The organism is Achromobacter sp. 2789STDY5608615 (genome assembly GCF_001298995.1).
Classification (GTDB): Bacteria; Pseudomonadota; Gammaproteobacteria; order Burkholderiales; family Burkholderiaceae_B; genus Achromobacter; species Achromobacter insuavis.
Genome location: NZ_CYTY01000048.1, coordinates 1 through 41,034, shown reverse-complemented (window position 1 = coordinate 41,034; position 41,034 = coordinate 1). Strand labels below are relative to the sequence as shown.

Here is a 41,034-nt window from a genome sequence, read left to right as displayed (position 1 = left end):
CCCCCCCCCGGCAGGCGGGTGAACGGCAATCGGCCCGACCGGGCAAAGGCACCCGCGATGCGTTCTCTTTCCTCCCCCTTCCGTGGCGGCGCCCGGCCCGCCGCCGCGCGCTGGCGCTACGCCGCATGCCTGCCGCTGATCCTGCTGGGCGCCCAGGCGCTGGCCGCGCCGCAGCCGTGCGAAGCGCCGCCGCCCGGCCCGCGCGACCTGGAAGGCACCGGCTACTACACCGACGCCGCCCACTCGCAGATCGACCCCGCGCTGCAGGCCCGCAACCAAGCCCAGACCCGGCCGCTGAACGACTACGCCCGCCGCGTCGCCGACCTTTCCGACGCCTACCTGGCCCACGGCGACGCCGCCGCCGGCCAATGCGCGCTGACGTGGCTGGCATCCTGGGCCAAGGACGGCGCCATGCTCGGCCGCATGATCCACGGCAACAACGACCAGGCCGACTACCTGCGCCAATGGACCCATGGCGCCGCCGCCCTGGCCTATCTGAAGACGCTGCCGCTGGCCACGCCGGCGCAACGCGGCATCATCGGGCCCTGGCTCGAACAGCTGTCGCGCGCCAACCTGGCCTACTGGGAAGACCCCCGGCACCAGCGCAACAACCATTACTACTGGACCGGCGTCGGCATCCTGGCCACCGCCATCGCCAACGACGACGCCGGCCTGCGCCGCGGCGCGCAGACGATCTACCGGAAAGGCGTCGACGACATCCAGGCCGACGGCAGCCTGCCCATGGAAATGGCGCGCGGCGCCCGCGCGCTGCACTATCACGACTACGCCGCCGCGCCGCTGGTGATGATGGCGCAGCTCGCCGATGAAAGCGGCCAGGACTGGTATGCCTACCGCGAAGGCGCCCTGGGCCGGCTGGCGCGGCGCGTGGCCAAGGGCTACCTCGACAGCGCCTGGTTCGCCCGCCACGCCGGCGTGGCGCAGCAGGACGGCAAGCCGCATGGCTTCAGCGGCTGGATCGAGTTCTACCGCCTGCACGCGCCCAACACGCCGGCCTTCAGCGCCCTGCATGCCGCCGGCCCCTTCGACGATCCCCGCCTGGGCGGCAACCTGACCCTGATGGCCGCCCACGGCATCGTGCCGCGACGCTGATGCCGACCCGCCCGTCGGACGATGCCGGCGGGCCGCGCCAGGCGTAAACTGGATCCACACCCATACGCTGTATGCGGCCGCCGAGGGGCAGCCGCCGGAGATCGCCATGCAAGCCACCGCCACACGCACACTCGCCCTGCTGGCCGCCCTGCTGATATTGGGCGGCTGTTCCTCCCTGGGTCCCGGCGGCCCGCCACATCCGGGCGCGGTCAACCCCTACAGCAGCGGCGGCTTCCACGACGCCGGCCCGAACTATCCGGACACCGGCCCCTGAGCGCCCTGCCTGGCGGCCGCGCCCGACGCGGCCGCCGGATCGTTCGCCAGCTTGAACCAGCGTTGCACGCGCTGCCAATGCGCGTCGCCGTAGAGCCGGCGAAAACGCAGGTTCTCCTCGGACTGCGCGTCCGCCATCGCCGCCAGGCGCTGGGCAATGAAGGCCGGGGTCAATGCCAGGCCGCAGTCGACCGTGATGCAGCGATGCCACTGCGCGTACGTCTCAGGGATCATTTCCGTTTCTCCGGGCAATCAGGTCAATGCCTGCGCCAGCAGCCAGGCCGAGACCAGCGAGGTCACGGCCTGGCGCCCGGCCAGGCCCCAGGCGTGGCGCGCGCCCAATTCGCGCCCAACCGTCCATAGCGTCACCAGGCAGGCCGAACAGGTCGACGCCAGCCACACCAGCACGAACATCTGCGCCGCATCCAGCCGGGCCAGCAGCGCGCCCTGGCCCTGGTTCAACGCCAGCAGGCCATCCTTGCGCAGGATCGAGAACACCACGCCTGTCGCCGCGTCCGCCGGCAGGCCCAGCGCGGCCATCGGCGCGCGCAGCAGCGACGCCAGCGCCTGCAACGCGCCCAGTCCGTCCAGCAGCGAGGCCGCCACGCAGATCAGCAGGAACACCGGCATTGCCTGTTTCAGGAACTGCGCCACCACCGCGCGCAGGCGCCATGTCACGCCGCGCCACGAGGGCCATTGCAGATACGCCTTGCCCGGTAGCGGCGCGGCGGCCTCGGCCGGCAAGGCGCCATGCCACAACCGCGTGTGCGCCGCCCCCACCAGGAACAGCAGCAACAGATAGGGCACGAACAACCCCATCCGTCCCGCCGCGCCGAACACCGATAACGTCGCGCCGATCTGGTAGCTGCAGGCCGAGCCGAACGCGATCAGACTGACGCAGGCGCGCCGCGTGCAGGCCGAGCAGGCCCGGCTCTGGAACGTCGCCACCACATTGCAGCCGAAGCCCGACAGCACCGGCACCAGGTCGCGCCCGCTCAGGCCGATATGCCTGAGCGCGGGATCGAGCGCCGCGGTCATGCGGTCCTTCAGGCCGCTTTCCTCGGTCAGCGCCATCGCCAGGCCGATCAGCGCCACCACCGGAAAGGCCCAGATGAACGAATACAGCCCCAGGCTGACGACGCCGTAGCCGCCCACCAGCAGGGTCTGCAATGCGGGCGGCGCGCCGGCCAGGGCGCGCGTCAAGGGTTCGACGAGCGCCGCGTCCGCCAGCGGCTGCAACCAGCCCGACAGGCCGTAGGCCAGGTACACCGGCAGCGCGAAACTCGACAGCAACGCCAGCAGCGCCCACCAGGGGCCCAATCCGGCGTGCTCGAACGGCGTGCGCTGCGGCCGGCGCGCGAGCGACGCGTGCCACAGCACCGGCCTGGCCGGCAGCGCGGGCAAGGCCACCGCGCCGGCCAGGGCATGGCGCACCGCCGCCAATTCCCGCGGCGCCGGCGCGCGCGCATTGATGATGGCCACCGGCACGCCCAGCGCCGCGCCGCAGCGCGCCGCCAGCGCCGGCGCGTCATCGCACTTGTCCGCGAACGTCAACACCACGCAGATCCGGTGCGCGCCATGCAACGCGGCCAGCACCTCGCGCATCAGGTCGGGCGCATCGGTGGCGCGCATCACCACCGCCACCACGGCGGCCGGCGCCATCCGCGCCAGGGCCAGCCGCGTGGCGGCGCTGTCGCCGCGCAGTCGCACGCCGGGCGTATCCACCACGCGCATCGCGGCGCCATCGAGCGCGGCTTCGCGGCAGGCCACGGTGGACCCGGCCACGTTGCTCTCGTCGCCGACCGCCTGGCCCGTCAGGCCGCGGAACAGCGCCGACTTGCCGGCGTTCTCCAGGCCGGCCAGCACCACCACGGCCTCGGTCGATTCAATGGCGTCGGGCCGCATCGCGTCCACCCGCCGCCGTCAGCATTCGCAGGCCTCGTCGCAGCAATCGGCGTTGCCGAATGGGCCCCAGGCGCCGGCGGCCCGCTCGGCCTCCAGCGGCGGCAGGCCCAGGTGCTGCGCGACCATGCGCGCCACGCTGTCGAAGCGTTGGCGGAATTTGTAGATGAAGCAATAGATGCGCCGGTCCTGGCGCACCTGCGGCCCGGCCAGGAACAGGCCCGGCATCAGGGTCGATTCATCGTGCGCGCTCAGCACCGGCCGGCCGTCGGGCGTCCAGTCGAAGCACGGGCGGATCAATTGCGCGCCGCCGCCGCGCAGGAAGCCGGTGCCCAGGATCGGCGCGTTCGCAGTGGCGAAGACCCGGCCGTCTTCTGCGTGCACGCTGAACCCCGCCGCCAGCCGGCGCACTTCCAGCACATTGACGCCGAAGGCGATCTCCAGCCGGCCGCTGTCCAGCGCCTGGTAGAGCCGCTGGCGGCTGTAGGGCGACAGCGACAGACTGGGGTCGTGCGCACTGGCGGGGTCCCAGGTCGATTTGCGCGCCAGCAGCTGCACCCGCGCGCCGCGCGCCACCAGGTTCACCGCCGCGTCCACGCCGCTTTCATAGCCGCCGATCACCAGGTATTCACCGGCCTCGAAGGCCGACCAGCTATCGACCTGCGCGTAATGCAGGCAGTCGGCCGCGCCGGCGAACGGCCGCAGATCGGGGTACTGGTATTCGCCCGTGGCCCAGATCACCGCCCGCGCCAGCGCGGCGCCCCTGGAGGTCTGCAGCTGGAATTCGCCGCGCGCGCCGCGCGTCAGCGCCGAGACCTCGCAGTCCAGCGCCAGCGGCAGGTCATGCGCCTGCGCCACCCGCGCCAGGTATTGCGCGTAACGCGGGCCGTCCAGGTGCTCCATGCCGGCCGTCAGCGCCGGCGAGCTGGTCTCGGTCACGGCGTTCAGGTCGGCCAGGCCGAACGGATTGCTGTAGAACGACGGCGTGATGAAACGCGTCTCCTGCGGCCAGGACAGGAACGAGGCCCCCACCTGATGCCGGTCGATCACCGCCAGCCGGTTCACGCCATGGCGGCGCAGCGCCACGGCCATGCCGATGCCGGCCGGCCCGGCGCCGACCACGGCGACTTCAAGCACTTTCGGTTCCACGGCGCGCGCCTATTTGTTCTTGGCCCCGCCCTGGCGCGCCTTGAAGCGCGGATTGGATTTGCAGATCACATAGATGCGCCCGCGGCGCTTGACCACCTGGCAGTCCCGGTGGCGGGTCTTGGCGTCTTTAAGGGAGGAAAGGACTTTCATGCGGCACTCCGGCAAGGATCGAAAGAAAAACCGACCCGCGCGGCGCGGGCCGACGTAAATGATATGTAATAACATTACGTTTGTCACGCAAAGCCCGCCAACAGTGCTTGCACCAAGATCAGACGGAAGGTAAATTGTTGACAATCAATCGCCCCATGGCGATTTAGAACGGGTTTTCACCCTGAAAATCCCTGGATTGTTGACACAATGAGCAAAGTGCTGACGCTTCCCGGCGCCGCATCGGGCGATAGCGAGACCCTGGCGGAACACATCTTCCGCAAGATCCAGTCCGCCATCGTCAAAGGCGAGATCGCCCCGGGCAGCAAGATTTCCGAACCCGAACTGGCGCGCATCCACGGCGTCAGCCGCGGCCCGCTGCGCGAGGCCCTGCACCGGCTCGAAGGCCAGAAGCTGCTGGTGCGCGTGCCGCACGCCGGCGCCCGCGTGGTCTCGCTCAGCCCGCAGGAACTGGCCGAACTCTACGAAATCCGCGAATCGCTCGAAGGCATGGCCTGCCGCCTGGCGGCTGAGCGCATGGCGCCGGCCGAAGTCGAGCAGGTGCGCCAAGTGCTGCACGCCCACGAAAAGGACGAGGCCTTCCAGGCCGGCACCGGCTATTACCAGCAGGAGGGCGACTACGATTTCCACTACCGCATCGTCAAGGGCAGCGGCAACCAGATGCTGTTCCGCATGCTGTGCGACGAGCTCTACCAGCTGGCGCGGATGTACCGTATCCAGTACTCGACCACTCCCAACCGCCCGCGGCAGTCGTATGCCGAGCATCACCGCATTCTCGACGCCATCGCCGACCGCGATGGCGAGCTGGCTGAACTCCTGATGCGCCGCCACATCCGCGCATCCCGTCTCAACATTGAAAAACAGATCGCTCAGGGCAACCTGAAGCGCACCGAGGCATGAACAAATCCTATCGCAAGCCCCTGCAAGGCACCCGCCTGGACTATTTCGACGCGCGCGCCGCCGTGGACGCCATCGCCCCCGGCGCCTACGACCGCCTGCCCTACACCTCGCGCGTGCACGCCGAGAACCTGGTGCGCCGCTGCGATCCGGCGCTGCTGACCGACGCGCTCAAGCAGCTGATCGAACGCCGCCGCGACCTGGACTTCCCGTGGTATCCGGCCCGCGTGGTCTGTCATGACATCCTCGGCCAGACCGCGCTGGTCGACCTGGCCGGCCTGCGCGACGCCATCGCCGACAAGGGCGGCGACCCCGCCAAGGTCAACCCGGTGGTGCCGGTGCAGTTGATCGTCGACCACTCGCTGGCCGTGGAATACGGCGGCAACGACCCCGACGCCTTCGCCAAGAACCGCGCGGTGGAAGACCGCCGCAACGAAGACCGCTTCCACTTCATCGACTGGACCAAGCAGGCCTTCCGCAACATCGAAGTGGTGCCCCCGGGCAACGGCATCATGCACCAGATCAACCTGGAGCGGATGTCGCCGGTGATCTACACGCAGGACGGCGTGGCCTTCCCCGACACGCTGGTCGGCACCGACAGCCACACCCCGCACGTGGACGCGCTGGGCGTGATCGCCATCGGCGTGGGCGGCCTGGAAGCCGAGAACGTGATGCTGGGCCGCGCCTCGTGGATGCGCCTGCCCGACATCGTCGGCGTCGAACTGACCGGCCGCGCCGGCCCCGGCATCACCGCCACCGACGTGGTGCTGACGCTGACCGAATTCCTGCGCAAGGAAAAGGTGGTCGGCGCCTATCTGGAGTTCTACGGCGAAGGCGCGGCCAGCCTGACACTGGGCGACCGCGCCACCATCTCGAACATGGCGCCCGAGTACGGCGCCACCGCCGCGATGTTCGCCATCGACCCGCAGACCATCGACTACCTGCGCCTGACCGGCCGCGAGGACGAACAGATCGCGCTGGTGGAAAACTACGCCAGGACCGCCGGCCTGTGGGCCGACAGCCTCAAGACCGCCGAATACGAGCGCGTGCTGCGCTTCGACCTGTCGACCGTGGTGCGCACCCTGGCCGGCCCGTCCAACCCGCACCGCCGCCTGCCGGTGGCCGACCTGGCCGAACGCGGCATCGCCGGCACCGTCGAGAACCAGCCGGGCCTGATGCCCGACGGCGCCGTCATCATCGCCGCCATCACCAGCTGCACCAACACCAGCAATCCGCGCAACGTCATCGCCGCCGGCCTGCTGGCGCGCAACGCCAACCGCGCCGGTCTGACGCGCAAGCCGTGGGTCAAGAGTTCGCTGGCGCCCGGCTCCAAGGCCGTGGCCCTGTACCTGGACGAAGCCGGCCTGACCGAGGACCTGGAAAAACTCGGCTTCGGCGTCGTGGCGTTTGCCTGTACCACGTGCAACGGCATGTCGGGCGCGCTCGATCCCGTGATCCAGCAGGAGATCATCGACCGCGATCTGTACGCCACCGCCGTGCTGTCCGGCAACCGCAACTTCGACGGCCGCATCCACCCCTACGCCAAGCAGGCCTTCCTGGCCTCGCCGCCGCTGGTGGTGGCCTACGCCATCGCCGGCACCATCCGCTTCGACATCGAACGCGACGTGCTGGGCACCGGCGCCGATGGCCGCGAGATCCGCCTGAAGGACATCTGGCCGAGCGACGAAGAGATCGACGCCATGGTCAAGGCGGCCGTCAAGCCGGAACAGTTCCGCAAGGTCTACGCGCCCATGTTCGGCCTGCGCAACGAGCGCGACGCCACGGTCGACCCGCTGTACGCGTGGCGCCCGCAGAGCACCTACATCCGCCGCCCGCCGTACTGGGAAGGCGCGCTGGCCGGCGAGCGCACGCTGCGCGGCATGCTGCCGCTGGCCGTGCTGGGCGACAACATCACCACCGACCACCTGTCGCCGTCCAACGCCATCCTGATGGACAGCGCCGCCGGCGAATACCTGCACAAGATGGGCCTGCCGGAAGAGGACTTCAACTCCTACGCCACCCACCGCGGCGACCACCTGACCGCGCAGCGCGCCACCTTCGCCAATCCCAAGCTGTTCAACGAGATGGTCAGGAACGCCGACGGCACGGTCAAGCAGGGCTCGCTGGCCCGCGTGGAACCGGAAGGCAAGGAGATGCGCATGTGGGAAGCGATCGAGACCTACATGGACCGCAAGCAGCCGCTGATCATCGTGGCCGGCGCCGACTACGGCCAGGGCTCGTCGCGCGACTGGGCCGCCAAGGGCGTGCGCCTGGCTGGCGTCGAGGCCATCGCCGCCGAAGGCTTCGAGCGCATCCACCGCACCAACCTGATCGGCATGGGCGTGCTGCCGCTGGAATTCAAGTCGGGCGTGAACCGCAAGACGCTGGGCCTGGACGGCACCGAGAGCTACGACGTGGCGGGCGAGCGCAAGCCGCGCGCCGACCTGACGCTGGTGATCCACCGCCGCAACGGCGAGACGCTGGAAGTGCCGATGACCTGTCGCCTCGACACCGCCGAGGAAGTGTCGATCTACGAAGCCGGCGGCGTGCTGCAACGCTTCGCGCAGGACTTCCTGGAAGCCGAATCGGCCGCCGGTTCGGCCAAGAAGGCCGGCTGACATCCCACCGCATGGCGGGCGCCGCGGCGCCCGCCTTCTCCACCCAAGACATCAGGACTGCCCCATGGCCCATGCCCCCCAGATCAAGATTCCCGCCACCTACATGCGCGGCGGCACCAGCAAAGGCGTGTTCTTCAAGCTCGACGACCTGCCCGAATCCGCCCGCGTGCCGGGCCCGGCGCGCGACGCGCTGCTGATGCGCGTCATCGGCAGCCCCGACCCCTACGGCAAGCAGATCGACGGCATGGGCGCGGCCACCTCCAGCACCAGCAAGACCGTCATCGTCGGCAAGAGCAGCCGCGCGGAACATGACGTCGATTACCTGTTCGGCCAGGTCTCGATCGACCAGGCCTTCGTCGACTGGAGCGGCAACTGCGGCAACCTGTCGGCCGCCGTCGGCCCCTTCGCCATCACCAATGGCCTGATCGACCCGGCCCGCGTGCCGCGCAACGGCATCGCCGTGGTGCGCATCTGGCAGGCCAACATCCAGAAGACCATCATCGCCCACGTGCCGATCACCGACGGCGCGGTGCAGGAAACCGGCGACTTCGAACTGGACGGCGTGACCTTCCCGGCCGCCGAACTGCAGCTGGAATTCATGAACCCGGCCGAGGAAGGCGACGGCGGCTCGATGTTCCCCACCGGCAACCTGGTGGACGACCTGGAAATGCCCGGCGTGGGCACCTTCAAGGCCACCATGATCAACTCCGGCATCCCCACCATCTTCCTGGACGCCGAGGCCCTGGGCTACACCGGCGCCGAGCTGCAGGACGACATCAACGGCGACGCCGCCGCGCTGGCGCGCTTCGAGACCATCCGCGCCCACGGCGCGCTGCGCATGGGCCTGATCCAGAAACTGGAAGAGGCGGCCGCGCGCCAGCACACGCCCAAGGTGGCCTTCGTGGCCCGCCCCAGGGCCTACACCGCCTCCAGCGGCAAGCAGATCGGCGCCGGCGACATCGACGTGCTGGTGCGCGCCCTGTCCATGGGCAAGCTGCACCACGCCATGATGGGCACCGCCTCGGTCGCCATCGCCACCGCCGCGGCGATTCCCGGCACGCTGGTCAATCTGGCGGCCGGCGGCGGCCAGCGCGACCAGGTCAACTTCGGCCATCCCTCGGGCACGCTGCGCGTCGGCGCCGAGGCGCAGCAGATCGACGGCGAATGGACCGTCACCAAGGCCATCATGAGCCGCAGCGCGCGCGTGCTGATGGAAGGCCGCGTGCACGTGCCGCCCACCGGGTTCTGAGGCGGCGGCCGCCGACGGGCGCGGGCTGCGGTATTCTCTGCCGCAGCCCATTCCCTTATCGACGGAACCGTCCATGGCACACCCCGGCGCCCCACGCCGATTCCAGCGCGTCCTGGCCCTCGCGGCCCTGCTGCTGTCCGCCAGCGCGGCAGCCGCCCCGATCCTGATGCAGCCGCTGCCCGGCGCCACCTACGCGCAGGGCCGCTACTACCTGATTCCCCAACCGTACGCGACGGTCAAGGCCGACCTGGAACAAGGCCTGGCCGGCAAGGACCTGGGCGGGTTCCGCGGCCGTGACGACAGCGGGCCGCTGTCATCCATGGAGTTCTACTGGGCCGAGATCGGCGCCCGCCATCAGCCCGCGCTGAAACAGGCGCTGGACCAGCAGGCCAACCAGGCCGCCGACCCGGTCCTGGCCAAGGCGCTGGCGGCCGGCGCCATCAACCGCGACGAGCACGACGCCTTCCGCGCGGCCATCGCCCGCCAGCCCGACTACGCCCCCGAACAGATCAAGTCACTGCCGTTCTTCTCGCAACCGGTGGCGCGCTGGTCGTTCCAGCGCGAACGCGGCAAGTCCCGCCGCACCCAATCCGACTACGGCACGGTCATGGATCTGTCGGGCCTGACCGGCCGCGAGGCGCTGACGCTGGTCTGGCACGGCGGCACCGACACCACCATCACGCGCCATTTCCGCCTGACCCGCTGCATGGTCGGCGTGACCTGCTTTCCCGATCCGCATTTCGAATACAACAGCCAGAGCGTCGACCACGCCGACCCGGCGCTCGACAGCTACCTGGACGGCCTGGCCCGGCGCTTGCAGGCCCTGCCGGAGGCCGACGCCGACCGCTTGATGCAGGCCTATTTCGACGCCTACGCGCGCGGCCGCGCCACGGCCACGCAGCCGGTTGGCCCCGCCCCCGCGCAGGCCACGCTGCCCGAGACGCCGGTGTCCGGCATCCGCCTGCCGGCCGACGAGGCCGACCTGCGGCGCTACGACAACGACGAATGGCGCCTGCTGGCGCTGCCCGACGGCAGCCTGCTGGCCTCCGGCGGCGCCACCCAGCGCTTCGTGCCGCGCGCGGGCGCCACGCCCGCGGCCAATGGGCCGCGCCAGGGCGCGGATGCGGCCATCACGCGTGAAGACACCGCCGGCTTCGGCCTGGCGCGCGCGCTCAAGATCGCCGCCGACGGCCAGGTCTGGGCGCTGGGCCTGCGCGAGGACGATGGCGGCCGCACGCTGCTGGCGTGGCGCCCCGGCCAGCGCCGCGCCGCCGTCCACGCGCTGGACCCGCAGCTGCCGCAATGGCGCATTGACGACTGGACTCTGCCCGCCGCCGGCGGCGTGGCGCTGCGCGTGGGCGACGACCTCTACACCATGACGCCCCAAGGCCGCTGGCGCCAGCGGCACTGGGACGCCTCGCTGCGCCGCGAGGCCAGCGACACGCTCGAAAATGCCCTGCCCTGGGTCCCCAGCGATGCGATCCAGTTCGGCGACGGCCTGTTCTGGGGCGGCGACCGCGGCGGCTATGGCATCGATCCGGCCACCGCGCGCGTGGTCGCCAGCGTCCGCACCGCCACGCCCAAGCTGCTGTTCGGCAGCCGGCCGGGCAACTGGGCCCTGGCCGTGGCGGAAACGCCTGACGGCCGGCGCCTGCGCGCCGTCGACCTGGGCACGGGACAAGTCCGCTTCGACCTCGAGACGCCTGCCGTCTACTACACCTCGGCGGCCGCGCGCAGCGCCCGCGGCCGCCTGCTCGCCGTCAGCGGCGCCGACAACACGGTGGTGGTGATCGACATGGCGCAGGGCAGGCTGCTGGCCAACCTGCGCGCGCCCAAGGACTACAGCGTCAGCGCGCTGGCGTTCTCATGGAAGGGAGACCGGCTGTGGATCTACGCCCGGCCGGTGGGCAACAACGACGTGGCGCAGTTGATTGCCTGGGACGCGCCGGCCGACGCGGTCGATCCGGCCCAGGGCCGCGATCTGCCCGACCAGATCCGCTGCGGCTACTCGATGGCGTGCCGCTGACACGGGCCGGCGCGGCGCGCCGGCCCCGTCGCCCGGCATCGCGGGATGCCGGGCGCCCCGCTTACTGGCCCTTGTCCTTCGGCGCGCTGGCCACCAGCGCGTCGAACGCCTTGTCCAGACTGGCCAGCGAATCGGCGATGTGGGCGCGGCGGGCCGCGATCCACTTGTCCTGCGCGGCCAGCTGCTCGCGCGCTTCCTTGATCATGCGGTCCATCTCGGCCGGCTGCGGACCGCCGCTGGTGGCGCGGTTCTTGACGATGGCCACGGGGTCCAGCGTCGAGCGGAACTCGGCCTCGCTCATCGGCAGCTCGTTCGGATACTTCGAGCCCTTCATGGCTTCGGCGTAGATGCGGCGCGCCTGGTCATACGGGAAATCCAGCGGCTTGATATTGTTGGTCTTGGCGTAGCTCACGACCTCGGAGGCGAAATGATGGCCGTCGCGGAACGGCAGCTTGTACTTGCGCATCAGCACGTCGGCCAGTTCCTGCGAGGCGGTCCAGTCGCTGTTCAGTTCCTCCAGCGCGCGGTCCGGGCTGATCACCATGGCCTTGAGCACGCGGTCCCAGCGCTTGAGCGCGGAGATGCCGGCATCGACCATGGCCGAGTTCTGCTTGACGTCCTTCGGATCGCTCATGCCCGGCGTGATGTTGTGCGTCTGGATCACCGGCCCCATGGCCAGCGTCACCGCCGTCGAGGCGTCGCTGCGCGTATCGTTGAGCAGGCCGGGGTTGCGCTTTTGCGGCATGGCGCTGGACACGTAGGTATTGCCGCCGCCCTCCTCCAGCAGGATCCACGGCCGCGATTGCGCGTACTGCGTCATCACGTCCTCGACGAAGTTGCCGGTGCGCAGCGCGATGCTGGTGACGATCGACGCCACCTCCACCGGCTGGTCCATCGACGAGATCTGCGAAGCGTCATAGGCGTTGTCCACCAGCGCCGTGAAGCCCAGGTACTGCGCCATGCGCTTGCGGTCCAGCGGCCAGCTGGTGCCGTTCAACACCGTCGTGCCCATCGGCGAGCGGTCGATGCGCGCGTAGGCTTCGCGGATGCGCTGGGCATCACGCTCCAGCCCGGCCGCTTGGCCCAGCAGATAGTGGCCATAGCTGTTGGGCTGGGCCGCGACGCCGTTGGTGTAGTTGGGCACGATGGTGCCGGCGTGCTTGGCCGCCAGCTCCACCAGCGTGCGGGAGGTGGCGTTCAACTGGTCCGCCAGCTCCAGCAGCTTGTCGCGCAGGATGGCGCTGCGGTAGGTGGCATGCATGTCCTGGCTGGAACGGCCGGCGTGCAGCAGCGTCACGTCCTCGCCCGCGGCCTTGATCAGCAGCGGCTCGAAGGTGATGACGCTGGCCGGGCGCTTGGCGCCGGGCTGATTGCCGTCGTTGATCACCTTCGCCACGCCCGCGGCCAGCCGGGGCGCCATGGACTTGTCCAGCAGCCCTTCGTCGGTGTTGATCACCGCCGTCGCCTTGTTGATCTCCCCGAGCCAGAAAAAGGGATCGCGCAACGGCTTGGCGGTGGCGCTGGCGGCGGGCGCCTGCTGCGCCGACGCGGTGTGGGCGCCGAGCGAAAGGACCAGGGCTGCGCCCAGGGCGGGCAGGAAATGTCTCATGGCGTTCTCGTTATGAAGGGGGAAAGGAAACCCCCGTATGAAACACCATTTTTGCTCGCCCTGCGCATGAAAATGCAATGTGAAAACGTAACCGTGCCCGGCGCTACGGCGGCAGCCCCTGGTCGGCGGCCCAGCGCAGCACGAAGCGCGCCCCGCCCGCCGGGCTGTCGGTCACGCTGATGCTGCCGCGGTGGCTCATCGCCACCCGCTGCACGATCGCCAGCCCCAGCCCCGCGCCGCCGGTGCCGCGATCACGGCTTTCATCCAGGCGGATGAAGGGTTCGAAGATCCGTTCGCGGTCCGCCGCCGCGATCCCCGGTCCGTCGTCGTCCACCACCAGCTCGAAGCCGCCCTCGGCGCGCTGCATCAACGCGATGTCGATGCGGCCGCGCGCGTAGCGCACCGCGTTCTGCACCAGGTTCAGCAGCGCCCGACTCATGTAGCGCGGATTCAGCCGCACGTGCGGCGGCGGGTCCGGCGCCACCACGCAGCGCACATTGCGCGCCGCGGCCTGGTGCGCCACCTGCGCCAGCGCCTCGCCCAGCCAGTCGCGCGTGTCCACCGTCTCGAGCTGCACGGTTTCCTCGGTAGGCCGTTCCAGCCGGGCGTACACCAGCAGTTCCGCCACCATGCTTTCCAGCTCGGAGATGTCCGCGCGCATGTCGCGCAGCACCCGGCCATGGCGGGCCGGCAGGCCGCCGCGGTCCAGCTGGTCCACCTCGAACGACAGCCGCGCCAGCGGCGTGCGCAGCTCGTGCGAGACGGCGTTGGTCAGGCTGCGCTGGTTATCGACCAACGCGGCGATCCGCTCGGCCATGGTGTTGAAGCTCTCGCCGACGTGGCGGATGCCCGAAATACGCGACAGGCGCACGCGCATGCTCAATTCGCCCTGGCCCATGCGCAGCGCGGCGTTGCGCAGCGCGTCCATGTCGCGCCACATCGGCAGCGCCCACAGCGCCAGCAGGCTCATCGCCATCATGAACCCCAGGAACACCCAGACGCCCCAGGTCAGCAAGGTGTCGACCAGACCCTCGCCCGGCAGACGCACCTCGAGCCACTGGGCGGGCTGGCCCGGTAGCGGCACCAGATGGGTGCTGTACTCGTCCCGCATCACGAAGCCCAGGATCTCCAGCTGCTCGCGTTCGTCCTCGTTCAGCCGCACTTCGTCCTGGCGCAGCAGCTGCAGCCGCAAACCGTAGTAGGGCCGCACCTGCTCGCGCAGCACCGTCTCGCGCTGCGCCGGCGCAACGTCGTCGAGCCGCAGGCGCAGCTCATGGACCTGGCCGCGCAGCGACTGGAAGGCGACGTTCTCCACGATCGGCCGGAACAGCGTGCCCAGGCCTTTGTCCACGAGCTGGTAAGCCACCCCGAGACTGATCAGAACCACGACGAAAACGCGAACGAGAAATTTGAGCATCGATGGCCTTCGGGCCGCCCGCCAACGGCTCGACGCGGCGGGCGCGCCCGCGTGGCGGAGCAGGCGGGGAAGCGGGAAACTGCGGGGGCAAGGTCGCGCGGCGGCCGGACGGCCGGGCCCGCGTGATCCGCGGGCGCGCCCCGGGATGATAGGGAACAAGCCCGTTCGCGTTCCGCCGTGTTTTGTGTGGGATTTGTGAAAAAAAGTGAAACAGGCAGGACAGGCGCGGCAGGGTATGCTGACCAGACCGCGCTTGCCCTGCCCCCGAGCTTTCCCTCGAAAGGACTGGAATCCCCATGGACCCGCTAGACAAGCTGTTGCGCTCCGACAAGATCCTGCAAACGTTCGACGGCGCCTCCGAAGGCGCGATACAGGCCTACGAGGACGCCTGGAAAACGCACTTTTCGGCGGCCTACCGCGCCTTCCTCAAGCGCAGCAACGGCCTGCGGTTCGGGTTCGAATTCGACCAGGCCCACCGCGCCGGCGTCTCGCCCGCGCTGGCGGACATGAACACCTTTTTCGGCATCGGCAACGGCGATCCGCACCTCGACCTGGCGCTGCTGACGCCGCGCATGGGCTTCCACAACCCGGCCTTCCTGCCGTTCGCGCCGGTGCTGGGCCTGGGCGGGGATTTCTGTACCTACGTCGAGATCAGCCAGGGTCGCCATGCGGGCCGCATCATGTACACCGACGGCGAACTGTACTCGGCGTATGCCGACCTGGACGTCACGGACAAGCCGGTGGACGCGCTGGTCGACGGCTTCATCGAGGACGGCTGGTTCATGCCGGTGGCGCCGTCGTTCGACGCGCTGATCGCGCTTTACGCGAAGATGGCCTAGGGCGCGGCTCCATCACCCCAGGTATTCGACATTGCCGCACACCGAGATGCTCTGGCCGCTGACCATCGCGCCCTCGTCCGAGCACAGGAACGCCACCTGATTGGCGATGTCCTCGGGCTGGGTCATCTTGCGCAGCGACACCTTTTCCACCAGTTGCGCGCGCATGGCATCGTTGCTGACGCCGCCGGCCGCCGCGCGGGCGGCGATGATGCGCTCGACCCGGTCGCCCGCCACCACGCCCGGCAGCACCGAATTGACGCGGATGCCGGACGGCCCCAGTTCCATCGCCCAGGTCTGCGTCAATCCGGCCAACCCGAACTTGCTGGCGCTATAAGGGCTGCGCAGCGAAAAGCCCAGGCGGCCCGCCACCGACGAGATATTGATGATGGCCCCGCCGCCCGCCTCGCGCAGCAGCGGCACCGCGCTGCGCGCGCACAGGAACGTGCCCGTCAGGTTGACGTCGAGCGTGGCCCGCCATGCCGTCAGGTCCGTGTCCTCGAGCCGGCTGGTGGGCCCCGAGACGCCGGCGTTGTTCACCAGCGCATCGAGCCGGCCCCAGCGCGTGGCCAGGTCCGCGAACATGGCCAGCACCTGGGCTTCATCGGACACGTCCGTGACGCTGCCGCTCAAGCCGGGATGCGCCTGCACGGCGGCCTGCACCGCCTCCGCGGCCACATCGCAGATGTGCACCTGCGCCCCCGACGCGAGGAACTTGCGCGCGATCGCCAGGCCGATGCCGCCCGCGCCCGCGGTGATCAGGACCCGCTTGCCTTTCAACGATTCGATCATCAGGCTTCACTCCTTGGAAAATGCCGCGTCGGTCTCACAGCGCGAAGGCCGGCCGCACGCCGCTGCGCAGCGGCAACCCCAGGATCTCGCGCGCCTCGGCGGGCGTCGCGGGCTCCATGTCCATCTCGCGGATGATGCGCACGATGCGTTCGGTCAGTTGCACGTTGGTCGCCAGCTCGCCATGGCGGTAATACAGGTTGTCTTCCAACCCCACCCGCGCATGGCCGCCCAGCAGCAGCGCGCTGATATTGGCCTCCAGCTGCGACGGCCCGATGCCGCTGACGCAGAAGATGCTGTTCTTCGGCAGCAGGTCCACCATCATCTGCAGGTGGCGCGGCGAGAACGGCATGGCGTTCTGGAAGTTGCGGTGCACGTTCATCACCAGGTTGATGAAATGCGGCTCCTCATCCAGTCCCTCGCCGATCAGCGTGGTCGCGTCCTGCAGGATGTGCGTCGGGCTGAACACCTCCCACTCCGGCTTGATGCCGCGCGCCTTCATGCCGGCCGCCATCTCGCGCGCGCGGCTGAGCGGCGTGTTCATCAGGTACTCGCGGTCGCCGAAGGCCAGGTTCAGCGTGGTGGCGTCCAGCGTACACATCTCGGCGCCCGCGTCCATGCCCTTCAGGCGTTCCTCCCACAGGATCTCCCAGGTGCCCGGCGTGATCTCCCTGACCATGTCGCCGTGCACGCCGCCGCCCGTGGAATTGTTCAGCACGATGTCGCAGCGTTCGCGGATGCGCTGGTTCATGTCGCGGTAAATGGCCGCGTCGCAGGTGGCCTGGTCGTCGGGGCGGCGCGCGTGCAGCGCCACCACGCTGGCCCCGGCGTTGTAGCAGCGGTAGACGTCCTCGGCGATCTCGGCCGGCTGGGTCGGCAGGTGCGGGTTCTGGCTCTTGAACGCCATGCCCCCGGTGGGGGCAATGGTCACGATCACTTTGCGTTTTGCCATGGCGGGTCTCTTATTTCCAAAGGGCGCAGCGGGTTTCCGCCTTGGTGGTGAAGGCCTCGTTGCCGTCGATGGTCTGCACCACCTTGAAGTAGTCCCAGGGCGCCTTCGATTCCTCGGGCGTCTTGACCTGCAGCAGGTACATGTCATGCACCACGCGCCCGTCCGGCCGCACCACGCCGTTCTTGATGTACACGTCGTCGAGCTTGTTCGCGCGCAGGTAGGCCAGCACCGTGTCGGCATCGTCGGTGCCCGTGGCCTTGACCGCGCGCAGGTACTGGATGGCCGCCGAGTAATCGGCCGCCTGCAGCGACGACGGCATGGCGTTGCGCCGTTCGTAGAACTTCTGCGCCCAGGCCCGCGTCTCGTCCGACGCATTCCAATACCAGCTGTCGGTCAGGTACATGCCCTTCGCCGTCTCCAGGCCCATGGCGTGGATGTCGTTGATGAACATGATCATGCCGGCCAGCCGCATCGTCCGGGTCAGGCCGAACTCGTTGGCCGCCTTGATCGCGTTGGTCGCGTCCGCGCCGGCATTGGCCAGCGCCAGGATCTCGGCCTTGCTGGCCTGCGCCTGCAGCAGGAACGACGAGAAATCGCTGGTCGACAGCGGATGCTTGACCGACCCGACCACCTTGCCGCCGCCCGCCTCGACCACCTTGGTGGTGTCGGCCTGCAACGCATGACCGAAGGCGTAATCGGCCGTCAGGATGTACCAGCTCTTGCCGCCCGCCTTCACCACCGCCGCGCCCGTGCCGCGCGCCTGCGCCACGGTGTCATAGGCGTAGTTCAGCGTGTACGGCGTGCACTGCTCGTTGGTCAGGGCCGGCGCGCCCGCGCCCACCACGATGATCGGTTTCTTCTTGTCAGCGGCCACCTTCGACATCGCCAGCGCCGTGCTGGAATTGGTGCCGCCGATCAGCAGGTCCAGGCCGCGCTGGTCGAACCACTCGCGCGCCTTGGCCGAGGCGATGTCCGCCTTGTTCTGGTGATCCGCCGTCAACAACTCGATCTTCTTGCCATTGATCTCGCCGCCCATCTCCTCGATGGCCATTTTGATGGCCTCGGCGCCGCCGGGACCGTCCGGCCCCGAATAGACGCCCGACATGTCGGTAATGAAGCCGATCCGGATCACGTCGTCGGAAATCTGCGCCCGGGCCGCGCCCGCGTGCAGCAGCGCGCCGGCGATGGCGCCGGCCAGGACAGCGCGCGAAAACCTGCGTGGCATTGACAACATACCTGTCTCCTCTTATGGTTTTTTGGCTCTGGGGCCCCGAATATTCTCGGACCGGCCCCCAATGCGGACAGTCATCATGTTGACAAAGCGCCCTAGGGTTTACCTGGGCGCGATCATCACGGCGAAACGGGGAAGACCATGCGAGCACCGGCGGGCGGCACTGGCCACGAAACAGCCAGCCCCAGGCGGCGGCCCAAGCAGGATCCGGTGGACCGGATGCTGGCCGTCGTGCCCTGGTACAACGGCCTGCCGCGCCTGGAACGCGAGGTGGTCCGCGCCGAGTTGCGCGTGGTCACATTGCAGGCGGGCGAACGCCTGTTCCGCGAGGGTTCGAAATCGCTGGGCTGGTATGGCGTGGTGGACGGCCTGGTGAAATGGTCGTCGCGCGGCTCGGACGGCCGGTCGCTGTCGCTGGCCGGCTTCAGCACCGGCAGCTGGTTCGGCGAGGCCACCATGATCCGCCGCGAACCGTTCGAGTACGAAGTGGTGGCGCTGCGCCCCAGCCAGGTGGTGATCCTGCCGCGCGACACCTGCGAACGCCTCTGGAACCACAACATCGAATTCACCAAGGCGCTGATGACGCACCTGGCGCAGCGCGTGAACTGGCTGATGGCCTGCTATACCGGCAACGTGCTGCTGGACGTCGACACCACCGTCGCCCGCGCCGTCGCCGCGCAATTGAACGCCGAACAACATGCCGGCACCAACGGCCGGCTCAGGATCTCGCAGGAGGAGATCGCCAGCCTGTGCGGCGTGTCGCGCCAGCGCTGCAACACCGCCCTGACCCGGCTGGCGCGGGAAGGCGTATTGCAGACGCATTACGGCGGCATGACGATCCTGGACCGCGAAGCGCTGTACCGGTATGCGAAACTGAACCGGGAACCGGCGGATCATCCGGCGGACATGCCGGCGTAAGAGCATTTCGCCGTCCGCGGCTCGGCAGCGCCAACGCGGTCGCACATCCGCGTTATCGTTACGCCTTCGGATTTTTCTGCCCGCGTCTCGACCCATGACCTCCGCGCCACCGCCGCCGGCCGGCTCCCTGGACACGCAGCGCCTGTCGTTACGACCGGCGCTGCGCGAGCATGCGCCGGCGCTGCTGGCGTATCACCTCGCCAATCTCGCCCACCTGCAACCCTGGGAACCCGCCCGCCCCGAATCATTCCATACCCCTGTCGGCGACCGAGGAGCGGCTGGGCGCGATGCAAACGCACGCAGCGGCCGGCCAGGCGTTGCACCTGCTGCTGTTCGATCGCGCCGATGCGCGCTTGATCGGCAACTGCAGCTTCACCAATATCGTCCGGGGGCCGTTCCAGGCCTGCCATCTCGGCTTCTCGATCGCACAGGATCGACAAGGGCAGGGACTGATGCGGGAATGCCTCGTCGCCGCGACGCACTACATGTTCACCGAACACGGACTGCACCGCATCATGGCCAACCATCGGCCCGAGAACACGCGCAGCGCGCGCCTGCTGGACAGCCTGGGGTTCGAGCGCGAAGGCGTGGCGCGCGCCTACCTGAAGATCAACGGCGCCTGGGCCGACCATGTCCTGACATCCCTGATCAATCCCGCGGACTCGTGACCCGGCCTTGAAACGCGGGCGCCGCGGCCCGCACGCTGCCGGTCTAGGCCGCTTCCCGCCGCAGGCGATGGCGGCGCAGTTCCACCACCTGTTCCGCCCCCACCGCGCGGGCCCGCAGCTGGCCGCAGCCGCCGTCCACGTCCTGCCCGGCGCTGTTGCGGATCTTGGTCAGCACCCCGCGGCGATGCAGGATGCGCACGATCTCGCGGATGCGTTCGGTCTCGGGACGCTGGTAGTCATCGCCCTCGAGGCTGTTGAAGGGAATCACGTTGAGCACGCCGAACTTGCCCTTGAGCAGGCGCGGAATCGCGTCCAGCTCATCGTCGCCGTCGTTGATGCCCTTGAGCAAGGTCCACTGGTACTGGATCGGGTAGCCGGTGTCGCGGGCGTACTTTTCACCCAGTTCCACCAAGGCCTCCGGCGCGATCTTCGGCGCGCGCGGCAGCAGGTGCTCGCGCAGCTCGGCCCGCGTCGTATGCAACGACAGCGCCAGCGCGGGCTTGACGGATTGCCGCGGCAACGCATCGAACACGCGCGGATCGCCCACGGTGGAGAACACCAGGTTCTTGTGGCCGATATTGCCGTCGGTGCCGAGCAGATTGATGGCCTCGAGCACGTTGTCGAGGTTGTGCGCCGGTTCGCCCATGCCCATGAAAACGACCTTCTTCACCGCGCGCAAGCGCCGCGCCAGCACCACCTGGGCCAGGATCTCCATGCTGGCGACCTGACGGATCAGGCCGCTCTTGCCGGTCATGCAGAAACGACAGCCCACGGCGCAGCCGACCTGGGTCGACACACAGAGCCCGTCGCGCGGCAGCAGCACGCTTTCCACCATCTGCCCGTCGGCCAGGTCGACCAGCAGGCGCGAGCCGTCATGTCCGGCGTGTTCGGAGCGCACCCGCGCCAGCCCGTCCAGTTCCGCCGCCAAGGCCGGCAGGGCCTCGCGCACCGCCAGCGGCAGGAAGTTGTCGAAACGCCGCCGCCAGGTGTCGCTGTCGAATGCCTGCCCGGTCAGCCAGGCGCGCATGACCCGGCCGCGATGAGTCGGCTGGGCGCCCAGGGAGGCGAGACGTTGTTCGAAATCGGAGTAGCGCATGGGGAGCGGATTTTACCGCGCCCGGCACCGGCGCCCGGCATGCCGAGCCGGGCTGGCCCTACGCCGCGATGGCCTGGGCCAGTTTCTGGATGGACAGCGGCGCGCAGCCCTCGGCATCGTTGCTGATCGTCACGTAGGCCGGCTGGCCCGCGCCCGTGATGCCGCGGATCGTGCGCGCCAGCGCCGTGCGCGTGGCCAGATCCTCGCTGACAATGGCATTAAACGGATCGTGCTTCTTCTGCGCGTCGGCATAGCCATAGGCGCCGAAGACACGGTTCAAGTTCCAGCGGCAGACCAGCGGCCCCGGCCATAGCGCGCGCAGCACCGGCAGTTGCGCGTCGATCGGCGGCATCTTGCCATGCAGGCCCAGGCAGAAAGTGGCCCCATGCGCCCTGAGCGTGTCAACCAGCGCCTGACCCAGCAGTTCCGGGTCCCGCACTTCCACGGCGACGATCACGGCATCATGCGCGGACAAGGCCTCCCGGACAGCCGCCAGCAGGCGATCCAGTTTCTCGAACAGCGATGCCGAGCGGCTCAGCATGCCCAGCGGCAGCGGGCTCAGCTGGAACACCAGGACGCCGAGCTTGGCGCCCAGGCCCTCAAGCGCCGGACGCACGAATTCCTGGACAGCCACCGACGGATCGAGGAAAAGCGGGTTGGCCTCGCGCGTCCTGCCCGCTTCGCCGCGCACCTGGGCGTCGGTAACGCTGGCGGGACATTTGACGACGAAACGGAAATCGTCATCGACCTGCCCCGCGTAGGCGGCGTACTGGCTCGCCGTCAACGGCTGCCAGAAAGTGCGGTCGACGCAAACCGTGCGCAACAGCGGATGCCGATGGTAGGCGCCCAGGCCGTGTCGGGATAGCGCGCTCGAATCGTATTCACCGTCCCAGACCAGCCCTTCCCAACCCGGGTATGACCAGGTGGAGACGCCAAAGCGCAATTGGGCCGGCAACTGCTGGGCGAGCGCGCGCCACTCCTGCCCCGCGGGAGCGGGAAGCACCCTGGCCATGCTCCGCAGGGCGGAAAGGTCGGGGTTGGCACGCGACGCGGCATGATCCGGCGTGTTGGCCGACGGCACGGGCTGCGCATCGCCGAAAAGATCGTCTTGCATACTTGTGGTTCTGGCACGGGAATGGGCTATAGGGTACTTGAATCACGCCGGTTCACGCGTGCACCGTCGACGCCCACACGCCTGGTTCCCGTCCCGCCCACGGCAGGCTGCGCTCCAACTGGCCGGCCACCTGGAACAGCACATCCTCGCGGCCGGCCGGCGCCACGAACTGCATGCCAATCGGCAGGCCGGTCGCGGCGTCCTGGAACAACGGCACCGACATGGCCGGCAATCCGGCGGCGTTGAACACCGGGGTGAACGGCGAACTGCCGAAGACGCGGTCGGTCCACCGGTGGCCGTCCAGCGTTTCGGCGCCGGCGGCATAGGTCCCCAACACCGGCGCCAGGTCGGGCAGCGTGGGGGTCAACAGCAGGTCGTAGCGCGAGAAGAACGCCGCCACGCTGCGGGTCACGGCATTGCGCAGATCGAGGGCATGGACCATCTCGATGGCGCCGATCCCGCGCCCCGTTCGATAGACCGCGAGCGTCTGCGGCTCCAGGGTTGCCAGGTCGGGCTGGCGCCCCATGGCGCCCGCGATTCCGTCGATCCATGTGGCGATATTGGCGGACCACAGCACCGAGCTGGCATGCACGAACGCCTCCCAGCTGACGCCCAGCGGCGCCTCGGCCTCTTCGACCTCGTGGCCGAGCGAGGCACACAGCCGCACCGCCTCGGCAAGGCGCTCCAGGATGCAGGCCTGGGTGCGCTGGCCTCCCCAGGCCTGCGGCATGACACCGATACGCAGCTTGCCGGGCTCGATGCCGACTTGCGCCAGGTAACGGCCAACCGGCGGCGCAATTGCGTACGGCTCGCCATCGGCCGCGCCCTGCACCGCGTCGAGCAGCGCGGCGCTGTCACGCACCGAACGGCTGACGCCAAGCTGGGCCGCCAGGCCGTTGATGGCCTCTTCCAGCCCGAGCCCATTGGATACGCGGCCGCGCGTCGGCTTGAGCCCGAACACGCCGGAAGCCGCCGAGGGAATGCGGATCGAGCCGGCCGCGTCGGTGGCATGGGCCAACGGCACGATGCCAGCGGCAACCGCCGCCGCGGCGCCACCGCTCGATCCGCCCGCGCCGTGGGCCACGTTCCAGGGGTTGCGCGTCGGGCCGCACAGCGTGGATTCGGTCGTGCCGCTCCAGGCGAACTCGGGCGTGGCGGTTCGCCCCAGGGTCACCAGCCCGGCCTCGCGAAAGCGCCGCATCAGCAGCGAATCGGCCGCTGCCGTGAAGCCTTGCGCCAGCCGGCTGCCGAACTCGTTTTTCCTGCCGGCCATCGCGACGCCCACATCCTTGATCAGGAAAGGGACGCCCGCGAGGGGCGAATTGCTTTCCCGCGCGGGGGCAACGTCGGCAAGGTCCGGCGACCAGCTTTCGATCACCGCATTGATCTTCGGATTGATCTGTGCGCACGCTTGCAGCGCCGTGTCAGCGAGCTCCCGCGGACTCACCTCGCCATGCGCGATGAGGCTGCCAAGCCCGATCGCGTCGTACTGCACGTACTCTGAGAGCTTCATTACTGTTTCCTATCGACCAGGGGTGGCATAGAATCGCCACTGAGTGATACTGATCAGTATCAACGAAATCCGAATGATGATACCGATCGGTATCGCCGTCAAGAACCCATGAAAAGAAAACAGAGCGACAACCAGAACGAGGCCGTGCCCGCACCCGCGCCCGCGCCGCGTGAACGCGTGCTCGCGGCGGCCGGCGAGCTGTTCTACAACGAAGGCATCCGGGCGACCGGCGTCGAGGCCATCGCCGCCCGCGGCAACACGACGAAGATGGCGATCTACCGCCATTTCCAATCAAAGGATGTGCTGGTGACCGAATGGCTGCGCCAGGTGATCGACGACTATTGGCGCGCGCTCGATGCCATCGAAGCCGCGCATCCGGACGATCCCCGCGCGCAGATCCTCGGATGGGTCACCTATTTTTCGGACGAGGCGCGCGCCTGGTCGCACCGCGGCTGCGCGTTCATCAACTCGATCGCGGAGCTGCCCGATCCGGAACATCCCGGCCGCAAACTGATCGAGGAACACAAGGTGCGGCAATGGCGGCGACTGGCCAGCCTGTGCGAGCAGGCGGGCCTGGCGTCGCCTGAAGAGACGGCGAGCGAACTCACGTTCCTGTTCGAGGGTGCGCAGGTGTCCGCGCAGAACCGGTCAGTCCGCGACGCCGACCGGCAGTTGCGGCGGATCGTCGAGGCCGTCATCGCACGGCAGGGTACGGTCGATCGTCGGTGAATGGAGCGGGTGAAGAGGATAATTTCACTTTATGAAAGAGTTTCAGCAAAAGTTGAAACAACCAATAATAATGAAATCATGCCGACGATTTTCAATAAATATGGTATTTTCAGCAAATGATGAAAGATACTAATCCAATGAAAGCGTCGGAAGCCCGGGCGGGTGAGGCGCTGCGCTTGGTGCTTGAAAAAATCCCGATCCTTCAGATAGAAGGCATCGAAGCCGAAGCCTTATCCGGCGGCGATTGGGAGCCGGACTTGACCGCTCGGCTGCTCGTCAACGGCCAACGGCACCTACTTATCTGCGAATACAAATCGAACGGGCAACCGCGGCATGCCCGGTCCGCGTTGCTGGAGCTACGGAACTACATTGCGGAGCGAGCTCCCGAGGCGACGCCTGTCTTCATTGCTCCCTACCTCTCACCTGCGGTGAGGCGATTGTGCGAAGAGAAGGACGTCAGCTATCTCGACCTGGAGGGCAACGCCCGGATCGCTTTTGGTGGCGTGTTCATCGAGCGCCTGATGGCGGACAAACCGGCGGCCGAACAGCGCGAACTCAAATCGCTGTTCAGGCCAAGATCGGCTCAGGTTCTGCGCGTCATGCTGCGCGAACCTGGCCGTGCATGGCGCGTCACGGAACTGTCGGAAATTTCCGGCGTCAGCCTGGGGCACGTCAGCAATGTGCGCACCGGCTTGATTAATCGGGAATGGGCACGCGCCTCGAACGATGGCCTCATCCTCTCGGAACCCGATGCACTGCTAGACGCATGGCGAGACAGCTACACCGCACCGTCAGGTGAACATCTGCGGTTTTACACCCCCCTGCATGGCAGCATGTTCGAAAACGCGGCCCGTACCGCGCTGCGCGCGGAGGACGGTCCTGGACGTGCTGCTTTCGCATCGTTCTCGGCAGCGCAGTGGCTTTCGCCCTACGGTCGTACCGGCACGCACTATTTCTTCGCCGACGAGGATGGCCTGCGCAAGCTTCAGGCAGCGCTGCAGCTCGCGCCTGCCGCAAAGGGCGAGAACATGGTCATCATCGTGCCGAAGGACACGGGATTGCTAGCCGACACCGTTGAACCTGCGCCGGGCGCAGTCTGCACGAGTCTGGTTCAAACCTACCTCGACCTGTCCATTGCCGGCGAACGCGGCGCCGAGGCCGCCGACCACCTGCGCAAGGAAAAGCTTTCATGGCCCAAATGACGCCATCTCAGGAGCCCCAATCGGCCGCCGAATATGACGACCGCACGACCGCGGCCGTGAAATCCGTGCTGATCGAGATCGGTCAGATACTTGGCAGCTTCCAAGGCAAGTTTGCCATCATCGGCGGGGCAGTACCCTGGTTGCTGTTGGCCAACGAGGATATGCCCCACGTCGGCACGCTCGATGTGGACGTTGGTCTGGATGCAGAAGCGCTCGGCGACGGCGAGTACGCAACCTTGATCGGTGCGCTTCAGAGCCACGGATACACCCAGCGCGACGGGCTTCGGCGCTTCCAGCTGGTTCGCCAGGTTCCCGCACGAGATGACGGAGAGGCGATCGACATCGTGATCGATTTCTTGATGCCGCGCGACGCGGAGATCGTCAAGGACACCCCTCCCCTGATCAGCGACTTTGCCGTACAACGGGCCGACGGCGCTGACTTGGCGATGCGGTTCTATCAGCTGGTGGCGGTGGAGGGCCAATGCCGGACGGAGGGACCAACCGCGTAGAGATCGCGGTGTGCTCCATCCCTGCGCTATTGGCCATGAAAGGTCATGCGCTGGCGGGCCGCTACAAGCAGAAGGATGCCTACGATATCTACTACTGCGTGCGGAACTACCTTGATGGCATCGAGGCGCTGGCGCAAGAATGTCTCCCTCTACTGGAACACGCAAGCGGCGAGCGCGGGTTTCGACACATCGCCGACAAGTTCGATGCCTTCGAGGGATACGGCCCCACCTGCGTGAGGCGCTTCGTCGAAGACACGCATGCACTGGGAGACCGCACACCCGAACAATGGCAGCAAGATGCATTCGGGCAGATTGATGCGCTGCTGCGCGCCATGGCGCTGCGAACTTGAGTCATGACCCCAGGGGCCAGGCGCGAACCTCGCGGCCTGCCGGAGCCTCCGATCACTGCACTGAAAGACGCTGCCTTACCAGGAACTCAATCGGTAATTCAGGTTGGAGCATCAGGTGAGGGAGACGCGACTCACGCGGATCTGGACGTCAGTAGCCGTCGTTGGCATTCTTTGGAATGGAGCGGGTGAAGGGAACATCATCGTGTTCCCAACTCGTTGATTGATAACGAGTTTTCCGCACTCGGCGAACCGAGATGGACATAATTATGGACTGAAAAACCACGCTTGGTCAACGCGCGCTCCGAGCAAGTCCAGTGCGAGCCATGGACAGCCAGCAGTAGCCAATGTACCCGAGCGCTCAACGTCACGAGGCCGGTTCATCTCCCTTTGGCAGGAACTCCTCGCGGGCGCGCTGCAGAAACCGCTTCATGGGCTCAGAGGGTTCGGCGCTGCGGCGCAGCAGGTAGGTGGACAGCATGGGCGGCGTGCCGGCCAAGGGGCGAACGGTTATGTCGGGGCGGTTCAGGGTCTGCACCTGCGAGGCAATGGCGAAACCTAGGCCATAACCGGCACCGACCAGAGTCAGCATCACGCCTAGGCTCGTCACCTGATCTACCAGCTTGAGCGGCTTGGACGCACCTTGAAGCACCGCCTGGATCTGGTGGTGGCAGCCCGATCCCGCGTCCGGATGGAACAGTACCAACGGAAACTTCAAGGCTTCATCCAATGGCACTTCCGCGTGCGCCAACAAGGGGTGGCGCACGGGCACGATCACCGACAGAGGATCGGTCCACACGGGCTCGGCGACAAGGCCTTCGCTCACCGCGTCCGACAGCGCAAAACCGATGTCCAGCAGATCGTTGTGCAGGCCCTTGAGCTGCTGCGCGAAAGGCAGCTCGAAGACGCGAATCTCCAGTTCGGGCTCTTCCTCGCGGCTGCGCGCCAGCAAGGTGGCAATGTGGGGCTGCGCCAAGCTGTCGCAGATGGCGATGCGCAGATAACCCTGATAGCCCTGCGCCGCCGCCTTTGCGGCACTCACCGCCTGCTCCACGGTGGCCAGCACGCGCCGGCACTCACCGAGGAACACTTGACCGGCCCAGGTCAGTCGCGTCTGGTGCGCGCTGCGGTCGAACAACTGCACGCCGAGCGTGGCTTCGAGATTTCGCATTGCGCGCGACACAGGCGATTGTTCTACGCCAAGGCGCTCGGCCGCTCGCGCGAAATGCAGTTCTTCCGCGACCGCAACGAAATAGCGCAGTAGTCTGAGTTCCAATGCGGCCTCCTGTTTGCCTCGTTCCTGGCCTGCGTCCACCTCATGCGGATTGCGCCTCGCTTTCTCCTTCGATGATTGGCAAGAGGTTCCGGCGTTGCATGCTTGCCTATTCGGATAGGCAGATCGCATCCGAAAATTACGGAGGTTGAGGCGGAACGCTACCTGGCCGAAGACCTGAGAACCTCAATCGCCGCGACGCTGCACTACCGCCTGATCCACAGGTTCAGTTCAATCAATTCCCGGGTTGCAGCTCCACACGCACCTCGCGCGATTTGCCGGCCCGTTCCACTGACAAGACCACCACATCGCCGACCTTCCTGTCGTCTAGCCGCGCGAGCAGCTTGGCCACATCGTCCGTCGCCTTGCCATCAACATCGATGATGCGGTCGCCCGGCACGATGCCTTGCGGCGTGACTTCGACACCCGCGAGGCCGGCCTTGTGCGCTGCCGAACCAGGGGTAACACGCAACACGAACACGCCCTTGCTTCCGGTCAGTGCAAGCAGGCGCTGATTGAGCTGTTCGTCCACCTCAATGCCCAGCGCCGGACGGATGTACTTACCGGTCTTGATGAGTTGCGGGACTACGCGCATGACGGTGTCCACCGGCACGGCGAAACCAATCCCGGCCGAGGCGCCGGAGGGGCTATAGATCGCCGTGTTGATGCCGATGAGCCTTCCTGCCGAATCGAGCAGCGGCCCACCGGAGTTGCCAGGGTTGATGGCGGCGTCGGTCTGGATCAGGTGATCGATGGCCGGGCCGCCCGCTTCTCCGGGTAACGAGCGGTCGAGCGCGGAGACGATGCCGGTGGTGAGCGTCCAGTCCAGGCCGAAGGGGTTGCCGATAGCGAACACCTTCTGACCCACCTTGAGGTCGGCACTGGTGCCGACCGGCACGGCCGGCGGGCGCTTGAAACCGACGCCAATCTTGAGCACGGCGATGTCGTGCGCTGGGCTCGTCCCCACCAGCGCGGCCTGGTAGTCGCGGCCATCGGCGAGTTTGACCGTGGCTTCAGAAGCACCCTGGATGACGTGGAAGTTGGTGACGACGTGGCCGGCATCGTCCCAGATAAAGCCCGAACCGGTGCCGCGCGGCATGGAAAAGACATTGCGAGTCCAGACGTCGCGCACCAGCTGCGCGGTGGTGATGTAGACCACCGAAGCGCGCGATTCTTCGAACAGTTCGATGGTGGCTTTCTCGTCCGCCGCCAGATCGCCACGCGCCGTCACGGTGCGATCTGCCGCCTCGCGCGGACTGAACCAGGCCTCGATGGCGGGCAGGAACTGCCACAGCAGCATGAGCGTGGCAATACAGGCGGTGATGAAGAGCCAGCGCCGGATGAAGGGGTCCGGTGCGGGGCGTGGGTACGGGTCGGGGTAGGCCATGAGAAGTCTCCTGTTGATAGGCAATCAGCGCCACAGCCCGCTCGGGTGCCAGCGCGGCGGGCGCGGCGTCACAGCGGATTCCGGCAAGAAATGGGGCGCGTGGAATGGCAACGCTGATGCTGGCCCAGGCGCCAACGTCAGCAGGCGTGCGATACGCTCTTGCGTTGCCGGATGCGTGCGCAAGCAGGAGGGCTCGGGATTGCCCCATCCCGGCCACAGCCAGGCACGCCAGGAGCGGCTGACCCGCTCGATTTTCGCCAGCGCGGACGCCAGCCCCTGCGGGTCGCCCGTCAGTTCCGCCGCGAGGCGGTCAGCGTCGAACTCACGCACGCGAGACAAGCCGAGCTGTGCGAGCAGGGCCAGCTGGGGCGATGCGGCCAATAACAATAGACCAGGCCAATAGACCTCCGCCGCGCCAACCAGCAGCGCGGGCAGGTTGAGCAGGATGGCGATTTGTCCCATGAGGGCCAGCAGGCTCGTGAGGCGACTGACGGAATCCGCCAGCCTCATGACGCGCAGATCCTCATTGGTGATGTGCGCGATCTCGTGCGCGAGCACACCCGCCAGCTCGCGTGGGCTCAGGCTGCGCAGCAGGCCATCGGTGAGGGCGATCGATGCCTCCTGCTTCGATCCGGTGGCGAAGGCGTTGACGACGGCACTGGGCACATAGTGCGGCACCGGCGTGGCGGGCAAACCGGCACGGGCGGGCAGCTCGCGCAACAGGGCCCACATCTCGTGGGCTTCTTGCGGGTGCAAGGCCCGTACGCGGTACAGGCGCAAGCTCAGCGCCGACGCGGCTACCGGTTCCAGCAGCAACGCACCTGTAACGGCAAACAGCGCGAGCCACAGGCCGCCTTCCCCAAACGGCAGTCTCCCTGCTGCGGCTGCGATCCCGACCAGGGTCAGGACCAACAGCCCGGTCTGCAGGCGGTTGAGCCAGCGGTGTTGCAACAGCGCCGTGCGCGGATCACTGGGATGATGACGGGTCATGCTCAGAGGTCTCGGCGGCGCGGTCGCCGCGCTTGCGCAGCAGCCAGTAGGTCGCACCCAGAGCCAGCGTGGCGCCTGCCAGCGCGGCTATCTTTGCGGGGCTCGCCTCGGGGTCAAGGATCACGAACTTGCGCGCCAGCGCGATCAGACCGATGAGGATCACGGTCTTGACCTGGATGATGCTGTCCCGACGCAGCGCCACGCGAACAATGGAATGCTTGAACTCCATCGCGATCAAGAGCGTCATGATCATGCCGAACACACTCTGGAATACCTTGTGATCCAGGGGATTGAAGGCATCGAGGACCAGCAGCGTGAAGACGATGGCGATGAGCTGGAACAGCGACACCACGATGATGACGGCAATTACCGCCGACAGAACGAGGGCGACGACCTGCTCGAAGCGCTCGTATAAACTCATGATGGCCCATTGGTCACGGAAGACCTGAAATGGATTGCGGCCTGTTGACTTCATGCAGATGGACTCCCTGCGACATTGCCGCTGTCGAGACGGCGGCGCATCGCACTGATGTTTCGTTCGACGAGCTTGGCCGACATGCCAAGCGACGACATCACTTGTTCCGCCAGCCCAAGGCCTGCGGCAAAGGATTGCTGGTACACACGCACGTTGGGCATGGCGCGAAATGCATCGGCCGCGGTCGTACTTCTGCATGACACCCACAAGGTCAGCGCCGGACGGCGCTCGGCAATCGCCTGGGCGATGCGCAACGCTTGCTGGGCATGGGCGAACGTCAGCACCACCATGTGCGCATGCGTCAAGCCGGCAGCCAGCAAGGTATCGGGCCGACTGGCATCGCCATGGAACACCGGCGCGCCGGCGGCACGCGCGGCCTCGACCTTCTGCGCGTCCGCCTCCAGCAGCAGATGCGCCACGCCGGCGTGGCGAAGAATCTCGCTGACTGTCAGGCCAAGCTCGCCCGCGCCGCAAACGATGACATGGTCTCGATATCGCGCCGTCTGCGCGGCGATCTCGACTTCTTCAGCCTGGGGTGGCTGAATGACGCCGCCGGTGCGGCTCAAGAACCGGGCAAGTACATCGTGATGGCGGATCAGTAGCGGTGCCAGGGCCATGCTGAGCACCAGCGCAACTAGCATGGGTTGTACGACGGTCGCGGGGATCAGATGCTGCTGCAAGACCATGCCCAACAACAGCAGGGCGAACTCGCCGCCATGCCCCAACGCTATGCCCGTGCGCCAGGCATCGAGGGCGGACAGGCGCGTCGCCCGCAAGGCCAGGGTGTTGAGCCCGATCTTGACCGGTACCAGCACTGCCAGCCACGCGAACACCGCCAGTGGTGCCGAAAGAATCTGCGCTCCGTCCAACTGCAGGCCGATGGTCACGAAGAACACCCCCGACAACACATCGCGAAACGGTTTGAGGTGGCTTTCCATGTGGTGACGGAAGTCGCTCTCGCCCAGCACCATGCCGGCCAAAAACGCACCCAGGGCGGCGGATACGCCGACCGCGTGTGCAGCAGCGGCGGCAGCCACCACCACGCACAAGGAAACCAGCACGAAGGATTCTTCGTGGCCCTGCCGCGCCACCCAGCCCAGCAGGCCATGCAACAGACGACGGGAGGCGAGGGCCGCTGCCGCGAACAACATCAGCACGCCCAACACTTCGAGCAGCACGCTCTCGATCTTCGGCGACTCGCCGCGCGCCCAGATCGCCAGCAGGGCCAGCAGGGGCACGCTGGCCAGGTCCTGAAAGACCAGCACGGCGATGGCGCTGCGGCCGTGGCGGGTGGTGAGCTCGCCTTGGTCGGCCAGCTGTCGGCTGACCAGCGCCGTGGACGACATGGCCGCCGCAGTGCTGAGCAACGCAGCGCTCTGAACTGGCTGTCCCAGCCACATCAACATCAAGGTCAGTGGCGTGGCGACAGCGATCATCTGCAAGCTGCCGGCCGCCAATACGGTTTTACGGGAAAGCCAGAAGTGCCCGAGGGAGAACTCCAGCCCAACCATGAACAGCAGCAGGGCCACGCCCAGCTCGGACAGAAAATCAAGCGCTTCTCCCGGCGCGACTACACCGCTGACCGACGGGCCCAGCAAGGCGCCGACGGCGAGGTAACCCAGCAAGGCGGGTACTCTGAACGCCGCCGTCGCCACCGCCGCGAGGCTGCATGCCGCCAGCAGGATCAGGGTGGCGCCGAGCAAGTCCTGCATCGGTCAGCGCCCCACCTGTGCAGATGCCCAGCGCACGATGTCCTGCGCGCCCAAGGCGCCGGCCTGACGCCCGATCTCCCGCCCACCCTGGAACAGGGCGAGCGTCGGAATGCTGCGGATGCCGAACTGCGCGGCCAGGTGGGGTTCTGCCTCGGTATTGACCTTGGCCAGCCTGACCCTGGGTTCGAGCTGGCGCGCCGCTTGCTGGAACTGCGGGGCCATCATCTTGCACGGCCCGCACCAAGGTGCCCAGAAATCGACCAACAGTGGCAGGTCGCTGCGCTCCACGTGGCGCGAGAACGTCGCCGTGGTCAACTCGATGGGTTCGCCCGTGAACAAGGGCTGCTGGCAGCGGCCGCAGTTGGGATGTTCCGATAGCTTCGCAGTCGGTACGCGGTTGATGGACTGGCAATGCGGACAGACGAGGTGAAGATTATTCTTCATGGTTCGCCTCCTTGGACCACAGTGAGGCTGCCGCGCTTCGGGTCACAGACAATGCCGACCAATCAACGCCTTGGAGCCAATCGTTCCCGTCTTTGCTTACTCCGGCCTCTTCCAAATGAGCAGCGATGAACGCTTCGGCCTGCATGAGCCACCTTTGGACAGTATCTTCCTGACTAGGAATCAGCAGGATTTCAGAGACGCTGCTGGCATCCAGCCCGTCCACACGGATAAGCAGAAAAATGCGCCGCCACAAACGCGGCATGTCCTTCAGCAGGTCGAATGCAAAAGCGAACTCGCTCGACCGATCAACTAGCTCCTCCTGTTCCGCGATCGTTGCGGCATCGGGATGCTGACTGTCAGCGATGATATCGGCCAGCCTGAGTGTGTCATCGGGCTGATAAAATTCGAAGACTTCCTCTTCCACCATGGCCTCGGCGACGTCTTGGGCATCCGGTTCGACCGGCGCGTCCAGAGAAACGAATTCGCCAAATTGCCGGCTGCTTGCCACTTCGTGATCCAGGACGGCGAACAGATGCTTCAGAAGACCGATGTAAGCCGCTTTTTCTTCCGGCACGGATTGCCATTCCACCTCAGCTTGGACAATCGCTTCATCCACCACGTCGCGCAGCGTCGGATAATCGCGCGGTAAATCGCCGACGGCACGCAGATAAGCCAGCTCACGCCTTGCGACAGCCTCAAGTTTCGACAGTAGAGGCATTCGGGTCGCCTCGGCCTCATGGGCGGCTGACGCGGGTTTTGCGGCAATCCGCACCTTGAGCTCGCGCAAGCGCTCGCGTCGTGCTTTGCGCTTGATTTGATCCTGAGCATGCAGTCGGTCAAAATGCTTCTTGGCCTGACGGAACAACGACTGTGCGAGCATCTGCGCGAGGGGCGTCAGCTCGTCATGTGATGCAGTAACGCTGACAGTCTTTTTGCCGGGCAGGTGCATATAGCCACTGGCCAGAAATTGCCGCTTGATCTTGTCGCGATCAAGGACGATTTGAAGTCGCACTGAATCTTTAGTGTGTTTGTCGAGCAATGGCTTGAGGGCGTGCTCGATCACATTTCCCAAAGCTCTCTGCCAAGGTTCATGAAACTCTTTGTCGATAGCTCGATAGCTATATTGCATCTGCATGTATGACTCCTTCGATGTCATTTCTATGGAGGTATGAATCGAGGATGCTCATATCCATAGAATTTAGTTTGACCCGCTCTTATCCCTGGCGCGTTTTGCGAAGACGCCAACTCAAGAACAAAAGCGTGACGCCATAGACTGCCGCATAGAAGCCCAACAGCCAGCCTGCGGCCAGGAATGACTCGACCGGACGGGAAAAAAATATCCACAAGACGATAGCGCCAAGGACAATCGAGAGCAGTCCACTGAAGGCAAGCCAGATTTCACCCTTGATTTCTTGACGCAGCCGAACGGCGGCGGATATCTCCAGCACACCGGTGAAAATCGCCCAGAACCCCACGCTAGCCCATAAAAAAGAAGCCATGACCATCGTGGCGACCCAAGGAGCAACCAGGACGACGACGCCGGTAAGTATGCCGACAATGCCGCTGAACAGCAGCCAGCCCCAGCGCTCTTTTTTCTGGATATGGCGCACCGCTGCAAACAAGTTGAACGCGCCATTGACCAAGGAAAATGCGCCGAACATGATGGTCATGGCCAACAGAGCCGATTGTGGCATCCAGAACGCGAGGGCTGCGAAAATCAATGCCAAGACACCGCGCAACGTAAAAAGCCACCAATTTTGGCTCAGCGAACACAGTGCTTTGGTGGGGTCATCCGCACTGGAATCGGCGATGGTGTCTGTGTTCATGCTATATCTCCTAAAGATCTAATGGGGTGAAAAAGCAAACACTCCTGAGCCAAGAGAGGGGCGCGACGCGCCCCTCTTACGCCCTATCCAGCGGTTTCAGAACAACTTGGACAGCTTTGCCTTGATTTCATCGAGCCAGCCTTTTCCGCCGCCTCCCCCAGCCGTCTTTTGCTTGACTTTCTTGAGTTCAGTATACAGGGGCTCAAAGTCCTTCTTCTTTCCATAGCCCAGCAGTTCTGCCATTTCCAACTGCTGCCGCGCTTCGTTCAATAATGTCTCCAGGCGCTCATTGGACGCTTCGCTCCGCTGACCATCTTCTACCAAGGTCTCGGCGCGCTTCAGGAGCAGCTTCGCACGCAGGACGGGCAGCGGAAGCACGCTGCGCTCCTCGACCAGCGTGCTGAGCGCTGACTGCAGCGCGGCTTTGGCTTCTTCGATCTTGCCCTGATCGATCAGCGGCACGACTGACTTCACGGCTGCGGGATAGGACGCCAGAGGGATGTTGGTGACCGCGATCACGATTTCACTGGCCAGCAAAGCCAGCACGTGACGTGCCCGTTGCACCTCGCCATGTTTGAGGGCATCCAGCGCCTCGTCGGTCATCGCCTCAATGGTTTGCGTGTTGGCGAACAAGTCGTGCACGATGGTGCGCACATCAACGGGGGCCAGGGCGAGCGTGGGTTCGCGCGCAACGATCAGCTCCAGCTTTCCCGTCACTTCGGCCAGCGTTGCCAATGCGCGTGCAGCGTCCTTGCCGTCAAGTGCGGCCAGCGCTGATTTGGTCAGCGACAAGGCCGAGACGGCCTCATCGAGGACTTGTTTACGTTTGTCTGCCGCCTGCGAGTCCGTTTCCTTCTGAACCTCAGGCTGTACCTCCGTGACGACTTCAGCCTTGGCCTCTGGACTGACAGGAAGGCTGCTTACCGCGGCCTGTTCGTTTATTTCTTTGTTCGTCGCATTGGGATTCGATGTTTGCTCATTCATGGTGATATGCCTCGTGTGAGTTAGTGAAAATAGGCGAATCTATTGGGGCTGACTGCGAACATCGCGAGACTGACCGACCGAACAGTCGGCCCCTTCATCATCTCAAAACAGCTTTTGGAGGCGCGTCTTCAACTCGTCGAACCATCCCTTGCCGCTTTTGCCACCAGCCGACTTTTGCTCAATGGACTTCACATGATCGAAGATGGGTTTGAAATCCGCCTTCTTGCCATAACCCAGGATCTGCGCCATCTCGATCTCCGTGCGCACGGACGACAGCAAGGTGCTGAGCTCCTCGTTCTGCTTGGCATCGCGCTTGTCGGTCTCGGCCAGCTTTTCAGCTTTTGCCATCGCGGCTTCAGCCCGTAGCACGGGCAGAGGAAAGGCGACCGAGGTCACCACCAGCGTGTTCAGTGCTCGGGCGAGTTCCGCCTTGGCGTCGTCGATCTTGCCGCTGTCGATGAGCCGTGCGGCCGACTTGATCGCTGCCGGGTACGTTGCCATCGGCAGGTTGCCGGTTTCGATCACGATTTCGCTGGCCAGATTGGCGACGATGGGCCGGGCCTTTTGCACCTCGCCATCACCCAACAACTCCCGAGACAACTTGACCGCTTTCTTTACCGATTCCACGTTGGCATGGATATCGTGGGTGATGACGCGTACATCGACCGGCGCCAAAGCAAGTTTGGCGTCGCGTGCCAATACCAGTTCCAGCTTTCCGCTGGCCAGTTCCAGCGCAGCGAGCGCCTCCTTGGTCTTCTTTGCATCAAGGAGGGTCAAAGCCTCCTGGGTCTTGGTGAGCGCCGTGATGGCGTCTTGAGTGAGCTCGGCACGCTTTTTATCGGCTTCCCGGGCGGCCTTGTCATCTACCTGTGGCTGTGCCGCCTTGGATGCGGCAGAGGGTGCTGCAGCACCTGGGCTAGAACCTGCCGCCGATTGGGCCAGAGCCGGTCCGCTCAGTCCGACGACGACCGCCAGGGCAAGTGCGGAGAAGGTGTATTGTGGCTGTTTGATATTCATGATCTTGGGCTCTTGATTGAAGTTAGTTGACTGAGATTTCAATCTGTTTCGGTTTGGCTTGCTCGGCCTTGACAAGCCGCACTTCCAGCACGCCGTCTTTCATGGAAGCCGTCACCTTGGTCGGATCAACGTTGTCAGGCAAGACAAAGCTGCGCACAAAGCGGCCATACGCACGTTCGATGCGGTGGAACTTCTTGCCCTGCTCCTCTTTTTCCAGTTTGCGCTCGCCGCTGATGGTGAGCACGCCGTTTTCCGCGCTGACGCGCACGGCATCCTTGGGGACCTCCGGCAGATCCAGCTTGAGGAGGAATGCGTTCTCATCCTCGCTGATGTCCACCATTGGTGCCCAGTCCGCCGTGGTCATGGCTTCGTTGCCGGTACGGGCGCCCTGTCGCTGGGGTGTCCCTCCCAACATCGTCGCCAGGCGGTTTTGCAATTCATCCAGTTCCCGGAAGGGGTCCCACGGAGTCAATGCAGACATATCGGTTCTCCTTGAACAATGCCGGCGAATTGGATGACGCACCGAACAGAGCCGCCGGCTTACTCTGAATGGCACCTACTACTGTTTTCAGTTCCGAACAAGTCCTTGAGTCAATTGACGGATATCGCTTTCGTCGAGCGTTTCCCGCGCCAGCGGTTCGCGCGCACAACGCTCCAGCACCGCGCGGTTGGTGTCGAGGATCCGGTAGGCGCGCTCGAACACGCCCATCACGATGTCGCGGATGGCCTGATCGATGCGCGCCTGGGTCGATTCGGCCACCCGGCAGCCGCCGTGGGCCAGTTCCGGTGTATCGAGAAACCGAGGCCGCTGCGCCTCGAAGGCGATGTAGCCCAGCCCCTCGTCCATGCCGAAGCGGGTGATCATGTCGCGGGCAATATCGGTGGCTCGCGCGAGATCATCGGCAGCTCCGGTGGACAACTCACCGAACACCAGCTTTTCGGCGGCACGTCCGCCCAGCAGCACGGCAATCTTGTGTTCCAGGTCGGCGCGCGTCATCAGGAAGCGGTCTTCGGTGGGGCGCTGCAGCGTGTAGCCCAGCGCGCCGATGCCGCGCGGGATGATTGAGATCTTGTGCACGGGGTCGGTGCCGGGCAGCGCCAGCGCCACCAGCGCATGGCCCATCTCGTGGTAGGCCACGGTTTCCCGCTCCTTGGGATTGAGCACGCGGTTCTTCTTCTCCAAGCCCGCCACGATGCGCTCGATGGCGGCGGTGAAGTCCTGCAACTCCACGGCGGACGCTTTGCGCCGGGTCGCGGCCAGCGCGGCCTCGTTGACCAGGTTCGCGAGGTCTGCACCCGAGAAGCCCGTGGTCAGCGCAGCCACCTGTTCGAGATCGATATCCTGGGCCAGCGTCACCTTCTTGACATGAACCTTCAGGATGTCCAGCCGTCCCTTCTTGTCGGGCCGGTCCACCAGCACCTGACGGTCGAAGCGACCGGCGCGCAGCAGCGCCTGGTCGAGGATTTCGGGGCGGTTGGTGGCGGCGAGGATGATCAGCCCGACCGAGCTGTCGAAGCCGTCCATCTCCGTGAGCAGCTGGTTGAGGGTCTGCTCGCGCTCGTCGTGGCCGCCGATGGGGCCGCCGACGCCGCGCGCGCGGCCCAGCGCATCGAGCTCGTCGATGAAGATGATGGCCGGCGCCTGCCCGCGGGCCTGCTCGAACAGGTCGCGCACGCGCGCTGCACCCACGCCGACGAACATCTCGACAAACTCTGATCCGGAGATGGAGAAGAAGGGCACCGCCGCCTCGCCGGCAACAGCCTTGGCCAGCAATGTCTTGCCGGTGCCCGGTGGGCCGACCAGCAACACGCCCTTGGGAATGCGCGCCCCGAGCCGTCCATACTCCTGCGGATTCTTGAGGAAATCGACGATCTCAACCAACTCCGCCTTGGCTTCATCGACGCCAGCGACATCGGCAAAGGTCACGCCAGTGCTCTTCTCCATGAATACCTTGGCGCGACTCTTGCCGATGCTCAGGAAACCACCCATGCCCTGCTTCTCGGCGAAGCGGCGGAACAGGAAGAACCAGACGCCGAAGAAGGCCACGGCCGGCAGAATCCAGGAGAGCACATCACGCAGCCAGGTGCTTTCCACCACTCGCGCGTAGGACACATCGTATTTCGACAGCTGCTCGGCCAGGTCGGGTTCGACGCGGGTGGCCACGATGGTGGTCTTGCCACGACTGTCCGGTGATTTCAGACGCCCGGTAACCGTGCGGTCCGACACCAATACTTCGGCGACGCGCCCCTCGGCCAGCGCTTTCTCGAACTCACTATAGGGAACGGGTTCAACCGTCTTCGCCGCCTGCCAGTAGTTCTGCAGCGTCAGCAGCAACAGGCCGGCGACGATCCAGTAGCCAATGTTCCATTGATCTTTCTTTTCCATGGGCAATGTTCCTCGCAAGTCGTGTCGCTAGAGAATGGGGGTGAACAGACGGGCCACCCCGTCGCGCAAGCGGATGGCCAGCGGGTGGGCGCGCAACGCCTTCGCCGATATCTCGCCCGACGCATCACGAGCGGCATCAAAAAGGGATGACAGCCGCGTAGACAACACGGTGTCGTACACCTCCACATTGAACTCGAAGTTGAGGCGCAAACTGCGCGCATCCCAATTGGCCGAACCCAGGCAGCACCACGCTCCGTCTACCAGCATCAGCTTGCTGTGGTCGAACGGGCCCGGCCGTTCGAAGATGCGCACACCGTGCTCCAGCACCTGCCAGTAGTGGGCGCGTGCGGCCCATTGCACCGTGGGATGGTCGCCGTTTGCGGGCGTCAGCACGTCGATACGCACGCCGCGCAACGCGGCCGTGCTTAGCGCCGCGATCATCGGCTGATCGGGCACGAAGTAAGGTGTCCAGATGCGCACCGAATGCTTCGCCGCGCTCAAAGCGCCCATGAAGGTCCAGCGCAGCCGGTCCAGGGCCTCATCGGGACCGGCCTCGATGCCGCGCGCCCAAGAGGTTCCTTGCTCATCAGCCGTTGCGGGCGGTTCGCCCCAGAGACCCTCGTTGAGCCGCTCGCCCGTGGTATCGCACCAATCGTCGGTGAAGCACCGCATCAGATGCGCAACCACCGGCCCGCGCAGACGAAAGTGCAAATCGTGACAGGCCCGGCCCGGCGCATCGGGCCGCCAATACGGGCTGAAGATGTTCATGCCGCCGGTGAAACCCGTCTCGCCATCGATCACCAGCAGCTTGCGGTGATTGCGCAGATGCGCGGCATGCAGGCGCGCGGGAATCAACGTCGGGTTGAACGTCGCCGCCGGAACGCCGGCGCGCTGCAAGGCGCGGTAGGCGCTGCGGGGCGTCCAGCGGGCATACACGTCGTCGATCAGCACCCGCACTTGCACGCCGCGCTCATGAGCCCGGCGCAGCGCATCGACGAACTGCGCCCCGATGCCTTGGCTGTCGAAGATGTACGAGGCCAAGGCGACGCTGTACCGCGCCGATTCGATGGCGGCGAGCATGGCCGGGTAGGCCTGCTCGCCATCGACAAGCGGCTCGATGCGGTTGCCGCCGGTCAGCGACTGGCCGGTGGCGCGTCCCACCAGGTGGGCCAGACCGGCAAGCGGCGGCGATACAGCCTCGGGCATCGTGGGCGAGAGGTCCTGCCGAACAGCAGGATCTGCCCCCGGGAAGAGCCGCCGCGCCCGCCGCTGGTAACGGTTGATGCCGAACAGCCCATACAGCAGCGAACCGCCCAGCGGCAACAAGGCGATCAGCAGTACCCACAGCGTGGCCGATCGAGGGTCACGCTTGTAGATGACCGCGTGCCCCGCTGTGGGGATAGCGACCGCCAGCGACACGAGGGTGGCTGCCCATGTCAGCCCGTTGGGGTCGGACACGACAGCCTCCCCATGACTCAAGATTCGCCGCCCGCTGACTTCTTCTTGCGCGCAGGCTTGCTCGCGTCGCTAGGCGGCGTCTCGGCCGCGTTCGCGGCATCGGGCTTCTCAGGCTCGGCCGGCTTCGCGGGTGGCTCCTGGCGCTCGAAGACCACCCGTTCGGCCTTGTCGTCCCAGCGGGCGCTGGCGTGATCGGCCTTGCCGATACCGCCACCCAGCATCTCGCGCGCCAGTGCCGTCTCCAGCTCGCTGCGGATCAGCCGCTTGAGCTCACGCGCGCCGAACTCGGGCTTGTAGCCTTCCTCCGCGAAGTGATCGATCAAGGTCTGATCGAAGGTCAGCGTCACGCCCTGGCTGGCGGCGTTGCGGGCCACACGATCGAGCTGCAGGCCGACGATATGGCGGATCTCCTCCTTGCCCAGCGCATGGAAGACGATGATTTCGTCTATGCGGTTGAGGAACTCGGGGCGGAAGTGTCCGCGCAGCACGTCCATCACCTCGAACTTGGTCTTCTCGTATTCCTCGCCGGCGGCGCCACGGGCCTTCAGCCGACGCTGGATGATGTCCGAGCCCAAGTTCGAGGTGGCGATGATGATGGTATTGGTGAAATCCACCACCCGGCCCTTGCCGTCGGTGAGCCGCCCGTCGTCGAATACCTGCAACAGGATGTTGTAGACGTCGGGGTGCGCTTTTTCGATCTCATCGAGCAACAACACGCTGTAGGGTTTGCGCCGCACTTTCTCGGTGAGCTGCCCCCCCC

General features: G+C 66.2%; 37 protein-coding genes and 1 pseudogene. 12 read left to right on the top strand and 26 right to left on the bottom strand.

Annotated features, from left to right (window positions below; genetic code table 11):
• The first annotated feature begins 57 nt into the window (after positions 1-57).
• Both AOZ49_RS27610 and AOZ49_RS32720 read left to right on the top strand, forming a co-directional pair.
• Positions 58-1,110, top strand: a complete 1,053-nt coding sequence (locus AOZ49_RS27610; RefSeq protein ID WP_082380607.1) for an alginate lyase family protein — start codon at positions 58-60, stop codon at positions 1,108-1,110.
• 106 nt (positions 1,111-1,216) lie between these two features.
• The gene (locus tag AOZ49_RS32720) at positions 1,217-1,384 is read left to right on the top strand and encodes a hypothetical protein (protein ID WP_116523079.1); all 168 of its coding nucleotides are present in this window, start codon (positions 1,217-1,219) and stop codon (positions 1,382-1,384) included.
• Here AOZ49_RS32720 and AOZ49_RS27605 read toward each other — a convergent pair.
• Genes AOZ49_RS27605 through ykgO form a run of 4 tightly spaced genes read right to left on the bottom strand, consistent with a single transcriptional unit; the run spans position 1,363 to position 4,584 of the window.
• Positions 1,363-1,617 carry a hypothetical protein gene (locus AOZ49_RS27605; protein ID WP_054478955.1) on the bottom strand — a complete coding sequence of 85 codons (255 nt, stop codon included), beginning with the start codon at positions 1,615-1,617 and terminating at the stop codon, positions 1,363-1,365. The two genes, AOZ49_RS32720 and AOZ49_RS27605, sit on opposite strands and share 22 nt — an antisense overlap.
• An 18-nt stretch (positions 1,618-1,635) precedes the next feature.
• Positions 1,636-3,288, bottom strand: a complete 1,653-nt coding sequence (locus AOZ49_RS27600; RefSeq protein WP_054429078.1) for a nucleoside recognition domain-containing protein — start codon at positions 3,286-3,288, stop codon at positions 1,636-1,638.
• An 18-nt stretch (positions 3,289-3,306) separates the two neighbouring features.
• Positions 3,307-4,422, bottom strand: coding sequence for an NAD(P)/FAD-dependent oxidoreductase (locus AOZ49_RS27595; RefSeq protein WP_231689909.1), 1,116 nt, complete (start codon positions 4,420-4,422; stop codon positions 3,307-3,309).
• A gap of 21 nt (positions 4,423-4,443) precedes the next feature.
• Entirely contained in the window at positions 4,444-4,584 is a 141-nt protein-coding gene (ykgO, locus tag AOZ49_RS27590) for a type B 50S ribosomal protein L36 (protein ID WP_025138121.1), read from the bottom strand.
• Between the two features lie 207 nt (positions 4,585-4,791).
• Here ykgO and AOZ49_RS27585 point away from each other — a divergent pair, with 207 nt between their 5' ends.
• The 4 genes from AOZ49_RS27585 (at position 4,792) to AOZ49_RS27570 (ending at position 11,392) form a co-directional block, all read left to right on the top strand.
• Positions 4,792-5,502 (top strand): GntR family transcriptional regulator, encoded by a 711-nt coding sequence (locus tag AOZ49_RS27585; RefSeq protein WP_054429081.1) that lies wholly within the window; start codon positions 4,792-4,794, stop codon positions 5,500-5,502.
• Complete coding sequence (gene acnD / locus AOZ49_RS27580) at positions 5,499-8,117, top strand: Fe/S-dependent 2-methylisocitrate dehydratase AcnD (protein ID WP_054478954.1); 2,619 nt, start codon at positions 5,499-5,501, stop codon at positions 8,115-8,117. Before AOZ49_RS27585 ends, acnD begins: the two co-directional genes overlap by 4 nt.
• A 64-nt stretch (positions 8,118-8,181) precedes the next feature.
• The gene (gene prpF / locus AOZ49_RS27575) at positions 8,182-9,366 is read left to right on the top strand and encodes a 2-methylaconitate cis-trans isomerase PrpF (RefSeq protein ID WP_054478952.1); all 1,185 of its coding nucleotides are present in this window, start codon (positions 8,182-8,184) and stop codon (positions 9,364-9,366) included.
• A 73-nt stretch (positions 9,367-9,439) separates the two neighbouring features.
• Positions 9,440-11,392, top strand: a complete 1,953-nt coding sequence (locus AOZ49_RS27570) for a YncE family protein (RefSeq protein ID WP_054478951.1) — start codon at positions 9,440-9,442, stop codon at positions 11,390-11,392.
• A gap of 61 nt (positions 11,393-11,453) precedes the next feature.
• On the opposite strand, the gene AOZ49_RS27565 is transcribed toward AOZ49_RS27570, so the two are convergent.
• Complete coding sequence (locus tag AOZ49_RS27565) at positions 11,454-13,001, bottom strand: argininosuccinate lyase (RefSeq protein WP_054478949.1); 1,548 nt, start codon at positions 12,999-13,001, stop codon at positions 11,454-11,456.
• A 103-nt stretch (positions 13,002-13,104) separates the two neighbouring features.
• Complete coding sequence (locus AOZ49_RS27560; RefSeq protein ID WP_369815883.1) at positions 13,105-14,367, bottom strand: ATP-binding protein; 1,263 nt, start codon at positions 14,365-14,367, stop codon at positions 13,105-13,107.
• A gap of 347 nt (positions 14,368-14,714) precedes the next feature.
• Between AOZ49_RS27560 and AOZ49_RS27555 the strand changes: the two genes are divergently transcribed.
• On the top strand, positions 14,715-15,257 hold the full coding sequence (locus tag AOZ49_RS27555) for an SMI1/KNR4 family protein (RefSeq protein WP_054429092.1): 543 nt from the start codon (positions 14,715-14,717) through the stop codon (positions 15,255-15,257).
• A gap of 12 nt (positions 15,258-15,269) precedes the next feature.
• On the opposite strand, the gene AOZ49_RS27550 is transcribed toward AOZ49_RS27555, so the two are convergent.
• From AOZ49_RS27550 to AOZ49_RS27540, 3 genes are read right to left on the bottom strand one after another with little or no spacing between them, the layout of a single operon-like run.
• Positions 15,270-16,046: an SDR family oxidoreductase gene (locus tag AOZ49_RS27550; protein WP_054429093.1), complete on the bottom strand. Its 777-nt coding sequence runs from the start codon at positions 16,044-16,046 to the stop codon at positions 15,270-15,272.
• A gap of 34 nt (positions 16,047-16,080) precedes the next feature.
• The gene (locus AOZ49_RS27545) at positions 16,081-16,995 is read right to left on the bottom strand and encodes a beta-keto acid cleavage family enzyme (protein WP_054478946.1); all 915 of its coding nucleotides are present in this window, start codon (positions 16,993-16,995) and stop codon (positions 16,081-16,083) included.
• Between the two features lie 10 nt (positions 16,996-17,005).
• The gene (locus AOZ49_RS27540) at positions 17,006-18,229 is read right to left on the bottom strand and encodes an ABC transporter substrate-binding protein (RefSeq protein WP_156333444.1); all 1,224 of its coding nucleotides are present in this window, start codon (positions 18,227-18,229) and stop codon (positions 17,006-17,008) included.
• A gap of 138 nt (positions 18,230-18,367) precedes the next feature.
• On the opposite strand from AOZ49_RS27540, the gene AOZ49_RS27535 reads away from it, so the two are divergent.
• Entirely contained in the window at positions 18,368-19,144 is a 777-nt protein-coding gene (locus tag AOZ49_RS27535) for a Crp/Fnr family transcriptional regulator (protein WP_231690456.1), read from the top strand.
• A 287-nt stretch (positions 19,145-19,431) separates the two neighbouring features.
• Entirely contained in the window at positions 19,432-19,812 is a 381-nt protein-coding gene (locus AOZ49_RS27530) for a GNAT family N-acetyltransferase (protein WP_369815882.1), read from the top strand.
• 43 nt (positions 19,813-19,855) lie between these two features.
• On the opposite strand, the gene AOZ49_RS27525 is transcribed toward AOZ49_RS27530, so the two are convergent.
• From AOZ49_RS27525 to AOZ49_RS27515, 3 genes are read right to left on the bottom strand one after another with little or no spacing between them, the layout of a single operon-like run.
• Positions 19,856-20,908 carry an RNA methyltransferase gene (locus AOZ49_RS27525; protein WP_054478942.1) on the bottom strand — a complete coding sequence of 351 codons (1,053 nt, stop codon included), beginning with the start codon at positions 20,906-20,908 and terminating at the stop codon, positions 19,856-19,858.
• Between the two features lie 58 nt (positions 20,909-20,966).
• Positions 20,967-22,022 (bottom strand): DUF72 domain-containing protein, encoded by a 1,056-nt coding sequence (locus AOZ49_RS27520; protein ID WP_054478939.1) that lies wholly within the window; start codon positions 22,020-22,022, stop codon positions 20,967-20,969.
• A gap of 52 nt (positions 22,023-22,074) precedes the next feature.
• Positions 22,075-23,535: an amidase gene (locus AOZ49_RS27515; protein ID WP_054478937.1), complete on the bottom strand. Its 1,461-nt coding sequence runs from the start codon at positions 23,533-23,535 to the stop codon at positions 22,075-22,077.
• A gap of 108 nt (positions 23,536-23,643) precedes the next feature.
• Between AOZ49_RS27515 and AOZ49_RS27510 the strand changes: the two genes are divergently transcribed.
• From AOZ49_RS27510 to AOZ49_RS27500, 3 genes and pseudogenes are all read left to right on the top strand, one after another.
• The gene (locus AOZ49_RS27510) at positions 23,644-24,264 is read left to right on the top strand and encodes a TetR/AcrR family transcriptional regulator (RefSeq protein WP_054478935.1); all 621 of its coding nucleotides are present in this window, start codon (positions 23,644-23,646) and stop codon (positions 24,262-24,264) included.
• Between the two features lie 116 nt (positions 24,265-24,380).
• On the top strand, positions 24,381-25,466 hold the full coding sequence (locus tag AOZ49_RS27505; protein WP_054478933.1) for a hypothetical protein: 1,086 nt from the start codon (positions 24,381-24,383) through the stop codon (positions 25,464-25,466).
• Positions 25,454-26,325: pseudogene (locus AOZ49_RS27500) on the top strand (nucleotidyl transferase AbiEii/AbiGii toxin family protein). The gene AOZ49_RS27505 and the pseudogene AOZ49_RS27500 overlap by 13 nt, the downstream one beginning before the upstream one ends.
• 364 nt (positions 26,326-26,689) lie before the next feature.
• Here the strand turns inward: AOZ49_RS27500 and AOZ49_RS27495 are convergent.
• The 14 genes from AOZ49_RS27495 to AOZ49_RS27430 all read right to left on the bottom strand — a co-directional run.
• Entirely contained in the window at positions 26,690-27,598 is a 909-nt protein-coding gene (locus AOZ49_RS27495) for a LysR family transcriptional regulator (protein ID WP_054478959.1), read from the bottom strand.
• 232 nt (positions 27,599-27,830) lie between these two features.
• Positions 27,831-28,982 (bottom strand): S1C family serine protease, encoded by a 1,152-nt coding sequence (locus AOZ49_RS27490; RefSeq protein ID WP_012761372.1) that lies wholly within the window; start codon positions 28,980-28,982, stop codon positions 27,831-27,833.
• A gap of 24 nt (positions 28,983-29,006) precedes the next feature.
• Entirely contained in the window at positions 29,007-29,972 is a 966-nt protein-coding gene (locus AOZ49_RS27485; RefSeq protein ID WP_054478931.1) for a zinc metalloprotease HtpX, read from the bottom strand.
• Positions 29,950-30,447, bottom strand: coding sequence for a heat resistance protein PsiE-GI (gene psiE-GI / locus AOZ49_RS27480; RefSeq protein WP_012761374.1), 498 nt, complete (start codon positions 30,445-30,447; stop codon positions 29,950-29,952). Before psiE-GI ends, AOZ49_RS27485 begins: the two co-directional genes overlap by 23 nt.
• Positions 30,444-32,159: a heat resistance system K+/H+ antiporter KefB-GI gene (kefB-GI, locus tag AOZ49_RS27475; RefSeq protein ID WP_054478929.1), complete on the bottom strand. Its 1,716-nt coding sequence runs from the start codon at positions 32,157-32,159 to the stop codon at positions 30,444-30,446. The genes psiE-GI and kefB-GI overlap by 4 nt, the downstream gene beginning before the upstream one ends.
• Before the next feature lie 3 nt (positions 32,160-32,162).
• Positions 32,163-32,603, bottom strand: coding sequence for a heat resistance system thioredoxin Trx-GI (gene trx-GI / locus AOZ49_RS27470; RefSeq protein WP_023109331.1), 441 nt, complete (start codon positions 32,601-32,603; stop codon positions 32,163-32,165).
• A complete protein-coding gene (locus tag AOZ49_RS27465) occupies positions 32,593-33,738 on the bottom strand; it encodes a hypothetical protein (protein WP_054478957.1) in 1,146 nt (381 codons plus the stop codon). Before AOZ49_RS27465 ends, trx-GI begins: the two co-directional genes overlap by 11 nt.
• Positions 33,739-33,817: 79 nt before the next feature.
• Positions 33,818-34,429 carry a heat resistance membrane protein HdeD-GI gene (gene hdeD-GI / locus AOZ49_RS27460; RefSeq protein WP_054478927.1) on the bottom strand — a complete coding sequence of 204 codons (612 nt, stop codon included), beginning with the start codon at positions 34,427-34,429 and terminating at the stop codon, positions 33,818-33,820.
• 96 nt (positions 34,430-34,525) lie between these two features.
• Positions 34,526-35,413, bottom strand: a complete 888-nt coding sequence (yfdX2, locus tag AOZ49_RS27455; RefSeq protein WP_054478925.1) for a heat resistance protein YfdX2 — start codon at positions 35,411-35,413, stop codon at positions 34,526-34,528.
• 102 nt (positions 35,414-35,515) lie between these two features.
• A complete protein-coding gene (gene yfdX1 / locus AOZ49_RS27450) occupies positions 35,516-36,430 on the bottom strand; it encodes a heat resistance protein YfdX1 (RefSeq protein WP_003454955.1) in 915 nt (304 codons plus the stop codon).
• 22 nt (positions 36,431-36,452) lie between these two features.
• Positions 36,453-36,911 carry a small heat shock protein sHSP20-GI gene (gene hsp20-GI / locus AOZ49_RS27445; RefSeq protein WP_003454952.1) on the bottom strand — a complete coding sequence of 153 codons (459 nt, stop codon included), beginning with the start codon at positions 36,909-36,911 and terminating at the stop codon, positions 36,453-36,455.
• Between the two features lie 87 nt (positions 36,912-36,998).
• Positions 36,999-38,816: an ATP-dependent zinc metalloprotease FtsH gene (gene ftsH / locus AOZ49_RS27440; RefSeq protein ID WP_054478923.1), complete on the bottom strand. Its 1,818-nt coding sequence runs from the start codon at positions 38,814-38,816 to the stop codon at positions 36,999-37,001.
• 27 nt (positions 38,817-38,843) lie between these two features.
• Positions 38,844-40,274 (bottom strand): phospholipase D-like domain-containing protein, encoded by a 1,431-nt coding sequence (locus tag AOZ49_RS27435; RefSeq protein WP_054478921.1) that lies wholly within the window; start codon positions 40,272-40,274, stop codon positions 38,844-38,846.
• Between the two features lie 17 nt (positions 40,275-40,291).
• The coding region (locus AOZ49_RS27430; protein WP_156355761.1) for an AAA family ATPase at positions 40,292-41,034 on the bottom strand (743 nt) is incomplete at its 5' end.

Bases quoted from the DNA above. Each gene is read 5' to 3' on its own strand.
- AOZ49_RS27610 (WP_082380607.1), top strand. From the start codon at position 58: ATGCGTTCTCTTTCCTCCCCCTTCCGTGGCGGCGCCCGGCCCGCCGCC.
- AOZ49_RS32720 (WP_116523079.1), top strand. From the start codon at position 1,217: ATGCAAGCCACCGCCACACGCACACTCGCCCTGCTGGCCGCCCTGCTG.
- AOZ49_RS27605 (WP_054478955.1), bottom strand. From the start codon at position 1,617: ATGATCCCTGAGACGTACGCGCAGTGGCATCGCTGCATCACGGTCGAC.
- AOZ49_RS27600 (WP_054429078.1), bottom strand. From the start codon at position 3,288: ATGCGGCCCGACGCCATTGAATCGACCGAGGCCGTGGTGGTGCTGGCC.
- ykgO (WP_025138121.1), bottom strand. From the start codon at position 4,584: ATGAAAGTCCTTTCCTCCCTTAAAGACGCCAAGACCCGCCACCGGGAC.
- AOZ49_RS27585 (WP_054429081.1), top strand. From the start codon at position 4,792: ATGAGCAAAGTGCTGACGCTTCCCGGCGCCGCATCGGGCGATAGCGAG.
- acnD (WP_054478954.1), top strand. From the start codon at position 5,499: ATGAACAAATCCTATCGCAAGCCCCTGCAAGGCACCCGCCTGGACTAT.
- prpF (WP_054478952.1), top strand. From the start codon at position 8,182: ATGGCCCATGCCCCCCAGATCAAGATTCCCGCCACCTACATGCGCGGC.
- AOZ49_RS27570 (WP_054478951.1), top strand. From the start codon at position 9,440: ATGGCACACCCCGGCGCCCCACGCCGATTCCAGCGCGTCCTGGCCCTC.
- AOZ49_RS27565 (WP_054478949.1), bottom strand. From the start codon at position 13,001: ATGAGACATTTCCTGCCCGCCCTGGGCGCAGCCCTGGTCCTTTCGCTC.
- AOZ49_RS27555 (WP_054429092.1), top strand. From the start codon at position 14,715: ATGGACCCGCTAGACAAGCTGTTGCGCTCCGACAAGATCCTGCAAACG.
- AOZ49_RS27550 (WP_054429093.1), bottom strand. From the start codon at position 16,046: ATGATCGAATCGTTGAAAGGCAAGCGGGTCCTGATCACCGCGGGCGCG.
- AOZ49_RS27545 (WP_054478946.1), bottom strand. From the start codon at position 16,995: ATGGCAAAACGCAAAGTGATCGTGACCATTGCCCCCACCGGGGGCATG.
- AOZ49_RS27540 (WP_156333444.1), bottom strand. From the start codon at position 18,229: ATGTTGTCAATGCCACGCAGGTTTTCGCGCGCTGTCCTGGCCGGCGCC.
- AOZ49_RS27535 (WP_231690456.1), top strand. From the start codon at position 18,368: ATGCGAGCACCGGCGGGCGGCACTGGCCACGAAACAGCCAGCCCCAGG.
- AOZ49_RS27530 (WP_369815882.1), top strand. From the start codon at position 19,432: ATGCAAACGCACGCAGCGGCCGGCCAGGCGTTGCACCTGCTGCTGTTC.
- AOZ49_RS27525 (WP_054478942.1), bottom strand. From the start codon at position 20,908: ATGCGCTACTCCGATTTCGAACAACGTCTCGCCTCCCTGGGCGCCCAG.
- AOZ49_RS27520 (WP_054478939.1), bottom strand. From the start codon at position 22,022: ATGCAAGACGATCTTTTCGGCGATGCGCAGCCCGTGCCGTCGGCCAAC.
- AOZ49_RS27515 (WP_054478937.1), bottom strand. From the start codon at position 23,535: ATGAAGCTCTCAGAGTACGTGCAGTACGACGCGATCGGGCTTGGCAGC.
- AOZ49_RS27510 (WP_054478935.1), top strand. From the start codon at position 23,644: ATGAAAAGAAAACAGAGCGACAACCAGAACGAGGCCGTGCCCGCACCC.
- AOZ49_RS27505 (WP_054478933.1), top strand. From the start codon at position 24,381: ATGATGAAAGATACTAATCCAATGAAAGCGTCGGAAGCCCGGGCGGGT.
- AOZ49_RS27490 (WP_012761372.1), bottom strand. From the start codon at position 28,982: ATGGCCTACCCCGACCCGTACCCACGCCCCGCACCGGACCCCTTCATC.
- AOZ49_RS27485 (WP_054478931.1), bottom strand. From the start codon at position 29,972: ATGACCCGTCATCATCCCAGTGATCCGCGCACGGCGCTGTTGCAACAC.
- psiE-GI (WP_012761374.1), bottom strand. From the start codon at position 30,447: ATGAAGTCAACAGGCCGCAATCCATTTCAGGTCTTCCGTGACCAATGG.
- kefB-GI (WP_054478929.1), bottom strand. From the start codon at position 32,159: ATGCAGGACTTGCTCGGCGCCACCCTGATCCTGCTGGCGGCATGCAGC.
- trx-GI (WP_023109331.1), bottom strand. From the start codon at position 32,603: ATGAAGAATAATCTTCACCTCGTCTGTCCGCATTGCCAGTCCATCAAC.
- AOZ49_RS27465 (WP_054478957.1), bottom strand. From the start codon at position 33,738: ATGCAGATGCAATATAGCTATCGAGCTATCGACAAAGAGTTTCATGAA.
- hdeD-GI (WP_054478927.1), bottom strand. From the start codon at position 34,429: ATGAACACAGACACCATCGCCGATTCCAGTGCGGATGACCCCACCAAA.
- yfdX2 (WP_054478925.1), bottom strand. From the start codon at position 35,413: ATGAATGAGCAAACATCGAATCCCAATGCGACGAACAAAGAAATAAAC.
- yfdX1 (WP_003454955.1), bottom strand. From the start codon at position 36,430: ATGAATATCAAACAGCCACAATACACCTTCTCCGCACTTGCCCTGGCG.
- hsp20-GI (WP_003454952.1), bottom strand. From the start codon at position 36,911: ATGTCTGCATTGACTCCGTGGGACCCCTTCCGGGAACTGGATGAATTG.
- ftsH (WP_054478923.1), bottom strand. From the start codon at position 38,816: ATGGAAAAGAAAGATCAATGGAACATTGGCTACTGGATCGTCGCCGGC.